The organism is Mycobacterium bohemicum DSM 44277 (assembly GCF_001053185.1).
Classification (GTDB): Bacteria; Actinomycetota; Actinomycetes; order Mycobacteriales; family Mycobacteriaceae; genus Mycobacterium; species Mycobacterium bohemicum.
This window is the reverse complement of sequence record NZ_CSTD01000005.1, coordinates 227549-284466: the sequence shown is the minus strand read 5'-3', so window position 1 is coordinate 284466 and position 56918 is coordinate 227549. Positions and strand designations below refer to the sequence as shown.

Annotated in this window: 52 protein-coding genes, 3 pseudogenes and 1 riboswitch (2 of these 56 running past the window's edge); of the genes and pseudogenes, 23 read left to right on the top strand and 32 right to left on the bottom strand. The window is 68.7% G+C overall.

The annotated features are described in order from the left end of the window. Window positions 1–175, bottom strand: partial view of a nuclear transport factor 2 family protein gene (locus BN971_RS21250; protein WP_085179590.1) — the start only. The gene continues 335 nt to the left of window position 1, outside the view; the window shows 175 of its 510 coding nt (coding positions 1–175); its start codon is at window positions 173–175; the stop codon falls past the left edge of the window. A gap of 94 nt (window positions 176–269) precedes the next feature. Between BN971_RS21250 and msrA the strand changes: the two genes are divergently transcribed. Further along, a complete protein-coding gene (gene msrA, locus BN971_RS21245; RefSeq protein WP_090350540.1) occupies window positions 270–785 on the top strand; it encodes a peptide-methionine (S)-S-oxide reductase MsrA in 516 nt (171 codons plus the stop codon). 19 nt (window positions 786–804) lie between these two features. On the opposite strand, the gene BN971_RS21240 is transcribed toward msrA, so the two are convergent. Next, the gene (locus BN971_RS21240) at window positions 805–2127 is read right to left on the bottom strand and encodes a cytochrome P450 (RefSeq protein ID WP_085179592.1); all 1323 of its coding nucleotides are present in this window, start codon (window positions 2125–2127) and stop codon (window positions 805–807) included. Between the two features lie 130 nt (window positions 2128–2257). On the opposite strand from BN971_RS21240, the gene BN971_RS21235 reads away from it, so the two are divergent. Beyond that, complete coding sequence (locus tag BN971_RS21235; RefSeq protein ID WP_085179593.1) at window positions 2258–2881, top strand: TetR/AcrR family transcriptional regulator; 624 nt, start codon at window positions 2258–2260, stop codon at window positions 2879–2881. A 35-nt stretch (window positions 2882–2916) separates the two neighbouring features. After that, window positions 2917–3129: a TOBE domain-containing protein gene (locus BN971_RS21230; RefSeq protein ID WP_085179594.1), complete on the top strand. Its 213-nt coding sequence runs from the start codon at window positions 2917–2919 to the stop codon at window positions 3127–3129. A gap of 40 nt (window positions 3130–3169) precedes the next feature. On the opposite strand, the gene BN971_RS21225 is transcribed toward BN971_RS21230, so the two are convergent. Together BN971_RS21225 and BN971_RS21220 are read right to left on the bottom strand one after the other, a co-directional pair. Next, on the bottom strand, window positions 3170–4060 hold the full coding sequence (locus BN971_RS21225) for an alpha/beta fold hydrolase (protein ID WP_085179595.1): 891 nt from the start codon (window positions 4058–4060) through the stop codon (window positions 3170–3172). 17 nt (window positions 4061–4077) lie between these two features. Beyond that, the gene (locus tag BN971_RS21220) at window positions 4078–5310 is read right to left on the bottom strand and encodes a sulfotransferase family protein (RefSeq protein WP_085179596.1); all 1233 of its coding nucleotides are present in this window, start codon (window positions 5308–5310) and stop codon (window positions 4078–4080) included. Between the two features lie 28 nt (window positions 5311–5338). On the opposite strand from BN971_RS21220, the pseudogene BN971_RS21215 reads away from it, so the two are divergent. Beyond that, a pseudogene (locus tag BN971_RS21215) lies at window positions 5339–5910 on the top strand (TetR/AcrR family transcriptional regulator). Further along, on the top strand, window positions 5907–7010 hold the full coding sequence (locus BN971_RS21210; protein WP_085179598.1) for a DUF1214 domain-containing protein: 1104 nt from the start codon (window positions 5907–5909) through the stop codon (window positions 7008–7010). Before BN971_RS21215 ends, BN971_RS21210 begins: the two are co-directional and overlap by 4 nt. A 1-nt stretch (window position 7011) precedes the next feature. On the opposite strand, the gene BN971_RS21205 is transcribed toward BN971_RS21210, so the two are convergent. The 4 genes from BN971_RS21205 to BN971_RS21190 form a co-directional block, all read right to left on the bottom strand. Then, the gene (locus BN971_RS21205) at window positions 7012–8055 is read right to left on the bottom strand and encodes an LLM class flavin-dependent oxidoreductase (protein ID WP_085179599.1); all 1044 of its coding nucleotides are present in this window, start codon (window positions 8053–8055) and stop codon (window positions 7012–7014) included. Beyond that, window positions 8055–8579, bottom strand: a complete 525-nt coding sequence (locus BN971_RS21200) for an SRPBCC family protein (RefSeq protein ID WP_170322210.1) — start codon at window positions 8577–8579, stop codon at window positions 8055–8057. The genes BN971_RS21205 and BN971_RS21200 overlap by 1 nt, the downstream gene beginning before the upstream one ends. A gap of 108 nt (window positions 8580–8687) precedes the next feature. Further along, on the bottom strand, window positions 8688–9794 hold the full coding sequence (locus tag BN971_RS21195; RefSeq protein WP_085179600.1) for a fatty acid desaturase family protein: 1107 nt from the start codon (window positions 9792–9794) through the stop codon (window positions 8688–8690). Window positions 9795–9870: 76 nt separating this feature from the next. Then, a complete protein-coding gene (locus BN971_RS21190) occupies window positions 9871–10953 on the bottom strand; it encodes a flavin reductase family protein (RefSeq protein ID WP_085179601.1) in 1083 nt (360 codons plus the stop codon). A 97-nt stretch (window positions 10954–11050) separates the two neighbouring features. Between BN971_RS21190 and BN971_RS21185 the strand changes: the two genes are divergently transcribed. Then, window positions 11051–11698: a TetR family transcriptional regulator gene (locus BN971_RS21185; RefSeq protein WP_170322209.1), complete on the top strand. Its 648-nt coding sequence runs from the start codon at window positions 11051–11053 to the stop codon at window positions 11696–11698. 45 nt (window positions 11699–11743) lie between these two features. Here BN971_RS21185 and BN971_RS21180 read toward each other — a convergent pair whose 3' ends face one another. Then, entirely contained in the window at window positions 11744–12139 is a 396-nt protein-coding gene (locus BN971_RS21180) for a hypothetical protein (protein ID WP_085179603.1), read from the bottom strand. A 46-nt stretch (window positions 12140–12185) separates the two neighbouring features. Then, window positions 12186–12791, bottom strand: a complete 606-nt coding sequence (locus BN971_RS21175; RefSeq protein ID WP_085179604.1) for a GNAT family N-acetyltransferase — start codon at window positions 12789–12791, stop codon at window positions 12186–12188. Window positions 12792–12855: 64 nt separating this feature from the next. On the opposite strand from BN971_RS21175, the gene BN971_RS21170 reads away from it, so the two are divergent. Both BN971_RS21170 and BN971_RS21165 read left to right on the top strand, forming a co-directional pair. Continuing rightward, complete coding sequence (locus BN971_RS21170) at window positions 12856–13941, top strand: F420-dependent hydroxymycolic acid dehydrogenase (RefSeq protein WP_085179605.1); 1086 nt, start codon at window positions 12856–12858, stop codon at window positions 13939–13941. 66 nt (window positions 13942–14007) lie between these two features. After that, a complete protein-coding gene (locus tag BN971_RS21165; RefSeq protein WP_085179606.1) occupies window positions 14008–14586 on the top strand; it encodes a hemerythrin domain-containing protein in 579 nt (192 codons plus the stop codon). Between the two features lie 57 nt (window positions 14587–14643). Here BN971_RS21165 and BN971_RS21160 read toward each other — a convergent pair whose 3' ends face one another. Next, complete coding sequence (locus BN971_RS21160) at window positions 14644–15540, bottom strand: manganese catalase family protein (RefSeq protein ID WP_085179607.1); 897 nt, start codon at window positions 15538–15540, stop codon at window positions 14644–14646. 151 nt (window positions 15541–15691) lie between these two features. On the opposite strand from BN971_RS21160, the gene BN971_RS21155 reads away from it, so the two are divergent. Both BN971_RS21155 and BN971_RS21150 read left to right on the top strand, forming a co-directional pair. Then, entirely contained in the window at window positions 15692–16393 is a 702-nt protein-coding gene (locus BN971_RS21155) for a GAF and ANTAR domain-containing protein (protein ID WP_085179608.1), read from the top strand. An 84-nt stretch (window positions 16394–16477) separates the two neighbouring features. Continuing rightward, on the top strand, window positions 16478–17791 hold the full coding sequence (locus BN971_RS21150; protein WP_085179609.1) for an acyl-CoA dehydrogenase family protein: 1314 nt from the start codon (window positions 16478–16480) through the stop codon (window positions 17789–17791). Window positions 17792–17903: 112 nt separating this feature from the next. On the opposite strand, the gene BN971_RS21145 is transcribed toward BN971_RS21150, so the two are convergent. After that, complete coding sequence (locus BN971_RS21145) at window positions 17904–18359, bottom strand: MaoC family dehydratase (protein WP_085179610.1); 456 nt, start codon at window positions 18357–18359, stop codon at window positions 17904–17906. A gap of 150 nt (window positions 18360–18509) precedes the next feature. On the opposite strand from BN971_RS21145, the gene BN971_RS25205 reads away from it, so the two are divergent. From BN971_RS25205 to ag85C, 6 genes are all read left to right on the top strand, one after another. Next, window positions 18510–18680: a hypothetical protein gene (locus BN971_RS25205; RefSeq protein WP_169718552.1), complete on the top strand. Its 171-nt coding sequence runs from the start codon at window positions 18510–18512 to the stop codon at window positions 18678–18680. Window positions 18681–18707: 27 nt separating this feature from the next. After that, the gene (locus tag BN971_RS21140; RefSeq protein WP_085179611.1) at window positions 18708–19217 is read left to right on the top strand and encodes a metallophosphoesterase family protein; all 510 of its coding nucleotides are present in this window, start codon (window positions 18708–18710) and stop codon (window positions 19215–19217) included. Between the two features lie 55 nt (window positions 19218–19272). Beyond that, a complete protein-coding gene (locus BN971_RS21135; protein ID WP_169718553.1) occupies window positions 19273–19734 on the top strand; it encodes a MarR family winged helix-turn-helix transcriptional regulator in 462 nt (153 codons plus the stop codon). Further along, window positions 19734–20561, top strand: a complete 828-nt coding sequence (locus BN971_RS21130; RefSeq protein ID WP_085179612.1) for an ATP-binding cassette domain-containing protein — start codon at window positions 19734–19736, stop codon at window positions 20559–20561. Before BN971_RS21135 ends, BN971_RS21130 begins: the two co-directional genes overlap by 1 nt. A gap of 73 nt (window positions 20562–20634) precedes the next feature. Then, window positions 20635–21381, top strand: a complete 747-nt coding sequence (locus BN971_RS21125) for an ABC transporter permease (protein ID WP_090350573.1) — start codon at window positions 20635–20637, stop codon at window positions 21379–21381. 178 nt (window positions 21382–21559) lie between these two features. After that, window positions 21560–22564 (top strand): diacylglycerol acyltransferase/mycolyltransferase Ag85C, encoded by a 1005-nt coding sequence (gene ag85C, locus BN971_RS21120; protein WP_085179613.1) that lies wholly within the window; start codon window positions 21560–21562, stop codon window positions 22562–22564. 58 nt (window positions 22565–22622) lie between these two features. Here ag85C and BN971_RS21115 read toward each other — a convergent pair whose 3' ends face one another. The 4 genes and pseudogenes from BN971_RS21115 to BN971_RS21100 form a co-directional block, all read right to left on the bottom strand. Next, window positions 22623–23318: a YoaK family protein gene (locus BN971_RS21115; protein WP_085179614.1), complete on the bottom strand. Its 696-nt coding sequence runs from the start codon at window positions 23316–23318 to the stop codon at window positions 22623–22625. A 64-nt stretch (window positions 23319–23382) separates the two neighbouring features. Continuing rightward, the gene (locus BN971_RS21110) at window positions 23383–24747 is read right to left on the bottom strand and encodes a maltokinase N-terminal cap-like domain-containing protein (RefSeq protein WP_085179615.1); all 1365 of its coding nucleotides are present in this window, start codon (window positions 24745–24747) and stop codon (window positions 23383–23385) included. Beyond that, window positions 24744–26555, bottom strand: a complete 1812-nt coding sequence (treS, locus tag BN971_RS21105) for a maltose alpha-D-glucosyltransferase (protein WP_085179841.1) — start codon at window positions 26553–26555, stop codon at window positions 24744–24746. The genes BN971_RS21110 and treS overlap by 4 nt, the downstream gene beginning before the upstream one ends. Window positions 26556–26676: 121 nt before the next feature. Continuing rightward, a pseudogene (locus tag BN971_RS21100) lies at window positions 26677–27673 on the bottom strand (S1C family serine protease). A 208-nt stretch (window positions 27674–27881) separates the two neighbouring features. Here BN971_RS21100 and BN971_RS21095 point away from each other — a divergent pair. Next, the gene (locus BN971_RS21095; RefSeq protein ID WP_085179617.1) at window positions 27882–28334 is read left to right on the top strand and encodes a TIGR03668 family PPOX class F420-dependent oxidoreductase; all 453 of its coding nucleotides are present in this window, start codon (window positions 27882–27884) and stop codon (window positions 28332–28334) included. A gap of 101 nt (window positions 28335–28435) precedes the next feature. Further along, entirely contained in the window at window positions 28436–30592 is a 2157-nt protein-coding gene (locus tag BN971_RS21090; protein WP_085179618.1) for an elongation factor G-like protein EF-G2, read from the top strand. Between the two features lie 13 nt (window positions 30593–30605). Here the strand turns inward: BN971_RS21090 and BN971_RS21085 are convergent. Next, window positions 30606–31886 (bottom strand): annotated as a pseudogene (locus tag BN971_RS21085) (FadD7 family fatty acid--CoA ligase); the annotation flags it as partial. A 13-nt stretch (window positions 31887–31899) separates the two neighbouring features. Here BN971_RS21085 and oxc point away from each other — a divergent pair. After that, window positions 31900–33024, top strand: coding sequence for an oxalyl-CoA decarboxylase (gene oxc / locus BN971_RS21080; protein WP_428978071.1), 1125 nt, complete (start codon window positions 31900–31902; stop codon window positions 33022–33024). Here the strand turns inward: oxc and BN971_RS21075 are convergent. Beyond that, window positions 33008–33940: a LysR family transcriptional regulator gene (locus BN971_RS21075; RefSeq protein WP_085179842.1), complete on the bottom strand. Its 933-nt coding sequence runs from the start codon at window positions 33938–33940 to the stop codon at window positions 33008–33010. The two genes, oxc and BN971_RS21075, sit on opposite strands and share 17 nt — an antisense overlap. A 161-nt stretch (window positions 33941–34101) precedes the next feature. Between BN971_RS21075 and BN971_RS21070 the strand changes: the two genes are divergently transcribed. Next, entirely contained in the window at window positions 34102–34857 is a 756-nt protein-coding gene (locus BN971_RS21070; RefSeq protein ID WP_085179621.1) for a L,D-transpeptidase, read from the top strand. 12 nt (window positions 34858–34869) lie between these two features. Here the strand turns inward: BN971_RS21070 and BN971_RS21065 are convergent, their stop codons facing one another. Next, window positions 34870–35493 carry a hypothetical protein gene (locus BN971_RS21065; protein WP_085179622.1) on the bottom strand — a complete coding sequence of 208 codons (624 nt, stop codon included), beginning with the start codon at window positions 35491–35493 and terminating at the stop codon, window positions 34870–34872. A 113-nt stretch (window positions 35494–35606) separates the two neighbouring features. Between BN971_RS21065 and BN971_RS21060 the strand changes: the two genes are divergently transcribed. After that, window positions 35607–36560 (top strand): NADP-dependent oxidoreductase, encoded by a 954-nt coding sequence (locus BN971_RS21060; RefSeq protein WP_085179623.1) that lies wholly within the window; start codon window positions 35607–35609, stop codon window positions 36558–36560. Here BN971_RS21060 and BN971_RS21055 read toward each other — a convergent pair. Together BN971_RS21055 and BN971_RS21050 are read right to left on the bottom strand one after the other, a co-directional pair. Beyond that, a complete protein-coding gene (locus BN971_RS21055) occupies window positions 36552–38339 on the bottom strand; it encodes an NRAMP family divalent metal transporter (RefSeq protein ID WP_085179624.1) in 1788 nt (595 codons plus the stop codon). The genes BN971_RS21060 and BN971_RS21055 overlap by 9 nt on opposite strands. 48 nt (window positions 38340–38387) lie before the next feature. Continuing rightward, window positions 38388–38579 (bottom strand): hypothetical protein, encoded by a 192-nt coding sequence (locus BN971_RS21050; RefSeq protein WP_085179625.1) that lies wholly within the window; start codon window positions 38577–38579, stop codon window positions 38388–38390. A 236-nt stretch (window positions 38580–38815) separates the two neighbouring features. Beyond that, window positions 38816–39098, bottom strand: a riboswitch (M-box (ykoK) riboswitch). A 77-nt stretch (window positions 39099–39175) separates the two neighbouring features. On the opposite strand from BN971_RS21050, the gene BN971_RS21040 reads away from it, so the two are divergent. After that, window positions 39176–39835, top strand: coding sequence for an O-methyltransferase (locus BN971_RS21040; protein WP_085179627.1), 660 nt, complete (start codon window positions 39176–39178; stop codon window positions 39833–39835). On the opposite strand, the gene BN971_RS21035 is transcribed toward BN971_RS21040, so the two are convergent. From BN971_RS21035 to BN971_RS20985, 11 genes are all read right to left on the bottom strand, one after another. Then, entirely contained in the window at window positions 39836–41734 is a 1899-nt protein-coding gene (locus BN971_RS21035; protein WP_090350537.1) for an acyltransferase family protein, read from the bottom strand. A gap of 168 nt (window positions 41735–41902) precedes the next feature. Beyond that, window positions 41903–43603, bottom strand: a complete 1701-nt coding sequence (locus tag BN971_RS21030) for a class I adenylate-forming enzyme family protein (protein WP_085179628.1) — start codon at window positions 43601–43603, stop codon at window positions 41903–41905. Between the two features lie 2 nt (window positions 43604–43605). After that, entirely contained in the window at window positions 43606–44802 is a 1197-nt protein-coding gene (locus BN971_RS21025; protein WP_085179629.1) for a MaoC family dehydratase, read from the bottom strand. A gap of 13 nt (window positions 44803–44815) precedes the next feature. Next, the gene (gene acuI / locus BN971_RS21020; protein ID WP_085179630.1) at window positions 44816–45808 is read right to left on the bottom strand and encodes an acrylyl-CoA reductase (NADPH); all 993 of its coding nucleotides are present in this window, start codon (window positions 45806–45808) and stop codon (window positions 44816–44818) included. A gap of 43 nt (window positions 45809–45851) precedes the next feature. Continuing rightward, window positions 45852–47273 carry an aldehyde dehydrogenase family protein gene (locus BN971_RS21015; protein ID WP_085179844.1) on the bottom strand — a complete coding sequence of 474 codons (1422 nt, stop codon included), beginning with the start codon at window positions 47271–47273 and terminating at the stop codon, window positions 45852–45854. A gap of 22 nt (window positions 47274–47295) precedes the next feature. After that, entirely contained in the window at window positions 47296–49002 is a 1707-nt protein-coding gene (locus tag BN971_RS21010) for a thiamine pyrophosphate-binding protein (protein ID WP_090350535.1), read from the bottom strand. A 2-nt stretch (window positions 49003–49004) separates the two neighbouring features. Then, a complete protein-coding gene (locus BN971_RS21005) occupies window positions 49005–50198 on the bottom strand; it encodes a CaiB/BaiF CoA transferase family protein (RefSeq protein WP_170322214.1) in 1194 nt (397 codons plus the stop codon). 19 nt (window positions 50199–50217) lie between these two features. Continuing rightward, entirely contained in the window at window positions 50218–51162 is a 945-nt protein-coding gene (locus BN971_RS21000) for an SDR family NAD(P)-dependent oxidoreductase (RefSeq protein ID WP_085179632.1), read from the bottom strand. Next, on the bottom strand, window positions 51162–53009 hold the full coding sequence (locus BN971_RS20995) for a flavin-containing monooxygenase (protein WP_085179633.1): 1848 nt from the start codon (window positions 53007–53009) through the stop codon (window positions 51162–51164). Before BN971_RS20995 ends, BN971_RS21000 begins: the two co-directional genes overlap by 1 nt. Window positions 53010–53024: 15 nt before the next feature. Then, window positions 53025–54410: an aromatic ring-hydroxylating oxygenase subunit alpha gene (locus BN971_RS20990; protein ID WP_085179634.1), complete on the bottom strand. Its 1386-nt coding sequence runs from the start codon at window positions 54408–54410 to the stop codon at window positions 53025–53027. Further along, entirely contained in the window at window positions 54410–55264 is an 855-nt protein-coding gene (locus tag BN971_RS20985) for an SDR family NAD(P)-dependent oxidoreductase (RefSeq protein ID WP_085179635.1), read from the bottom strand. The genes BN971_RS20990 and BN971_RS20985 overlap by 1 nt, the downstream gene beginning before the upstream one ends. A gap of 235 nt (window positions 55265–55499) precedes the next feature. Here BN971_RS20985 and BN971_RS20980 point away from each other — a divergent pair, with 235 nt between their 5' ends. Continuing rightward, window positions 55500–56918, top strand: the 5' portion of a protein-coding gene (locus BN971_RS20980; protein WP_085179636.1) for an SMP-30/gluconolactonase/LRE family protein. 228 nt of this gene lie beyond the right edge of the window; the window shows 1419 of its 1647 coding nt (coding positions 1–1419); its start codon is at window positions 55500–55502; its stop codon lies beyond the right edge, outside the window.

Here is a 56918-nt window from a genome sequence, read left to right as displayed (position 1 = left end):
GCACCTCGTCCCGGCCGTGCATGGTGCCGGCCGCGTGTTCGACGTACTCCACGTCCGGCGTGTACTGCCCCACCCAGGCGTCCCAGTCCCGCGTCTGCGCGGCGCGGGCCACCGTCTCCTCGAACTTCGCGAAGGCCTCAGCCAGCTCGCTGCGGGTGAACTCTCGAACCGTCACGCACGCTCCTTTGCGCCGTCACACGTCATCCGCCGGAGTGTAGCCTGGGCAAAGTCGCCGGGTTCTGCACGGACGACTTCTCAAGGAGGACAGCATGACGAGCACCCACAAAGCGATCCTTGCCGGCGGCTGCTTCTGGGGCATGCAGGACTTGATCCGCAAGCAGCCGGGGGTGATCTCGACCCGGGTCGGTTACACCGGCGGGGACGTCCGCAACGCGACGTACCGCAATCACGGCACGCACGCCGAGGCCGTCGAAATCGTCTACGACCCTTCGGTCACCGACTACCGCACCCTGCTGGAGTTCTTCTTCCAGATCCACGACCCGACGACGAAGGACCGGCAGGGCAACGACCGCGGTAAGAGCTATCGCTCCGCCATCTTCTACACCGACGACGAGCAGAAGCGCGTCGCGCTGGACACCATCGCCGACGTCGAGGCCTCCGGCCTGTGGCCGGGCAAGGTGGTGACCGAGGTCAGCCCCGCCGGGGACTTCTGGGAGGCCGAGCCCGAGCACCAGGACTACCTGCTGCGCTCCCCCAACGGCTACCCCTGCCACTACGTGCGGCCCGGCTGGAAGCTGCCGCGACGCACGACGGCCGGGAGCTGACGCGTCGTTGTAGCCGGCTTCAGCGGCGCCGCACCGTGATTCGCCCGCCGTCCTTGGGCGTATAGGCGACGCCGCGGCAATGCCGTCCCTCGTCGGGCGCGGTCGTGATTTCAATGGTGAAGTGGCGCAGCACCGTTCGCAGGACCACGTCCAGCTCCATGTTGGCGAACACCGCCCCCACGCACCGGCGGGCCCCGCCGCCGAACGGAATCCAGCCGAAGGCCGGCGGCTTGGCGCCCAGGTAGCGTTGCGGATCGAAGCGGTCGGGGTCGGGAAACACGTCGGGATCCTCGTGAATCTGCCCGATGCTCACCGCGATCGAATCCCCGCGCGGGATGCCCCACTCGCCCAGCTGGAAGACCTCCGGGTAGACGCGGCGCGCGACGAAGTCGATGACGGTCCTGGACCGCTGAACCTCCAGGATGGTCGCCTGCCGCAGCTGGCTGCCGCCCTCATCGGCCTCCTCGACCAGCGCCGCCAGCAGCTCCGGATGCCGGCTCAGCCGCTCGAACGCCCACGCCAGCGTCGACGCGGTGGTCTCGTGGCCGGCGGCCAGCAGGGTGAGCAGCTCGTCGCCAATGTCCTTGCGCGACATGCTCGAGCCGTCCTCGTAGGTGCTGCGCAGCATGATCGCGAGCACATCGGTTCGCGTGGCGAAATCGGGATCGGAGAGCTCGGCGTCGATCAGCTTGTCGATGATGACGTCGTACTCGCGTCGCCATTGGTCCAGCCGGCCCCACGGGCTGAACGGGAAATTGCGCCGCGGTTTCGGCAGGACCGCCAGCCTCGAACCGAGCGTGACCCACGGCGGAATGAGCCGGCGCAGCTCGTCGAGCTCGGCGCCGTCGGCGCCGAAGACCGCGCGCAGGATGGCGTTGAGCGTGATGCGCATCGTCGACGGCAGCGTGGCGAACTGCCGGCCCTCGGGCCAGTTCGCGGTCTCGCGCAGGGTTTCTTCTTCGATGATGGTCTCGTAGTTGGCGATGCTCTTGCCGTGGAACGGCGGTGCCAGCAGCCGCCGCCGCTGCCGGTGCTCGTCGCCGTCGAGCGCGAAGACCGATCCCGACCCGAACAGCCGGCTCAGGTTGGGCTGGATGTTGCCGAGCTCCTCGGGGCCGGCGGTGAAGACCCGCTTGACCAGCCGGGGGTCACAGACCACCGCGATGCGGCCGTGGATGGGGCTGCTGACGCAGAAGACGTCGCCGTGGCGGCGCGCCAGCCGCTGCATGACCCGTCGCCGTGACATGGCAAAGCCGATGGCCCGCAACAGCTTCGGGCCATGGGGCGCCGGCGGCAGCTTGACGACCGGGCTCGCCGGCGCGACGGTGGCTGGTTCGCTCATAACGGTGACGCTCCCCATTTCTCCCCCTCGAACCGGGGGTGGTACGACGGTGTACCGCTCGCCTTTCCCGGTACGGTACTCTGTGGTACCAAGCCTGACAAGGTGCCCACCCGCCGAAAGGGGCGCGGCCATGACGACAGCGGTCACCACTGCGGCCACCGGGGCGGCCGGGGACCCAGCGCTCGACGACCCGTTCCGACTCCGCCTGCTCGACGGGCTTGCCACATCGATCACCGAGCGGGGCTACCGCGCCAGCACGGTCGCCGACATCGTCCGCCATGCGCGCACGTCCAAGCGCACCTTTTACGACCAGTTCGCCAGTAAAGAAGACTGTTTCCTCGAACTCTTGCGCGCCGACGTCGAGCGGCTCGGCGAACGGATCGCGGGGGCCGTCGATCCGGAAGCCGACTGGCACAGCCAGATTCGCCAGGCGGTCGAGGCCTACGTCGGGCACATCGAAGCGCGGCAGGCGATCACGCTGAGCTGGATTCGGGAACTTCCCTCGCTGGGCGCCGTCGCGCGGCCCGTGCAGCGTCGCGGCCTGCAGCTGTTGTCCACGCTGCTCATCGACCTCAGCGCGAGCCCGGGGTTCCGCCGGGCGCAGCTGCCGCCGTTGACGCCGCCGCTGGCCATCATCCTGCTCGGCGGCCTGCGGGAACTGACCGCGCTGGCGGTCGAGGACGGGCGCCCCGTGCGGGAAATCGTCGAACCCGCCGTCGACGCGTCCATCGCCCTGCTCGGCCCGCGGGCCTAGGCTGATCGCACGACCCGACGACTTTGGAGACTGCGATGCGGCTTTCGACACGAAACCAGCTCAACGGCACCATCAGCGAGGTCGATCTCGGCAGCGTGATGGCGATCGTGAAGGTCCGGCTCGACGGTGGCGACCAGGTGGTCACCTCCTCGATCACCAAAGACGCGGCCGTGGATCTCGGACTCGAAGTGGGGCAGCCCGCGACGGTGTTCATCAAGTCCACGGAAGTGACCATCGGCGTCGACTGACCCCGCGCGCGGGCCTGCGCGAACGTGGGCGCGCGCGTGTTCAGCCTTCGGCGCGCAGGAAGGCACGCAGCCGGTCGAGCACCAGCTCGGGCGCCTGCTCGGCGATCCAATGGCCGACCCCGTCGACCAGCTCGACCTCGAAATCGGTTATCCGGTCGGCATATCCGTCCAGCAGGTCGGGCGTGAGCACCGGGTCCCCGGTACCGCTCAGCCAGCGGACGGGGACGTTCACCCGGCAGTCGTCGTACTCGCCGCGCAGCCAGCGCCACAGTTCGCGGGTCATGAAGGTGCGATACCAGCGCGACCCGGCCACGGCATGGCCCGGCTCGCGCATGCTCTCGATGTAGAACCGCACGTGTTCCTCGGGCACCAGATACCCGCCGCCGACCCAGGACGCCAGCGCCCGGTAGAACCGCGCCTTGGGATCGCCGATCACCCGCGGGCCGATCACCGGCAGCATGATCGGGACCTGGTACCAGAATCGCCAGAGGTTGCGCAGCAACTTCAGATTCGGGTTCAGCCACGGCGCCGCGGTGTTCATGCCGAAGAACCCGCTCACCTTCTCCGGATGCCGCAGCATCATGGTGAACGCGATCGGACCGCCCCAGTCGTGGGCGACCAGCTTGACCGGTGCGACGCCCAACCGGTCCACGACCGCGGCCAGGTCGTCGGCCATGTCGTTCTTGAGGTAGCTCGACCGCGGGGCCGAACTCCAGCCCGCGCCGCGCAGGTCGGGACACAGCACCCGGTAGCCGTCGGAAGCCAGCGGGGTGATCAATTCGTGCCACTCCCACCAGTTCTGGGGGAAGCCGTGCACCAGCATCACGGCCGGGCCGCCGGGCGGTCCCGCGTCCGCGACGTGGATCGTGATCCCGCTCCCGACGTCGACGTACCTGTGCTCCACACCGTCCAGGGCGGGCATCGTCACCATGCTTCAAGAACGTAGCCCTAGGCGAGAAACCTCTCGACATAGGGCGCGAACCGGGCGCGCAGGTCGGCCTCGGAGAGCCCGAACATCGCGCACGACGTCTCGACGGTGCCGTGCCGGCCGCGCCGGTGGCCCTCCAGGTAGCCCGCGACCGCCGCCCGCGCTTGTTCGGTGAAGGGCTCGCCGGCCAGCGCGTACACCCGTTCGGCCACACCGAGTTCGTCGGCGGTGAGGTCGTCGAACCGGACGTCGATCGAGCGTTCCGGCCCGATCACGTCGCGGTCGCGGACGAGCGTGGCGAGCATGCGGTCCAGGCGGTCGATCCAGTCCGCGGCGATCCGTTCCACGGGCACCGGGAAGCGGTGCATGCGCGCCGAGTAGGTGATCATCGCGATCATCGACAGCGCGACGGGCACCGGGTCGCGGTGGGTGAACACGACGATGCTGCCGGGGAACACCCCGTCCAGCACCGGCACCTGCTCGAGGTGTTGCGGCGACTTCAGCAGCCAGCGCCGCCCGCCCCGCAGGAACTGCATGGCCTTGAGTTGCCGGGCGAGGTAGCGGTAATGCGGCGTCTGGTCGTGGGACTGGTAGTAGTCGCGCCAGCGCGGCACGTGGCCGAGCGTCTCGAAGAGCATCGTCGAGAAATCGTTGGCGAGCAGCTGGATCTCCTCGTGCACGTGGTCGGTGGTCATCTCGTGCATGAGCGGGAAATGGGGCATGACCGTGTTGATCACGCCGACGCCGACGTCCATGCGGGTTCGCCGCGGGTCCGGCTCGGTGCCCGCCTCGGCGGGCAGCGGGAACGGCTCGACGCTCTCCCAGTACGGCATGGTGCGGAAGGTGGGCGCGGCCGCCAGCAGGTTGTGCAGGTGGGTGGTGCCGGTGCGGGGCAGCCCGGCGATCACCACGGGGGGTTGCAGTTCGATGTCGTCGATCTCGGGGTGGCGCCTCAGCAGGTCGGTCAGCAGCAGCCGATTCTTGAGCAGCTGAAGCAGTTGCGCGTAGAAGTTGACCGCCCCGGCCGCGTGCAGGCCGTCGATCTCGCGCAGCGCGGCGAGGTAGGCGTCGAGCCGCTCCCGGTAGTCGTCCGGGCCAAAATCCCGCAGCCCGGTGTCGGCGCACGCCTGCGCGTGCAGGGCGTCCGCGTCCAGCGGGCAGGCCGGCGCCATCGAGGCCATCGCGTCGAGGATCTGCTGGGCGTCCGGAGCGAACCGCGGCCGGGCGAGGTCGTCGAGGCGGACTGTGGTCATGGCGACTTATGTTACTTTGAGTTTCGTAATGGCAGTGGACTTTGGGCGGCCCCGCGATCCCCGCATCGACGGCGCGGTGCTCGCCGCGACCGTCGACCTCCTGGCCGAGAGCGGCTATCCCGGGCTGTCCGTCGCCGCCATCGCCCGGCGCGCGGGCACCAGCAAGCCGGCGATCTACCGCCGCTGGCCGAGCAAGGCCCATCTCGTGCACGAGGCGGTGTTCCCGATCGGGGCGGCGACGGCCATTCCCGACACCGGATCGCCACGCGACGACCTGCGCGAGATGGTGCGCCGCACGATGGCCGTGCTGACCGCCCCGGCGGCCCGGGCGGCGCTGCCCGGGCTGGTCGGGGAGATGGCCGCGGACCCCACGCTGCACTCGGCGCTGCTGGAGCGGTTCGCCGGCGCGATCTCGGGCTGGCCGGGGCGGCCGCGGCCGGTGGGGTCCGCGGGGAGGTGACCGCCGCCGAATTGGCCGAGGCGATCGCCGGCATCACCTTGCTCGGCCTGCTGACGCGCGCGGACGGGCTCGACGAGTCGTGGGTCGATCGCACCACCGCGTTGCTCCTGAACGGAATCCTGAAAGGAACCACGTCATGACGCACGAGTCGAGGACCGCCTGGCGAGAACTGCTCGAAGTGCTTGGCTCCGCGGATCGCTCGTTCCTCGAGGGCGACCGGGCGGTGACCGACGACCGCCACGTCGCCGACGGGTACCGCATGCTGGCCAGCACGCTGGGCGTGGCCCTGGACACCTACCTGTTCACCGAACCGGGGCGGCCGCAGTTCGTCGCGGTCAACACCCCGTTCCGCCGCGACCGCCGGTGGGGCGGGGACAACACCGACGCCTACTACTACCTGTGCCCGGTGGACCCGGAGCGGCGCTACCGCATCAGCGGCAATGCGGGTGACAGCGCGTACTTCTCGGTCACCGCCTACAACGAGCCGTCGCCCGGCGCCTGGTCGGACCGGGTGGTGGCGATTGTCCGCGACACCGACCTGAACATCGATGGCAACGGCGACTTTTCGTTCGAATTCGGGCCCACGCCCGACGCGGCCGTGCTGATGACCCGCGACTACCAGGCCGACCCGCTGACCGGGCGCCCGGTGACCTGGCGCATCGAGGCGCTCGACGAGCCGGACCCCATACGTCACGGTGACACCGAAACCGCCGCACGCCTGCGCGCGACCGCGACGTGGTTGCGCACCATGTTCGCCATCGTGCCACTGGCCGTCGGGACGCGCGCCGACGACGCGCATGCGCTCGGACACGAGATCGCGCATGCCGCAAACCAGTTCGCCGATCCCTACCAGGTGCCCGACGCCAACTTCGGGTGGTCGGCGCGCGACGCCTGCTATTCCTACGGCAGTTTCGTGCTGGACGACGACGAAGCCCTGGTGATCACGCACCGGCCTCCGGCGTGCCGGTTCTGGAACCTGGTGGTGTGGAACCAGTTCATGGCCACCTACGGCGCGGCCGACGCCCGGTGCTCGATCAACGGCCACAGCGCCGCGGTCAACGGCGACGGCTCGGTGACGGTCGTGCTGTCCCATGGCACGACCGCCCACCCGAATTCCCTTACCACACTCGGCTATCCGCGCGGCAACCTCGCGTTCCGGTGGTTTCTGGCCGACGGCGTGCCGGCGCGCCCCGAGGTGCGGATCGTGAAGGTGTCCGACGCGCCGACGGGGGTGGGCTGAATCAGCCCGTCGCCCTGACCAATTCGATGGCCCGGCCGAGCGTGGACAGCTTGGCCTCCGGAGTGTCACCGGCCGGATACAGCCGCACCGTGTCCACGCCGGCGTCCCGCCACACCGCGAGCCGGGCGCGGACCATCTCCTCGGTGCCGATCAGCGTCGTGGCCAGCACCATGTCATCGGTCACCAGCGCCGCCGCGCCCTCGCGGTCGGCGCTCTGCCACCGCTCGCGCACCTGCGCGGCGACCTCCGCCCAACCCTGCCTGCCGTAGGCCTGGTTGTAGTAGTTGGTGCTCGACGAGCCCATGCCGCCCAGGCTGAACGCCAACTCCTTCCTGCGACCCGCGAGCATGCCGCGCAGCTCGTCTTCGTCGGCGGCGAAGGCGACTTCGGCGCCCTGGCAGACGTCGATGTCGGCGCGCGTGCGGCCCGCGGCCGCCAGCCCCCGGTCGAGGTGGGCGAAGTAGGCGTCGGCGGCGCCTTCCGGCACGAAGCTGGTGCCGAGCCAGCCGTCGGCGATCCGTCCGGTCAGGCGCAGCATCGCCGGCGACAGCGCGGCCAGGTAGATCGGGATGGTGTGCTCGGCCCTGGTCGACAACCGCATCGGCACCCCCTCGCCGCCGGGCAGGGGGATCTGAAACTCGTCGCCGGAGTGCGAGATCTTGCCGCCGGCGAAGACCTGCCGGACGATGTCGACGGTTTCGGACACTCGGGCCAGCGGCCGGGCGAACTGCACTCCGTGCAGGCCCTCGATCACCTGCGGGCCCGACGCCCCGAGCCCCAGCAGGAACCGGCCGCCCGACAGGTTGGACAGCGCGATCGCGGCCTGCGCGACGGCGACGGGAGTGCGGGTGCCGACCTGCAGGATGCCCGACCCCAGCAAGATGCGGTCCGTCCGCGCCGCCAGGTAGCCCAGCGCCGACGGAGCGTCCGCGCCCCAGGCCTCGGCGACCCAGCAGACGTCCAGGCCCAGCCTCTCCGTCTCGACCACGAACGAGGCCACGTCGCCGGGCGCGCCGGAGAATTCGACCGTCGTCGCGGTCCGCATCAACGCACGCCGTGTTCGGCCAGCCTCTTGATGGCCGCGAGCGTCTTGCCGATCGAATCCTCGAATTCGCGCAGCCGCACGAACACGATCTTCTGCTCCTTGTCGGGCATCGCCTCGATAGCTGCGGAAATTCCCGAACGCCCCGGGCCCATCTGCGCCCGATAGCTCAGCTCCGTGCCACCGTCCCGCGGGGTCAGCCGGAATCGCCACGTCGCCGCCGGGTTCTCCGGTTCGCCGACCGCCCAGGCGAATTCGCGCGGCTCGTCGCAGCAGACGATGTGTGACATGGTGCTCCACCGGCCGATGGCCCGGTGTTCGTTGTGCCCGACGAAGCGGGCACCCAGCCGGGGGGCGTTGCACCCGGGCGCCCATTCGACCGCTTGCAGTTCGTTGCTGAGGGCCGGCATCAGCTGGACGTCGCAGACCAGGCTCCACACGCGGTCGGGGTCGGCGTCGATCCATGTCGACGCCTCCACCGTCGGTGTGTCCGCGTAGCGGGCGCCGGTCCATTCCACGCCGCCCATTGTGGCGGCAGAATGCCGTTGCGTCGAGACTGCGTCCAGGGCTACCTCGACGCAAGGCGAGGCACCTTGCACGCAGGCTCGGCGCCGTAGCCGCAGGCTCAGGCGGCCTCAGGCCGCCACGGACGTCCGCTCGGCGGGTTCGTCCGGCGCCGTTTCCCGGACGAGCGAGTCCGGCACGGCCAGCTTGACGATCTTGCGAACGACCGTGCCGAACTGCCTGAGCAGCGGGCCCTTGTTGTAGGGGATCCCGTAGCGCGTGCAGATCCGCTCCACTTCGGGCGCGATCTCGGCATAGCGGCGGGCCGGCATGTCGGGAAACAGGTGGTGCTCGATCTGGTGCGACAGGTTGCCGGACAGCAGGTGAAAGAGTTTGCCCCCGGTCAGGTTTGCCGAACCGAGCACCTGGCGGAAATACCACTGCCCGCGGGATTCGTCCCGCGTCTCCTCGACGGTGAATTCCTGTGTGCCGTCCGGGAAATGGCCGCAGAAGATGATCATGTACGACCACACGTTTCGCATCAGGTTGGCCGACAGGTTGCCCGCCAGGACGAAGGGGGCGAAGGGCCCCGCCAGCAGCGGGAAGGCTACGTAGTCCTTCAGGGTCTGCCGGCGGGTCTTCTTCCATATCTGCTTCAGCGTCTCGCGCTTGTCCGCGAGCCGGATCTCACCGGCCCGGATGCGCTCGGTTTCCAGCTCGTGCAGGGCGACGCCGTACTGGAACAGCACCATCAACCCGAACGCGTACACCGGGTTGCCCAGGTAGTACGGGCTCCAGCGCTGGTCTTCGCTCATCCGCAGGATGCCGTAGCCGATGTCGCGGTCCATCCCGACGATGTTGGTGTGGGTGTGGTGCATGTAATTGTGCGAATGCCGCCATTGGTCGGCCGGGCAGGCGGTGTCCCACTCGAAGGACCGCCCGGAGATCGCCGGGTCACGCATCCAGTCGTACTGGCCGTGCATGATGTTGTGGCCGATCTCCATGTTGTCGAGGATCTTCGACAAGCCCAGCATGACGGTGCCCGCCGGCCAGGCCGGCGGCAGGAACAACAGCGCGCGGCCGCCGACCTCCAGCGCGCGCTGGGCCTTGATGACGCGGCGGATGTAGTCGGCGTCCGCTTGGCCGAGATCGGCCATCACGCGTTCCTTGATCGCGTCCAGCTCGCGGCCGAATTCCTCGGCCTGCTCGGCAGTCAGGGTGACCTTGTTCTTTGTCATGGTTCTTCCTTTCGGTCCGACTGTGCATCTGGCGGCCCGACGCGGCCGGCGCCGCACACTCGCGTGGGTGCTTGGTTCACAGCGAAAGCTCGACGTCACCGACCGGCACGGACACGCAGATCTGGACCTCCTCGTCGGGCCCGGTCGACACGGCGCCGCTGGTCAGGTTGCGCACCGTCCCGGCGATCTTGCGCCTGGTGCAGGTGTGGCAGATGCCCATGCGGCATCCGCTTTCGGGCGTCAGGCCTGCCGCCTCCGCCTGCTCGAGCAGCGGACGTCCGTCGTCTGTGACGTCGATGCCGCTGTCGGAGAAGGTGATTCGGCCGCCCGAGGCGATGGCCGGCGCATCGAACGCCGGTGGCACGAAGCTCTCGGTGTGGACGTTGTCACAGTGTTCGCGCACCGCGTCGACCAAATCCTTTGGCCCGCAGACGAACACCGCGTCGGGTGAGGGCATCGCGGCGGCCAGGTGTCCGGAATCGAAACGGCCGACGAGGTCGCCCCCGTCCGATCGGGTGTAGCCGTGCAACACGCGGACGCCGCGCAGCGCCGCGAGATCGTCGCGGTAGCACGCCTCGACGGCGCTGCGCGCGTAGTGGACGAACGCGATTTCGCCCGCGCCGGTTTCGAGGTGCCCCTCGGCGACCAGGGTGCGCGCCATCGCCAGCACCGGGGTGATGCCGCTTCCGCCTGAGACGAAGAGGATCCGCCGCGGGCGCCGATCCGGCAGGGTGAAGTCGCCGCCGACCCCGGCCAGGCCGACCACCATGCCGCGGCGGGCGCGCTCGTAGAGGTAGTTGGAGACCAGTCCGCAGTCGTGGCGGCCGATCGTCAGTTCGATCTCGGCGCTTCCTTCGGCGTTGGCCGGCGAATAGCAGCGGGTGTGCCGCCGCCCGTCGATCTCGACCGTGACGTTGACGTACTGGCCCGCCTTGACGGTGCAGGTGGAGGTGAAGCTCTCGTTCGGGGCGAGGGTGAGGGTGAGGCTGCGCGGGGTGGCGCGGCGGACGGCGGTGACCTTGGCGCGGGCCTCGCCCAGCGTCCAGGTGGGCGCGACCAGCTCGGTGTAGCGGTCCACGCCGTGCGGGCCGGTGAGCAGATCCACCAGGTCCGAACCCAGGACCCGCCTCCGGAGAGCTCGGGAAGTTTGAGTGAACATATGTATACCGTGCAGGGACTTACCCCTGGTCGTCAAGGGTTTACTGCTGCTCTGTGGTAGGGTTCACACAGTGAACGGCCGTACTCCTAGCTCACGTTTGCGTGGATCTGGCCGCGAGCGGGCACGCGAAACCACGTCGCGCGAGGAGCGCAAGGAGGCCACCCGCCGCGCCATCATCGCCGCCGCCCTGAAGCTGCTGGGCGATCGCAGCTTCTCGAGCCTGAGCCTGCGCGAGGTCACCCGCGAGGTCGGGATCGTGCCCGCCGCGTTCTACCGTCACTTCGAGTCGATGGAAGCGCTCGGACTGGTCCTCATCGACGAATCGTTCCGCTCCCTGCGCGACACCCTGCGCGAGGCGCGTGCCGGCAAGCTCGACCCGAACCGCGTGATCGAGTCATCCGTCGAGATCCTGATCGGCAGCGTCGCCGAACGGCGGGAGCACTGGCGGCTCATCGCCCGGGAGCGCAACAGCGGCCTGTCGGTGCTCCGCTACGCCATCCGCACCGAGATCCGGCTGATCACCTCCGAGTTGGCCACCGACCTCGCGCGCTTCCCGCGGCTGCACGAGTGGAGCACCGAAGACCTCAACGTGCTGGCGGCCCTGTTCGTGAACTCGATGATCGTCATCGCCGAGGCGATCGAGGACGCGCAAAGCGCCGAGGCACTCGAAGACATCCGACGGATCGCCGTCAAGCAGTTGCGGATGATCGCCATCGGCATAGCCGGCTGGCGAAGCGTCCCCTGACCAACGGCGCGGACGCGTCCAACGCAGTGAACAGTCGAACACTGATCACTCGATGGTCCGCGTGAAATCGGAGGCACCGTTTTCATCGACGGCCTGGTACAACGAATCGCCGTCCTCGGGCGCGCCGTCGATCTGGCCCCGGTGCGCGCGCCCGGGCGGGCGGTCCGGGAGCGAGTCCGCTACATCGATCGAATCCGGGGTGACGTCGGGCTCCTCTTCGGCGAGGCGCTGATCGAGGGATTCGCCTTCCCGTTGCTCTCGCGCCGTCATCCCGAATCGGTTGGCCTCGCTCCAATCGTCGGGCGGATCGACGACGATGTCGCCGTCGTCGTTGTGCAACTCGTCGGAGTCGGTGCCCTCGCTGGGGTTCAAGGTCTGGCCGGGACCGCCCTCCTCGGGGAAGTCGGCGGCATCTGCCGGCCCGTCGGGGTTTTCGGTCATGGGCAACGGTTGCCCCGGGGTTCCGGGCGCTAAACGCGCCCGCCCGTCATCGCGGCGCCCGCCACATCGCCCACAGCGGTGGCCCACCGCCGGGCAGTTGCATCTCGCGGGTGACCGTGAAGCCGAAACGCTGGTAATACGGAACGTTTTCGGGCTTACTGGACTCCAGATAGGCCGGGCAGTATTCGGCGTCGCAGCGCTGCAGCCGCGACCGCATCAGCGCCTGCCCGAAGCCACGACCGCGCACCGACGGGTCACTGCCGATCGCCGCCAGATACCAGTGCGGCTCTTCGGGGTGTTCGCGCTTCATGAACTCCTGAACGCCGCGCGCCTTTGCCGAACTCAGGCCGAACACGCGGATGAAGGCCGGCATCATCGTCAGTTCCTCCCGGCGCGAATACCGCCATCGATTCGGCGGATCCCACAGGGCCGCGGCGCCGACGCCGGGGCCGTCGCACGCCACTTCGACGCCGCCCCCGGCGAAGTGGTGGTGGCGGGTCATCGCGGCAAACATCCGGGCCAGTTGCGCCGGCCGGGCGGCCTCGTCCGGAAACATCCATTCCATGACGGGATCGTCGTGAAAGGCCCGGGCCATCGTGCGCGAGATCGCGCGCATGTCGGTCTTGCGCGCGGGGCGCGCCTGCGGGCTCACCAGGTGAGGCTAGCGCGTCAAGCTTCGCGGGTGTGACGGACTGCGTGGCGGGTATTTTGATCCGGTGACCGGCATCTCGCGACGGGCGTTCGGGCGGGTGGCCGCCGGTGCCGGCGCGCTGGGAACCGCCGGATTGTCGGCGGCGTGCGCCGACGAGCGCGGCAGGCCCGCTTCGCCGCCACCGGCGGGCAAGGGCGTCGGGGTGGTGCTCTCGCACGAGCAGTTCCGCACCGACCAGCTCGTGGCCCAGGCCCAGGCCGCCGAAAAGGCCGGCTTTCAATACGTCTGGGCCAGCGACCACATCCAGCCGTGGCAGGACAACGAGGGCCACTCGATGTTCCCTTGGCTCACACTGGCGCTCGTTGGCCAGGCCACCAGCCGCATCGCGTTCGGCACCGGCGTGACCTGCCCCACCTACCGGTACCACCCGGCCACGGTGGCCCAGGCCTTCGCCTCGCTGGTGATTCTCAACCCCGGACGCGTCTTTCTCGGCGTCGGCACCGGCGAGCGCCTCAACGAGCAGGCCACCACCACGATGTTCGGCAAGTACGCCGAGCGCCACGACCGGCTGGTCGAGGCCATCACGCTGATCCGTCAGCTGTGGAGTGGATCGCGAATTTCGTTCGCGGGCAAATACTTCCCGACCGATTCATTGAGGCTTTACGACGTTCCGCCCACACCGCCGCCGATCTTCGTGGCGGCCAGCGGTCCGAAGAGCGCGACGCTGGCGGGCCGGTTCGGCGACGGCTGGATCACCCAGGCGCGGGACCTGCGTGACCCGAAACTGCTCGCCGCACTCGCCGCCGGAGCGCAAGCGGCCGGCCGCGACCCGGCCGCACTCGGCAAGCGCGCCGAGTTGTTCGCGGTCGTCGGCGACAACGACGAGGCCACCCGCGCCGCCACCTTGTGGCGGTTCACCGCGGGCGCGGTCGACCAACCGAATCCCGTGGACATCCAGCGCGCCGCCGCGGCGAACCCGATCGACAAAGTGCTCGCCAACTGGGCGGTCGGCGCCGACGCCGGGCCCCACATCGCCGCCGTGCAGGGGGTTCTCGACGCCGGCGCCATTCCGTTCGTGCACTTCCCGCAGGGCGATCCGGTCAGCGCCATCGACTTCTACGGCGCCAACGTCTTGACGAAGCTGCACTAGCGCCACCGTTTCGCCGCATTGCGCCCGGGTACCCGCACGCCATCTTCAATTTTGGGAAGGCAGGGTATGGACGCGATCACTTTTCTTCGTCAGGACCACAAGAGCGTGCTCGGGTTGCTCGAATCGCTCGACGGTGCGCCGTCGGGCTCGGGCGCGGAGGCCAGCGGCCTGGAGACGGTGGTGAACAACCTCATCATCGCCGAGTCGCAACACGAGGCGATCGAGGAGCAGTTCTTCTGGCCGGCCGTCCGGGAGGCGGTCGGTGATGCGCTGGCCGACAGGGCGATTGAGCAGGAGCAGGCCGGCAAGAAGCTGCTACAGCGGCTGGAGGATGGCAAGCCGGGCGAGCCGGACTACCACGAGGCGCTGCAGGAGTTCGTCGAGGCGGGCCGGGAGCACATCGCCTACGAGCAGGAGGTGGTGTGGCCGCAGGTCGAGGTGGCGATCAGCCGCGCCGACCTGGAGAAGATCGGCGAAAAGCTGGAGAAGGCAAAGAAACTCGCGCCGACCCGGCCACACCCGGACACCCCGCCCAATCCGGCGGTGCTGAAGACCGTGGGGATGGGCGCGGCGGTCATGGACCACGTGCGCGACGCCGTCACCGGCCGCAGCGCGGACAATCCGCCCGATCCGCAGATCCACTAGCGCATCGCAGCCAAGAGCCGGGCGTCGACGAGGACGCCCGGCTCTCGTGCGTCCGGATTAGCCGGTGGGCGTGCGCTGTTCGTGGGTGAACGGCTTCTCGGCGTCGACGGCCGGCGATCCCTGCGGATTGGTCTCGGCGCCCTTGTTCCGCCGCTTGGCGCCGCCCAGCCACTGCTCCTGGGGCTTCTCCACGTACTCCCACTCCATGCCCTCGGGCCACGGGCCCTGCCCCTGGTTCCACGGCCCGCGAATCGACTCGCCGCCTCCGTTCGACATGTTGAAGGCCACGTTGGCGAAGCGCGGGTCCGCCGGCAGCTGCCCCGGCGGGAAGTTCACCGGCAATTCGTTGAGCGCCGCGGTGAACTGCTGATAGTGCGTCACCTCGCGCGTCATCAAGAAGGTCAACGTGTCCTGCACACCCGGGTCGTCGGTGAACTGCTTGAGGTACTCATAGACGACCTTTGCCCGGGACTCGGCCGCCAAGTTACTGCGCAGGTCCACGGTGGGATCGCCGTTGGCGGTGACGTAGGAACCCATCCACGGCACCCCCTGGGAGTTGCTGACGTCCGGGCTGCCGCCGTTGAGCGCCAGGTACAGCGGATTGACGGCCACCTGATGGACGATCTGGTCGCGCCCGTCGGCGCTGGCCACCGCGGGCATCCAGTCGCACTTTTCGTTGGCGATCTTCAGGTTGTCGTTGAGGCCGTCCAGCAACATCGTGATCATCGAGCCGACCATTTCGAGGTGGCTGAGCTCCTCGGTGGCGATGTCCATGAACAGGTCGTACATCTTGGGGTTCTTCTCGCGCAGCACGAACGCCTGGGTGAAGTACTGCATGGCGGCCTTGAGTTCGCCGTTGGCGCCGCCGAACTGCTCTTGCAGCAGTGTGGCGAAACGTGGGTCGGGTTGGCTCACCCGAACCTCGAACTGCAGGGCTTTGTTGTGCACGAACACGTGGACTCCTAGGGCTTGCGGATTTGGTCTGATCAAGGGCGGGTACCCGTGCGGTATGCCGACAAACGCTGGCAGATAAGCCGAAACCGAGAGCCGCCGACGGCTGAACCTCACCCCGCGACCCCGCGGGCAATCGTGGAGATTCGACCTCATGGACCTACCGGACGCGAGCGCCGGACACGCTCTTGCCGTGCGCATGGCCGAGCTGGCGCGCGAAACCGCCGCGCCGCGCCCACTCGAACGGGTGCTGCGCGACGTCACCGATGCGGCGGTGGAGCTGATTTCGGGAGCCGACTTCGCCGGGGTGTTGCTCGTCAAGAAGGGCGGCGAATTCGAATCCGTCGCCGACACCGACGGCCTGGTGGCGCTGCTCGACCGGCTGCAGCACGATTTCGGCGAAGGGCCCTGCGCCGAAGCCGCACTCACCGAAACGATCGTGCGCAGCGACGACATGCGCGACGAACCCCGCTGGCCGAAATACGCGCCGGCGGCCGTCCGGCACGGTGTGCACAGCAGCCTGTCGTTCAAGCTGTACACCGCCGATCGGACCGCCGGCGCGCTGAACCTGTTCGGCCTGCGGACCGCTGCGTGGGACACCGACGCGGAGACCACCGGCTCGGTGCTGGCCGCGCACGCCGCCGCCGCCATTCTGGCGGCGCGCCACAGCGAGCAGTTGCAGTCGGCGGTGTCGACCCGCGACCGCATCGGTCAGGCCAAAGGCATCATCATGGAACGCTTCGGCGTGGACGAGGTGCGGGCCTTCGAGTTGCTGCGGAAGCTGTCCCAGGAAAGCCAGCTGAAACTCGTCGACGTCGCCCAGCGTGTCGTCGACACCCGCGGTGGCGGGGGGTAGATCCGCTCCCCGACGCCCGGGGCCTGCGCCTACGATGGTGAGGCTTCATCGTCGAGTCCGGCGCGACGCTGCGCCGGGGAACGGATGACCACGGTGTGGGACTTCGAAACAGACCCCGAGTACCAGGAAAAGCTCGACTGGGTCAAGGAATTCATGGTCGACGAGCTCGAACCGCTCGATCTGGTGCCGCTGGATCCGTACGACAAGAAGAACGCAGAGATGATGGCCGTCCTGCGGCCGCTGCAGCAGCAGGTGAAGGACCAGGGATTGTGGGCCGCACACCTGCGCCCCGAACTGGGCGGTCAGGGCTTCGGCCAGGTGAAACTCGCGCTGCTCAATGAGATCCTGGGCCGGTCCCGGTGGGCGCCGTCGGTGTTCGGCTGCCAGGCGCCCGACTCGGGCAACGCCGAAATCCTGGCGCTGTTCGGCACCGAGGAACAAAAGGCCCGGTACCTGCAGCCGCTGCTGGACGGCGAGATCACCTCCTGCTACTCGATGACCGAGCCGCAGGGCGGTTCGGATCCCGGGCAATTCGTCACCACCGCCACCCGCGACGGCTCGGCAAACGGGGACTGGGTGATCAACGGCGAGAAGTGGTTCTCCACCAACGCCAAACACGCGTCGTTCTTCATCGTCATGGCCGTCACCAACCCCGAGGCACGCACCTACGACAAGATGTCGCTGTTCATCGTCCCGGCCGAGACGCCGGGGATCGAGATCGTGCGCAACGTCGGCGTCGGGGCCGAATCCGCCAGGCGCGCCAGCCACGGCTACGTCCGCTACCGCGACGTCCGCGTGCCCGCCGACCACGTGCTCGGCGGCGAGGGGCACGCCTTCATGATCGCCCAGACCCGGCTCGGGGGTGGCCGCATTCACCACGCTATGCGTACGATCGCGTTGGCGCGCAGCGCTTTTGACATGATGTGCGAGAGGGCGGTGTCGCGCAAGACCAGGCACGGGCGGCTCGCCGACTTCCAGATGACCCAGGAGAAGATCGCCGACAGCTGGATCCAGATCGAGCAGTTCCGGCTGCTGGTCCTGCGCACCGCGTGGCTGATCGACAAGCACCACGACTACCAGAAGGTGCGCCGCGATATCGCCGCGGTGAAGGTGGCCATGCCGCAGGTGCTGCACGATGTCGCGCAACGGGCCCTGCACCTGCACGGCGCGCTCGGTGTGTCCGACGAGATGCCATTCGTCAAGATGATGGTGGCCGCGGAGTCGCTGGGCATCGCCGACGGCGCCACCGAACTGCACAAGATGACGGTCGCCCGCCGCACCTTGCGTGAATACGAGCCGGTGACAACGCCTTTCCCGTCCGCGCACATCCCCACCCGCCGCGCCGAGGCCGAGGCCCGGTTGGCCGAACGGCTGGAGCACGCGATCGCCGAGTTCTGACCCGCCTGCGCTGCCGCGCTCGCCGCGACACATAACCGTCTGCGACGACACGCCGCCGAGCGCCGCAATGGTTTATGTCTCGCGGAACCGCGACCGCCTCAGCGGCGCTACGTCACGAGATGTAGCGGACGACGCTTTCGGCGACGCACGCCGGCTTGGGTGATCCCTCGATCTCGACCGTGGTCGACATCGTCGCCTGCACCGCGCCGTCACCGAGGTCGTCGACGCTGACCAACGAGGTGTTGGCGCGCACCCGGGATCCGACCGGCACCGGCGCGGGGAAGCGAACCTTGTTGAGCCCGTAATTGATTGCGAGCTTGATGCCGTTCACCGTGTAGATCTGGTGCTGCAGGCGCGGCAGCAACGCCAGGGTCATGAAACCGTGTGCGATGGTCGTGCCGAACGGGCCCTTGGCCGCCCGTTCCGGGTCGACGTGAATCCACTGGTGATCGCCGGTCGCGTCGGCGAACAGGTTGACGTCGTCCTGGGTGATGGTCACCCAGTCGCTGTGCCCGATCGTCTCGCCGGCCGCGCCGGCGAGGTCGGCCACTGACTCGAAGGTGCGCATTCGGTCCTCCTCTGCATGGCAACGATGCCCGCAAGCACCCTATCGGAGCCGATGCGGCCCGGTTTGCGCGGAAGCCTGCGGGGTACCCACCCGCTTCTCGGGTCGTTGAGTCGGCGACGCCAGCCCCGACAGCATCGGAAAGGAACCACCATGCCGGAAAGCAAGGGCCACAGGGCCGAGGAAGACGTCGAACCCGAGGCGCACGAGGCGCGCTCGCGCGCCTCGGAAGGCGACGACGGCTCCTACGTGGGTGCGGCCGGCGCCGACGACACGTTCGACGCGGGCGAGACGGGCGCCGAAGCCCGGAGCCAGCGCGGCTGACCTCCGCCCGGCCGGCACAATGTATCCGTGAGGCTGCTCCTGGTCGCCGACACCCACGTCCCCGCCCGGGCGCGCGACCTGCCCGCACAGATCTGGGACGAGGTCGCCAACGCCGATGTCGTCATCCACGCCGGGGACTGGGTGACGCCGGCGCTGCTCGACGAACTCGACGCCCGCGCGGTCCGGCTGATCGCGTGCTGGGGCAACAACGACCCTCCGGCGTTGCGCGCGCGGCTCCCCGAGCGGGCGGACGCGACGCTGGGCGGGGTGCGTTTCACGGTCGTGCACGAGACCGGGCCCGCGGGCGGGCGCGAGGCCCGGATGTCCCGGCGCTATCCCGACACCGACGTCCTGGTGTTCGGGCACAGCCACATCCCGTGGGACACCACGAGCAAAACCGGCCTGCGACTGCTCAATCCGGGCTCGCCGACGGATCGGCGCCGGCAACCCTTCTGCACCTACCTGACCGCGACGGCGCAATCCGGTGCGCTGACCGATATCGCGCTGCACCGCATCGAACAAGTAGCTGCTACCTAATGTCCGCACAGCCTGCACACATAAATAGCTCCGTTACAGAGGTATCGTCGGACGGGTGGGATCCCATACCGCCGTGACCAGCGACGCGGTCACCGACGTGTTCCGCGTGATCGGCAGGTTCCGCCGGCAACTGCGAAGCTCGGCGGGGCGCGCCTTCGACTCGTCGCGGCTCACCGAGTCGCAGTCGGAGCTGTTGTGGCTGGTCGGGCGGCAGCCGGGAATCTCGGTCAGCGAAGCCGCGGCCGAGCTCGGGTTGAAGCCCAACACGGCCTCGACGCTGGTGTCCAAGCTGGTCGCCGACGGCTTGCTGGTCCGGACCGTCGGCGAAAAGGACCGCAGGGTCGGTCATCTGCGGCTCGCGGAGACCGCGCAGCAGGTGGCCGACGCGTCCCGGGCCGCGCGGCGAAGTTTGCTGGCCGAGGTGCTCGGGGAACTCGACGAAGACGAAATCGAATCGTTGACAAAAGGATTGGAGGTCCTCGACACGATGACCCGCAAACTTCAGGAGCGACGGTGATGAGCGGACCACTGCCGATGGCCGTCGACGCCGAACACCTGACCTATCGCTATGGCCAGTTCACCGCCGTCGACGACGTGACGCTGCAGGTGCGGCCCGGTGAAACGCTCGGTCTGCTGGGCCCCAACGGCGCCGGGAAGACCACCATGGTGCGCATGCTCACCACGCTGACCCCCGTGCAGGACGGCGAGCTGCACGTCTTCGGCATGGACGCCCGCCGGGAGACGACCGACATCAGAAGCAATATCGGCTATGTGCCGCAGCAGCTTTCGATAGAGCCGGCGCTGACGGGCCGGCAGAACGTGGAATGGTTCGCCCGCTTGTACGGCGTGCCGCGCTCCCTGCGCGCCGAGCGCGTCGAGGAAGCGCTGGACGCGCTCGAACTGCACGACGTCGCCGACCGGGTGGCCGCGACCTATTCCGGCGGCATGGTGCGCCGGCTGGAAGTGGCTCAGGCGCTGGTCAATCGGCCCTCACTGCTGATGCTCGACGAACCCACGGTGGGGCTGGACCCGATCGCCCGCGACGGCGTCTGGACGCAGGTGCAGAAGATGCAGGCGCAGTTCGGCATGACCGTGCTGCTGACCACCCACTACATGGAGGAGGCCGACGCGCTGTGCGATCGCGTCGCGCTCATGCACCGCGGGCGGTTACGAGCCGTCGGGACGCCGGACAGACTCAAGTCGACCGTGTCGCCCCGGGCCACGCTCGAAGACGTGTTCCGTCACTACGCCGCCTCCGGGCTGGATGACGACGCATCGTCGGATGCGCGCTCGGGCATCCGCGAAATCCGTTCTGCCAGAAAGGTTGCCCGCCGTGTCGGTTGATATCTCCCTGGACGGCCACCGTCCCGGAACGCTGGTCCGCGCGCCGCGTGGCTGGCAGCGCGTGGGCGCGACGATGGGCCGGGTCGCGGCATTCGCGATCGTCGAACTGCAGAAGCTGCAACACGACCGCACCGAGCTGGTCACCCGCATGGTGCAGCCGGCGTTGTGGCTGTTGATCTTTGGCACCACCTTCAGCCGCCTGCACGTCATCCACACCGGTTCGGTGTCCTACCTGGCGTTCCTCGCGCCCGGGATCATCGCCCAGTCGGCGCTGTTCATCTCGATCTTCTATGGCATCCAGATCATTTGGGATCGGGACGCCGGCGTGCTGGCCAAGCTGATGGTGACGCCGGCGCCGGCGTCCGCGCTCATCACCGGCAAGGCGTTCGCGGCCGGGGTGCGTTCGGTCGCCCAGGTCGTCGGCGTCCTGGTGCTCGCCTACGTCATGGGGGTCGGCCTGACCATCAACCCGCTGCGGGTACTGGCGGCCATGGCCGTGGTCATGCTCGGCGCCGCGTTCTTCGCGTGTCTGTCCATGACGCTGGCCGGGCTGGTCCGCAACCGCGATCGGCTGATGGGAATCGGCCAGGCCATCACGATGCCGCTGTTCTTCGCCTCCAACGCGCTCTACCCCGTCGACGTGATGCCGGCCTGGTTGCGCGTGCTGAGCACGGTCAACCCGCTGAGCTACGAGGTCAACGCCCTGCGCGGCCTGTTGATCGGGACCCCGTTCAACCCGCTGGACATGGTCGTGCTGGTGGTGGCGGCGGCGGTCGGGATCGCCACGGCCTCAACGCTATTGCGTCGCCTGGTCGCCTAGGCCCGGCAATGCCGCCCGCACATCGCTATTCCGGGCCGACTCCCAATCGTTAGCCAACCGCGACCTCACGCCCCGGCCACGACACCCGAATCCCGCGCCGCCCCTGTGTTTCACTGCGCTGGCGAACATATTTCGCCCGCTGGGGGCGGCAGACGAAAGTTGGGATGGGTAGGGAGCTATGACGTTCAGTGAGAGGTTGCGTGGCGCAGCGGCGACAATGCCGCGCCGGCTGGCCATCAAGGCAGCGGGGGCGGTCGTCGGGGCCGCCTTGTTGTCGGGCCTGGTCGGCGTCGTCGGCGGCTCGGCTACCGCGGGGGCGTTCTCGAGGCCGGGGCTCCCGGTCGAGTACCTCGATGTGCCGTCCCCGTCGATGGGGCGAAACATCAAGGTGCAGTTCCAGGGCGGCGGGCAGCACGGGGTCTACCTGCTCGACGGCCTGCGGGCGCAGGACGACTACAACGGCTGGGACATCAACACCCCCGCCTTCGAGGAGTTCTACCAGTCCGGCCTGTCGGTGATCATGCCGGTCGGCGGCCAGTCCAGCTTCTATAGCAACTGGTATCAGCCCTCGCAGGGTAACGGGCAGAACTACACCTACAAGTGGGAAACGTTTTTGACCCAGGAGATGCCCGCCTGGTTGCAGGCGAACAAGGGCGTGTCGCCCGCGGGCAACGCCGCGGTGGGGCTGTCGATGTCGGGCGGCTCGGCGCTGATCCTGGCGGCGTACTACCCGCAGCAGTTCCCCTACGCCGCATCGCTGTCGGGCTTCCTCAACCCCTCCGAGGGCTGGTGGCCGACCCTGATCGGGCTGGCGATGAACGACTCGGGCGGTTACAACGCGAACAGCATGTGGGGCCCGTCGAGCGACCCGGCGTGGAAGCGCAACGACCCGATGGTCCAGATCCCGCGGTTGGTGCAGAACAACACCCGCATCTGGGTGTACTGCGGTAACGGCACCCCCAGCGACCTCGGCGGCGACAACATGCCGGCCAAGTTCCTCGAGGGCCTGACGCTGCGCACCAACGAGCAGTTCCAGAACACCTACGTCGCCGCGGGCGGCCGCAACGGGACGTTCAACTTCCCGGCCAACGGAACCCACTCGTGGCCGTACTGGAACCAGCAACTGGTCGCCATGAAGCCCGATATCCAGCAGGTGCTGCTGGGCAGCAATAACCCCACCTAGAAACACCCCGAGAGCCGGCATCGGCAGCAGCGCACCGGTCAGCGCTGCTGCCGATGCTTCATTTCGCGGACTTTTCCGCCAGCAGGGCGCGGCGGTCCTGGTGGAAGTAGGTGTACAGGGTGGCCAAAGCGCATGCGGCAGTGGCGATCACCAGCATCCAGGTCCCGTTGACCACGACGCCGATGAAGCCGCCGATCCCGGCGCCCACCATGAAGCTGGCCAGCAGCAGAAAATAGCCCAGCCAGTCCGCCGCCCTCCCGCCGGCGATGTGCCGTTCAATGCCCTGCCCCATCTTCACCATCGTGCCGGTCACATAGCTCAGCGGCACCGAGACCTCGCCGTCCTTGACGAACGAGGTGTTCAGGGTTCCGTTGGCGAAGGCCAGCACCAGGATTGGCGCGAAGTCGAGGAAGTTCTCCTCCCAGCCCTCGTCGAGGACGTCGAGGATGGTGGCGACCGCCAGGCTGATGGTGGTGAGCACGGTCGGGCCGTGCGGATGGTTGACCCAGAAATGCCGCCGGCACACCGAGGCGACCACCACGCCGGTGACGAACGAAACCATGAGCAGCGCGGCGCTCACCGCCAACCACGGCTGGTGGGTGAAATACGACAGCACGGCGCGTTGGGCGTTGCCGGTCATGAACACCACGAAGTAGCCCTGGGAGTGGGTGAAGGAGATCGCTCCCAGCACGCCGGCCAGCACGGCCAGCACCCAGGAGAGCCGCGCTTCGCTGTTGAAGGTTTCGCTCGCCACACCGACATGCTTTCAGAAGCCCGCGGGAATCGCAGGCGACGCATATCGGATTGCTATGTGGTTCCTACACGGCGGTGAGCCGGGCGATCGACCGCAAGGGAATCGGCAGCCAGCCCGGCCGGTGACGCGCCTCATAGCCGGCCTCGTAGACGGCTTTGTCGAGTTCGTAGGCCGCCAGCACCTCTGCCGAGTCCCGCGGGTCGGTGCCCGACACCGCCGCATAGCCGTCGCAGAACGCGGCGGAGTTGCGCTCGACCCATTCGCGGGCCCGCGCGGCCAGCTGCTTGTCGCCGGCCTGATCGGCCAGCGGCCCGTAGGCGGCGTACTCGAAGGAGCGCAGCACGCCGGCCACGTCGCGCAGCGGCGAATCGGGCGCGCGCCGCTCCTCGAGCGGCTGGCCGGGCTCGCCCTCGAAGTCGATCAGCAGCCAGCTCTCCGGGGTGCGCAGCACCTGGCCCAGGTGCAGGTCGCCGTGCACCCGCTGCACCGTGATCGTCTCGCCCTGCAGCTTTGAGAATCGCTCCTCGATGTTCGCCGCGTAGTCCTCGAGTTGGGGGACCGACGCCACCGTCTTCGACAGCCGCCCGAGCACGGTGTCCACCGGGAAGGGCGTCTGCGCCGTGCCGAGCTGCTCGGCCAGCGTGGCGTGCACGGACGCCACGGCCTCCCCGAGCCGGTTGGCCTCGGCGGCGAAGTCGCCGCCGACCTCGTACGCGTACAGGTCGCCCTCGGCGAAGAGGTCGCGAACGCTGGCGCTCGCCATCGCCCACCCTTCGGCGGCGTTGGACGCGAACTCGGTCACCATCCCCAGCGGCCAGGCCTCGGCGTCCGGCCCGCCGTCCGGCGGAGCCATCTGGTAGGTGCCGAGCAGCCGGGCCACATGCGGATTGCCCGCGCGGGCGAGCACCCGGTTGAGCTCGATGTCGGGATTGATCCCGCCGCTGACCCGCCGGAACACCTTGAAGATCGCGCGGCGGTCGAAGATGACGCTGGTGTTGCTCTGCTCGGCGTCGGAGACGTGCGGCATCGCCTCCAGCGGGAGGGTGGCGTCGGGCTCCTTGGTGAAGGTCAGCCGGTTGCCGGCCTCCTCCCGCACGGCCGACGAGTCGATCAGCGAGAGAAGGAACTGCGGCGCGTCGGCGTCATAGAGCGCGTCGAATCCCGTCCGGTCGTCGGCGGCGCCGATGGTCGCCACCGTGCTGTACTCGGACACCGGCGCGGAATCCCACCCGACGATCACCTGGTAGCGCTCCGACGGTCCGCTGGAGTACTCGGCGTCGACCAGGACGAGATCGAGGTCTTGGCGCAGCGGGACCACGACGCCGGCACCCGCGGCCGACAGCTGGCGGTTGCGACCGGCGTACCACCGTTGCTGTGGCAGCCAGTCCGACCAGGGCAGATTGGCCGCCAACCCGGCAGTCACAGTCATGGGTTCTCCTCACATACGGGGGACAGCTGGAACCAGTAGAAGCCGTGTCCCGGAAGCGTCAGCAGATAGGGCAGGTGGCCGATGCGCGGAAATTCCACGTGCCCGGTGAGTTCGACCGGCGTGCAACCGCTCCAGTTCTGCAGGTTCAGCTCGATCGGCTGGGGAAACCGGGACAGGTTGTTGACGCACAGCACGACGTCACCGCTTTGCGCCCGGACGCCGTCGTCGCCGCGCTCGCCGAACTCCCGCACCTGGCGCACGAACGCCAGCACCGACGGGTTGGAGCCACCCAGTTCCTCGAACGACCCGATGGCGAACGCGCGGTGGCGCCGGCGCACCGAGAGCATCGTGCGGGTGAAGTTCAGCAACGACGTCGACGTGTCGCGCTGGGCCTCCACGTTGACCGCCTGATAGCCGTAGACGGAGTCCTGGCTGGGCGGCAGGTAGAGCCTGCCGGGGTTGGCGCTGGAGAACCCGGCGTTGCGGTCCGGTGTCCACTGCATCGGGGTGCGCACGCCGTCGCGGTCGCCCAGCCAGATCACGTCGCCCATGCCGATCTCATCACCGTAGTAAAGGACCGGTGAACCGGGCAGCGACATCAGCAGCGCCGTGAACAGCTCGATCTGGTTGCGGTCGTTGTCCAGCAGCGGCGCCAGGCGCCGCCGGATCCCGACGTTCGCCTTCATCCGGGGATCCTTGGCGTACTCCGAGTACATGTAGTCGCGTTCCTCGTCGCTGACCATCTCGAGCGTCAACTCGTCGTGGTTGCGCAGGAAGATCCCCCACTGCGCCATCTCGGGGATCTCGGGCGTCTGCGCGAGGATCTCCGAGATCGGGAATCGCGACTCGCGGCGCACCGCCATGAAGATGCGCGGCATGAGCGGGAAGTGGAACGCCATGTGGCATTCGTCGCCGCCGGTGCTGGCATCGCCGAAGTACTCGACGACGTCGGCCGGCCACTGGTTGGCCTCGGCCAGCAGCACCCGGCCCGGGAACTCGTCGTCGACCACCTTGCGGACCCGCTTGAGGAAGGCGTGCGTCTCGGGCAGGTTCTCGCAGTTGGTGCCCTCCCGCTCGAACAGGTAGGGCACCGCGTCCAGGCGGAACCCGTCGATGCCCAGTCCCAGCCAGAAGCGGATGACGTCGATCATCGCCTCCTGCACCGCCGGGCAGTCGTAGTTCAGGTCCGGCTGGTGGGAGAAGAACCGGTGCCAGTAGAACTGGCGGCGGACCGGGTCGAACGTCCAGTTCGACTCCTCGGTGTCGACGAAGATGATGCGGGCGTCGGTGTAGCGCTCGCTGGTGTCGCTCCACACGTAGTAGTCGCCGTACGGGCCGTCGGGGTCGTGGCGGGACTCCTGGAACCAGGGGTGCGACTCCGACGTGTGATTCATCACCAGGTCGGTGATGACGCGGATTCCCCGTTCGTGCGCCGCGTCGAGCAACGCGACGAAGTCGTCGACCGTGCCGAACTCCGGGAGCACCTTGTAGAAGTCCCGGATGTCGTAGCCGCCGTCGCGCAGCGGTGAGTCGTAGAAGGGCGGCAGCCAGATGCAGTCGATGCCCAGCCATTGCAGGTAGTCGAGGCGCCCCAGCAGCCCGCGCAGGTCACCGGATCCGTCGGCGTTGGCGTCGAAGAACGCCCGGACCAGCACCTCGTAGAAGACGGCGTGCTTGAACCAGGTCGGGTCCGCGGGCAGCGCGGCGGCGTTGGTGAAGTCCTCGGCGTTGGGGTGCTCGACCACACCGCCCTCCACGTGACTGCCTGCGGCGGGATGGTGATCGACAGCGTCTCTTCCGGCGTTCATCATTTCCACGCTGCCAGGGGTACCCGAGGTGGGACGACGGGAATCACTGGTGCGCACAACGAACGTATCTCGCCTGGCGGCAAGGGAATTCGCCGCCAAGCGAGCATCTTGGCCGCCGGGATCAGGCCGGCGGCCCGTCCGCCAGCGTCACGTTCTGCGTGCGCTCGCCACCGGAGGCGGTCCGGAAGTCCACGACGATCGTGTCCCCGGGGTGATGCGGGACCAGCACGTCGCTCATCCCGGTGGCCCCGTTGATCCCCACCCCGTCGACCGAGGTGATCACGTCGCCGGGCGAGATCCCCGCCGCGGCGGCCGGGCCGGAGGTGACCACCCGGGCGACCCGCGCGCCGTTGCCGCCGTTGTCGACGACGCCGAGCCCGAGGAAGGCCGTCGGCCCGATGTGCACGGTGCGCGAGGCGGCGCCCGACCGGATCTGGCCGGCCACCCCCATCGCGGTGCCGATCGGAATGGCGAAGCCCTGCCCGCCGGACATCTTGTAGCTGTCGGTCGCGGCCGTGTTGACGCCGACCACCTGGCCCGCGTTGTTGACCATCGGCCCGCCCGAGTCGCCCGGCCTGATGGGGGTGTCCGCCTGGATCAGGCCGCCGAGGTTCTCCTCGGCGCCCGTCAGGGTGTCGGTCGCCCACGCCCACCCCGCCGCCGATGGCCGCGGTCGGCAGGCCGGCCGCGCCGCGGAGTTGCAGTACCGCGACGTCCTGCGTGCGGTCGTAGCCGACGACGTCGACCAGGTAGGTCTGCCCGTTGCCCACGTCGAACGCGCTGATGTCGGTGGCGCCCGAGATCACGTGATTGTTGGTCAGCACCACGCCGTTCGGGTCGATGACGATGCCCGTCCCGGCGCCGACCGCGTTGTTGTAGCCGAACTTGGTGTTGACGTTGACGACCTGCGGCCCGACCTGACCGACCAGGGCCGACGGGTCGAGCGGCGCCTCCGGACGGTCGCTGAACCGGTCGAGCGCCAGCGTGGAAACCCCGGGATGCGCGGCGGCCGCGGGCACCGTGGGCGACCCGACGCCGAAGCCGAGGCCCAGTCCCACCACTGCCAGCGCGCTGACAACCCGGGACCACCCGACTGAGCGGTGGTTCGATTTGCTCATCCCGTCACCTTCCTCGATAGCCGGAAACACCGGAACTGTCCCGGCCATGGGGCCCTGGGTGCAGATCTCCTGTGTATATAACCGTAATGCAGGCGGCTATTCACAGCAGCGGCCAGTCTTATCGGCCACCCATTGTTCCCGCTGTAGGCGCACTGACTTCGCTGCGGGCGTAACGCGGGCGGCGGGGCGACGGCCCTAGGCTGACCTCGTGGGCGATTTCGACCCCAAGGCGGGCTTCACCCGGTCGCCGGTGGCGCGCCTGGCCACCGCCTCGCCGGATGGGACACCCCATCTGGTTCCGGTGGTGTTCGCCGTCGAGGGCGACCTCGACGGCGGCATCGAGGGCGCAATCGTGTACACCGCCGTCGACGCGAAACCCAAGACGACGCGGCGGCTGCGCCGCCTGGCCAACATCGCCGTCAACCCCATGGTCTGCCTGCTGGTCGACCACTACGCCGACGACTGGAAGCGATTGTGGTGGGTGCGCGTCGACGGCGTCGCCTCGGTCCACCACGACGGGGCCGCGATGGCGACCGGGTATCGCCTGCTGCGGGCCAAATACCCGCAGTATCAACATGTTCGGCTGGACGGTCCGGTGATCGCGGTGGCGGTGCGGCGCTGGTCGAGCTGGCACGCGGGAGCCGCCGGCCCCCGGGCGTGACCATCGGGTGACCCTGCGGTCTTGTGGTCGACGGTGGTTGGGGGAATGGTTGTTGGAGAGGTGTACTTCGGGACGCAACGGCGCGAACTTGGAGGAAATTCATGGCGGACAAGGCGAATACTTCCCAGGGCGCCGGCGCGGCCCCGACCGCCAACGGTCCGGGCGACATCCGCAACGTGGTCTTGATCGGGCCCTCCGGGGGAGGCAAGACCACCCTCGTCGAGGCGCTGCTGGTGGCCGCGGGCGTGCTGTCGAGGCCCGGGTCGGTCACCGACGGGACGACGGTCTGCGATTACGACGACGCCGAAATCCGCCAGCAGCGATCCGTGGGCCTCGCGGTGGCCTCGCTGGCCCACGACGGCACCAAGGTCAACCTGGTCGACACACCCGGCTATGCCGACTTCGTCGGCGAGTTGCGGGCCGGCCTGCGCGCCGCCGACTGCGCCCTGTTCGTGATCGCGGCCAACGAGGGCTGTGACGGTATCGACGAGCCGACAAAGTCCCTGTGGCAGGAATGCAGCCAGGTCGGCATGCCGCGCGCGGTCGTCATCACCAAGCTCGACCACGCCCGGGCCGACTATCAGCAGGCCCTGGCGGCCGCGCAGAACGCGTTCGGCGACAAGGTTTTACCGTTGTACCTGCCGACGGCGGACGGCCTGATCGGGTTGCTGTCGCAGACCCGCTGCCGGTATTCGGGCGGCAAGCGGACCGTCGACGAGCCCGATCCATCGGACGCCGACCGCGTCGCGGAGGCGCGCGGCACGCTGATCGAAGGCATCATCGAGGAATCCGAGGACGAGTCGCTGATGGAGCGCTATCTCGGCGGCGAGTCGATCGACGAAGCGGTGCTCATCGAGGATCTCGAACGCGCCGTGGCGCGGGCGTCGTTCTTCCCGGTGATCCCCGTGTGCAGCAGCACCGGTGTCGGCACCCAGGAGCTGCTGGAAGTCGCCACCCGCGGATTTCCCTCGCCGATGGAACACCCACTGCCCGAGGTCTTCACACCGGTGGGGGCCCCGCACGCGACGCTGGAATGTGACGTCGACGCGCCGTTGCTGGCCGAGGTGGTGAAGACCACGTCGGACCCCTACGTCGGTCGGGTCAGCCTGGTCCGGGTGTTCGCCGGGACCATCAGGCCCGACACCACCGTGCACGTGTCGGGCCATTTTGCGTCCTTTTTCGGCGGCGCCACCAACGGCAACGGCACGCACCCCGACCATGACGAGGACGAGCGGGTCGGGGTGCTGTCCTTCCCGCTGGGCAAGCAACATCGTCCCGCGGCCGCGGTGGTGGCGGGCGACATCTGCGCCATCGGCAAGCTCAGCCGCGCCGAAACCGGCGACACGCTCTCGGACAAGGCCGAGCCGCTGGTGCTGAAGCCCTGGGCGATGCCCGAGCCGCTGCTGCCGATCGCCATCGCGGCGCACGCCAAGACCGACGAGGACAAATTGTCGGTGGGGCTGGGGCGATTGGCCGCCGAGGACCCGACGCTGCGCATCGAACAGAACTCCGAAACCCACCAGATCGTGCTGTGGTGCATGGGCGAGGCCCACGCCGGCGTGGTGCTCGACGCGCTGGCCAACCGCTACGGCGTTACGGTCGACACGGTGGAGTTGCGGGTGCCGTTGCGGGAAACGTTCGCGAGCAAGGCAAAAGGTCACGGGCGCCACGTCAAGCAGTCCGGTGGGCACGGCCAGTACGCGGTGTGCGACATCGAGGTGGAGCCGCTGCCGGAGGGGGCGGGCTTTGAGTTCCTCGACAGGGTCGTCGGCGGGGCGGTGCCGCGACAGTTCATCCCCAGCGTGGAAAAGGGCGTGCGCGCGCAGATGGACAAGGGGGTGCACGCCGGCTACCCGGTGGTCGACATCCGAGTCACCCTGCTCGACGGGAAGGCGCACAGCGTCGACTCGTCGGACTTCGCGTTCCAGATGGCGGGCTCCCTCGCCCTGCGGGAAGCCGCGGCGGCGACGAAGATCACCCTGCTCGAGCCAATCGACGAGATCTCGGTGCTGGTTCCCGACGACTTCGTCGGTGCGGTGCTGGGCGACCTGTCCGGGCGTCGCGGCCGCGTGCTGGGAACCGAGACCGCGGGCCAGGAGCGCACCCTGGTCAAAGCCGAGGTGCCGCAGGTGGAGCTGACGCGCTATGCCATCGACTTGCGCTCGCTGGCGCACGGGGCCGCGTCATTCACCCGCTCGTTCGCGCGCCACGAACCCATGCCGGAATCCGCCGCGGCCCGCGTGCGCGCCACCGTCTGACGCCCGGACCGCTTCAGACCCCGCCGAACCGCTGCGCCACGGCGCGGCGGTCCAGCGAGCCCTTCGCGGTGTGCGGCAACTCGTCGGCCTGCCGGAAGGTCGCCGGAATCTCGAAGGGCGCCAGGCGGTCCCGGCAGAACTCGGTGAGCTCCTCGGACGTCGGCGCGGCCGATCCGCGCGGAACGATCACCGCGGCCACCGCCTCGCCGTACAGGGCGTCCGGCGCGGCGAAGACGGCCACCTCCAGGACGCCGGGATGGCCGGCCAGGACCCCTTCGACGTGTTCCGGGGAGATCTTCTCCCCGCCGCGGTTGATCAGCTCCTTGATGCGGCCGCGGATGGTCAGCTCGCCGCCCGCCGACAACGACCCCAGGTCGCCGGTGCGCAACCAGCCGTCGGTGAAGTTGGCGGCGGTGATGGCCGGGTCGCCCAGGTAGCCGCGCACCACGGTGGGCCCGTGCAGCCAGACCTCTCCGACGGCCTCGGCCGGGGCCGGGGCACCGTCGGGGCCCACGACGCGGATCTGGGGCCCGGTCGACCGGCCGACGAGACCCGGTGTCGCGGCGGGGTTCTCACCGTCGCCGTGGCCGCCGATCGGTGTCGTGGCGACCTGGTGGGTGGCCTCGGTCATGCCGAACGCACACACCACGGGCGCCGAGAACGTGTCCTGCAGCGCCTGCGCCGCTTCCACGGTGAGCGGGGCGCTGCAGCTGCGGATGAAGCGCAGCGCCCGGGTGTCGCCCGGATGCTCGGTCTTGGCGCGCTCCAGCAGGATCTGGTGAATCGTGGGCACCGCCGTGTACCACGTCGCCCGGACGGCGTCGATGTCGTCCCAGAACGTGTGCGCCGAGAAGCGCCCGCGGGCGGGCAGCAGCACGGTGCCGCCGGACGCCAGGGTCGCCAGCAGGGCGGCGAGCAGGCCGTGACCGTGGTAGAGGGGCATCACCGCGACCGTGGCGTCCCGCGGGCCCAGGCCGTATCCGGCGACGATGGCCCGCACCGACGCGTCGATGTTGGCGCGCGTCCAGGGCACCATCTTGGGCACACCGGTGGTTCCGCCGGTGAACATGATCATGGCGTCGTCGTCGCGGAGGCCCTCGGGCGTCGCGACGTCGTCGTTCGGCGCCGCGGCGGCGTCGAGGTCCACGGCGGGGCCGCTTCGAGGGCCGACGGTGACCGCCAGCCTCCACCGCCGCACGGTCGGCTCCGCGTCATCCCCGGGCGCTTTCCCGTCGACGAGCACCACCCTCGCGCCGGCCGCCTCGCCGCGGGCGCGCTGTTCGCCGACCGGCAGGTCTCTTAGACACATCGAGAGGTGTATAAGAGACGGCGCCGAGGCGAGGCGGCCGCTGATCGTGCTGGGCAAGGGGGCGGCCTACGCGCAAGCCGACGAGGCGATCCGGAACTTCGTCGAGCGCAGCGGGATTCCGTACCTGCCGATGTCGATGGCCAAGGGCCTGCTGCCCGACTCGCATCCGCAGTCGGCGGCCGCGGCCCGGTCACTGGCGATCGCGCGCGCCGACGCCGTACTGCTGGTGGGTGCGCGCCTGAACTGGCTACTCGGCCACGGCGATTCGCCGCAGTGGGCGCCCGGCGCCAAGTTCGTGCAGGTCGACATCGCGGCGTCCGAACTCGACAGCAACCAACCGATCGCCGCCCCGTTGGTGGGCGATATCGCCTCGGTGATGACGGCGCTCTGCGACGCGGTGGCCGCCCACCCGATCACGGTCGCCGCGGAATGGACGACGGAACTGGGCGATCGCAAGAGCCGCAACGACGCCACGATGCGCGAGCGCCTGGCCGAAAATCCGCACCCCATGCGGTTTTACAATGCGCTCGGGGCGATCCGCGAAGTGCTGCAGGCGAACCCGGACGCCTACCTGGTCAACGAGGGGGCCAACGCGCTGGACCTGGCCCGCAACGTCATCGACATGCAACTGCCGCGGCACCGGCTGGACACCGGCACCTGGGGTGTGATGGGCATCGGCATGGGCTACGCGATCGCCGCCGCGGTGGAGACCGGCAAGCCCGTGGTGGCCGTCGAGGGGGACAGCGCATTCGGGTTCAGCGGAATGGAAGTCGAAACCATCTGCCGCTATCGCCTGCCGGTGACCGTCGTCGTCCTCAACAACGGCGGGGTCTACCGCGGCGACGAGGCGGCGGCCGGTGCGAGCGGCTCGGATCCGGCGCCCACCGTGTTGAACGCGCACGCGCGCCACGAGCTGATCGCACAGGCGTTCGGCGGCAAGGGTTATCACGCCAACACCCCCTCAGAGCTTCGCTCGGCGCTCGTCGAAGCCATTGCCTCCCAGGGCCCGTCGGTGATCGACTGTCAACTCGACCCGGCCGCCGGGGTGGAAAGCGGGCACCTCGCCGGGCTGAATCCGGCCAGCGCGGCGGCCCCGCCCGCGGCCCTCAGCGCCGGAGGGTGATCTTCATCAGCGCAGCGTCGAAGAACTCGTCGAGCGCCAGCTGCTGCGCCGACGCGCTCAGCGCGCGGGCGACCGGGGAGCCCGGCCCGGCGGAGCCCGTGGCCAGGGCGACGTCGGCCGTCAGCGCCGGCTCGACCATTTCGAGTGCGCGGACGCCCGGGCCCAGCGGCGAGGTCCACAGCCAGGTGTGCGGTACGATGCACGCCCAGTTTCCGGTCGCCGCCTGCGCGAAAAGTGAAGCGACCGAGTCGGTTTCGACCTGCGCGGTGACCGTCAGGCCGTGCCCCGCGAAGGCCCGGTCGATGATCTGGCGGTCCCGCATGTCCGGCGTGAGCAGGGCGAGCGGCAGCTGCGCGGCCTCGGGCCAGGTCGACGTCGCGGCGCCGCTGGGCACCATGTCGGCCGGCGAGAGCAGCACGTAGCGCTCCCGGTACAGCGGCACCAGGTTGACGTCGTGGGCGTCGTCGGGTCCGGCGTGCACGATGGCGGCGTCGAGCTCGAAATCGCGCAGGCGCCGGTACAGTTCGGTGGCCGCCAGCCGGGAACCGATGTGCACCCTGACCAACGGGTGCGCCGAACAGAACGCGGAAAGCACAAGAGAGGCGGTGGTCGACGCGGTGGGCACCGTGCCCAGCCGGAGCGTTCCGGTGATCCCGGACCGGACCGCGTCCACCTCGGCCTTGAACGCATCGTGCTCGGCGAGAATCCGTTTCGCCCACACCACCAACCGCTCGCCCTCGGGCGTCAGGCCCTCGAAGCTGCGTCCGCGATTGATCAGCGTGACGTTGAGCTCCCGTTCGAGCTTGGCGATGGCGGCCGACAGCGCGGGCTGGGACACATAGCACTTCTCGGCGGCCCGGGCGAAGTGCCGCTCGGAGGCGACCGCGACGAAATACTCCAGTTGGCGGAAGAGCACGCCCACCCCTTCCTGCCGGCCGTGCCGCCTTCGCTGCCTCCACCGAACCGGCGGATGGCGGCGGTGGAGCGAACCCGCCGTCGTTTGCTGAAACCCGTAATGGGTAGAAGGCCAGTAGAATATCGTCAGTGTTCATCGCGCCATCTCGAAGGGTAAGGTCCATGCGCCGACCGGTTCGTTATCTGTTCGTTATGGTCGCGATCGCATCGCTGGGCCTGCTCGGCGGCATGGCCCGCGGCCACGCCGCCATGCCGGTCCCCCAACCCGTTCCTGAAGTTGCCGCCGTTTTGCCGGCGAACGGCGCGGTGGTCGGGGTGGCGCACCCGGTCGTCGTGACGTTCTCGGCGCCCGTGGCCGATCGGTCTGCCGCCGAACGGTCGATTCACGTGTTGTCCCCGGCCGGCACGCCCGGCCACTTCGACTGGGTCGAGAACAACGTCGTGCAGTGGGTCCCGGCGCACTACTGGCCCGCCCACTCCCACGTCTCGGTGGGCGTTCAGGCGCTGACCACCGGGTTCGACACCGGTGACGAGTTGCTCGGCGTCGCCAGCCTGTCGGGGCACACCTTCACCGTCAGCCGCAACGGCGAAGTGCTGCGCACCATGCCGGCGTCCATGGGCAAGCCGAGCCGCCCGACGCCGATCGGCAATTTCACCGCGCTGGAGAAGGAACGCAGCGTGGTGATGGACTCGCGCACCATCGGCATCCCGCTGAGTTCCCCCGAGGGCTACAAGATCACCGCGCAATACGCGGTGCGCGTCACCTGGAGCGGTGTGTACGTGCACTCGGCGCCCTGGTCGGTCGATTCGCAGGGGCACGCCAATGTCAGCCACGGCTGCATCAACCTGAGCCCGGACAACGCCGCCTGGTACTTCAATCAGGTCAACGTCGGCGATCCCATCCAGGTCGTCGCCTGAATCGGCTCGCTATTACTGTGGCAGGCCGGCTTTGATCGCGGCGTCCTGCTTGCGGCCGATGTCCGTCGCGACGCCCGCGTCGATGGGATCATTGGGGGCGCTGTCGAACTCCATGTTCACCAGCGCCTTGCCCTCGGTGAACAACAGCACGGTGATCGCCTGCGAATTGTCCGGCGCCGTACCGGAAATCATGGCCCCGTTCGAGCCGACGTCGGCGGGCTGCCAGGTTCCGTTGACCTTGCTCGCGTAGTTGGCCTTGGTGTTGACGACGCCGGCCGCTGCCGCCGCGGGATCGGCGACGATCAGAATCGTGTCACCGATCCGGCGGGAGTTGTCGGCATTGGCGAACAGCTGGGCGACGCCGGGCGCATTGTTGGGATTCAGCACCGGAGGCTGGGGGGCGGTGAGATCGGCGGCGATGTCGCTCGGCTTGATCAGTAGCCCGCTGTAGTCCGAGGGCTGAGCCGCCGACGGGCTGGTCACCGAGGTCGCGGCGGTCGACGACGGGGACCCCGACGAGGTCGGCGAAGACGATGGCGCCGAGGACTTGTTGCCACCGCAGGCGGTGACACCGGCGCCGCCGAGCACCCCGATGAGCAAGGCGGCGGCCCCGCGGCCGAGCCGGGCGATAACCATGGGTGTTCCTTCCGTGTCGACCCCATGAACATACGCGACATGCCGACCGGTCGATACGTGTTCCCGGCCTATGCTGGCGTGGGCAAGGGCGTCCCGGCGTGAGGAGATCGACGATGACGGCTGCCAAGGCGCGCGCGGTGCGCTTCGACCGCTACGGAGGCCGCGACGTCTTGTACGTCGCCGACATCGAGATGCCTTCGCCGGAGGCAGGCGAGGTGGTTGTCGAGGTCCGCGCCGCGGGGATCAACCCCGGCGAGGCGGCGATCCGGGTCGGGGCGCTGGAAGAGATGTTCCCGACCAGCTTTCCGTCCGGTGAGGGCAGCGACCTCGCCGGCGTGGTGACCGCCGTCGGGCCGGACGTCACCGAATTCGCGGTGGGCGACGAGGTGATGGGGTTCAGCTTGCGCCGGTCCAGCCACGCCACCCACACCGCCGTCCCGGTGGGCCAGCTGATCCGCAAGCCGCGCGAATTGACCTGGGCGGCAGCGGGTTCGCTCTACGTGGTCGGTGTGACCGCCTATGCCGCGGTGCGGGCGGTGGATCCGCGGCCGGGCGAGACCGTCGCGGTGTCGGCGGCGGCAGGCGGCGTCGGCAGCCTGGTGGTGCAGCTGCTCGTGCTGCGCGGGGCGGTGGTGCTCGGCATCGCGGGACCGCGAAACGCCGACTGGCTGCGCAACCACGGCGTCATCCCGGTCCCCTACGACCGCGATATGCGGGCCCTGGCGCAGCGGCTGCGGCAGGCCTCCCCCGACGGCATCGACGCGTTCATCGACTTGTTCGGGCCGGACTACGTCCAACTCGCCGTGGATCTCGGGGTGGCGCCCGAGCGGATCGACACCATCATCTCGTTTCAGAAGGCCGCCGAAGTCGGCGCCAGGACCGAAGGCAGCGCGGAGGCGTCGACGCCGGAGGTGCTTGCGGAGATGGCCGGCCTTGTCGCTACGGGCGCAATCGATTTCGACGTCGCCGCAACCTTTCCGCTCGACCGCGTCGCCGACGCGTTCGCGCTGCTCGAGGAGCGGCACACCCACGGCAAGATCGTTCTGCTGCCCACCTCCTCAGAGTGAGGCGGCCGGCCCGACGATGCCGGCCTCGATGATCTTGACGATGACGAACACGGCGGCCACCACCAGATAGCCGCGCAGTATCAACAGCCCCGCCCGGCGAATCGGTGACATGGCCGGCCGGGCCAGCCCGGGCAGGTCGGGGGTTTGCCAAGCCAGCCGGTCCTGGCGGAGCACGGCGCGCCGCTCGGCGGGGGTCAACAACGGTGCGTCGTCGATTTCGTCGACCTCGCCGGGGTCGAGACCGCCGCCGAGCGCGCCCACAAGGGTTTGCGCGTCGCGCCGGTCGCTGTGGCGTCGACCGGCGACGATCGCGGCGGCGCCACCCGCTATGCCGATCACCGCACCACCTGCCAGCCCCGCCTCGATCGCGCCGGTGGACAGTCCGGGGAAGAAGGTCGTCGCCGTCAGCGCCAGCGACAACAGCACGAGGGACCACACGGTGATCCAGGCAACGATGTTCTGGCGCACCGTGTTCACCCACGGGCCCAGCACGGCCCGGTCGTTGCACAGCAGCACCAGGAAGACGGTCGCGGAGGGCAGCAGAACGCCGGCGAGCGCCTGCACGCCCTGGGTCACCAGCCCCAGTACGCGGTCGGGGCTGAACCCCACCGCTGCCGAAACCGCAAGGAGCGCGGCATAGCCGCCGTAGAACAGCGGCGCCTCGCTGACCTTCCAGTGCAGTGAATGCCGCCTGCCCATCGCGTCGCCGATCGCATACGTGGTCGCCAACCCGATCGCGTTGGCCCCGATCAGCGACGCGTCCAGCAAGATGACGGCGAAGAGGATGCCCAACGAGCTGCCGAGATGTTGCGACAGGGCGGTTGCGACCGCACCCGCGTCGGTGAACCGGCCGGCGTCGGCGGTGCCGGACAGGCCGAATGCGCCAACCGCCATCAGCGCAGTCGCGCCCGCCATCACCACCACGATCCCGATGACCAGATCCGCACGGGCGTAAGGGATCCAGCGCGCGGTAATACGCTTGTCCACCACGTTGGACTGCTGGAAGAACAACTGCCACGGCGCCACGGTGGTGCCCACGATCGCGACGACCAACAGCAGCACGGTGGAATTGAGGCCGCCCGGAAACTGCGGTAACAGTCCGCCGGCGGTCCGGTTCAGCGTGGGATGCACCAGCAGCACCATCGGGATGATCAGCACGTTCACCGCGATCAGCAGGAACATCAGCGCCTCCCATCGCCTGAAGGAGCCGCCGGCCACCACGGCGAACAGCAGCACCGCGGCGGCCGGGATAGCAATGATCCTCGGGCAGCCCAGGAATCCGAGCGCCAGTGCCACACCGATGAATTCGGTGACTATGGTCAAGGCGTTCAGGATCATCAGGTCCCCAACGCTGAACGCACCCCAGAACTTGCCGAAGCGGGCGAATATCAGCCGCGCGTGCCCCACCCGGGTGACCGCGCCGAGCCGCAGCACCATTTCCTGGTTCACATACAACACCGGGATCAACATCGTCAACGTCCACAGCAGGCCCATGCCGTAGTTCTGTCCGGCCTGCGCATAGGTCGCGACACCCCCGGCGTCGTTGTCGCCCACCATGACTATCAGCCCCGGACCGGTGATGACCATCAGCGTTCGAAGGCGGCGCCAACGCCCGCTGAAGGGTGCCGAGCCGTCGCGCCGGATGCGGCCGAAGGCGCCGACGATGTCACCGGTGTGCGCGACGTCCGAGACGGCCTGCGCGGACGCATCGGGCGTCACTGTTGCGGCGCGGTTCAGCGGGGCGCTGCGCAGGCCGCCGTCGGCGGAGACGGGAGTCATCGGATTTCTCGCTAACTCAACGAAGGTCGGGCGGTGAGGCGGGCCGCGTCAGCGGTGATCGCGACCGCCCCCGGCCGCCGGGTGTCCGCCGAGCGAGGCGGTGACGACCGCGATCGGCATCCGTGAGACGTACAGCTCGGCGCGCGCCTGCGGAGTCAACGCCCTGCGGGCGGCGAGCCTGGTGGCCAATCCGCGCAGCAGCGAACGGCCGGGAAAACGGTGTGATGCAACAAAAGCCATGATCGTGTCCTGTCGTGCTGGGGTCCGATCGGCTCGCGTCAGTCGCTGCCCGAAAGATCAGGCGGCAGAAGGGATGCCGGAACCGGATCGGAACGAGATGGAATCCGGATAGGGACTATCGCCCGGACTGGTCTTGCTCATCTCGCCCTCACCTCCTCACGGCCGGGGCACACGCGGGTGCCGTCGCATCCACCTGAATCAAGAGGCGAGAACAACCGGCGGCGAACGAGCCGCCGGTGACACCCCTCTCGTCGGAGCTTCGGCACTGCACGGCGTATCCGAGACGTAGCCGATGGTCGCGATCCGTTGCGCCCGGCTTCGCCGCGCTTGCGATCGCTCCTCGGCCTATGTCGCGATCCGCTGCGCCCGGCTTCGCCGCGCTTGCGATCGCTCCTCGTCCGGAAGCCACTTGGGCTCAACCCTTGGGTCCGGGAAGAGCTGTCCTGACCCGGGGCGTCTCTCGACGTTCGGGGTCAGTGGCCTGTGTCCATGCAGACGCCTCACCTACCGAGGTGCTTGCCCGACCATGCTCGCACCACCACCCACCGCCCGTCAAACGCGTTGACGAAATCATGACGCGGCTACGCTGGTAAAACATGGCCAATACGTTGCAGGATCCCAAGGTCGCGCCGGTGCTTCAGCAAATGTACGGCGAGGCGATGAACCAGATGTCGTTGCTGCGCGAGCGGCACGGTGATTTCGACCGTCCGATGAACGCCGCGGAACGCGCCGAGGCGATGAGCGAGTTCTACATCCCGGTGACGCCCGAGGCCGGCCGGCTGCTCTATGCGCTGGTGCGCGCGACCCGCCCGGCGACGGTGGTCGAATTCGGTATGTCCTTCGGCATTTCCGCGATCCATCTGGCGTCCGCGGTGCGCGACAACGGCAGCGGCCGGGTGGTGACGACCGAGCTCAACGCCGCCAAGATCGCCGCCGCGAAGCAGACGTTCGCCCGGACCGGGCTGGACGACGTCATCACCGTGCTGGAGGGCGACGCACTGGTGACGCTCGCCGAACTCGACGGACCGGTCGACTTCGTCCTGCTCGACGGTTGGAAAGACCTCTACCTGCCCGTGATCGAGCTCCTCGAACCGCGGCTGTCTCCGGGTGTGCTGATCGTCGCCGACAACACCAACGCGGCCGACACCCAGCCGTACCTGGACCGGGTGCGCAATCCCGAAAACGGCTATGTGAGCTTCAATTTCACCGTCCGCGACGCCGACAGCATGGAACTGAGCTGCCGCACCGGCGGTTAGCTACCGCAGCGACTCCTCGAGCCACGGCGTCAGCCATTTCACGCCCTCGGGGGTGAGGTGGACGCCGTCGCTGCGGACCTTGATGCCGTCGACCTTGGCGGTGTAGACGCCGTCCGGACACAGCTTCTTGTTCAGGTCCAGGAGCTGGACGTTCGGGTGGTGGGCGGCGGTCTTGCGCAGCATGGTGTTCCACAGATTCACCCGTTCCGGCTGATCCTCCGGGTACAGGCGGCCGTCGGGCTTTTCGCCGCCGCGGCTGTAGGGCACCGTGGCCACCACCACGCGCACCCCGGTGGAACCGACGATGTTCAGCGCGCGTTCCAGCTCGCCGTTGAGGTACGCGTCGAACGTCGGATCACCGATGTGGGTCCACTGACCCTCGTTGACGCGGTCGACGGTCTCCCAGCGGCCGATGATCAGCAGCGCGACGTCGGGCTGGTCCTGGGCGACCTGGGCGGCCCATCTGATGGGCCAGCCGTCGCACTCCGAGCGCTGCTCGAGGGTCTGCCCGATGTAGCGATACGGGGTGCCGCGCACCAGGCTGCATCCGATGACGGTGTGGTCGAGGAACGCGAATCCCGGGGTCGGCGGCAGGTAGTGCATCCACGTCCAGCCGATGGAGTCGCCGAACACCGAAACGGTGAACGGCCGGTTGGGATCCCGCGGTGCGGGGCGGCTGCCGCCCGGCGGGCGCCAGCGCCTGATCGGCTGCTCGATCAGCCACCACGATGCCCCGGCCGCCGCCACGGTGGCGGCGCACCGCGCCGCGAACAGCGGAAGTCCGGCCCATCCGGTGCGTTCGCCGTTGAGCGCCAGGAAGATCGGCCAGTGCCACAGATAGACGCCGTAGGAGATGGTGCCCAGCCAGACCAGCGGTCGCCAGGCCAGGGCGCGGGCGACGGCCCCGCGCTGCTCCAGCGCGACCGGCGCGATCACCAGCACGGCCGCGATCGCGACCCCGCTCAGCAGGCCGTGGCGAAACTCGCCCGCGGCGCCGGTCGCGTAGTGCGTGGCCGCCGCGAGCCCGGCCAGACCCGTCATCGGCAGGACCCGTGCCACCCGCCGCCCCCACCGGGTTCCGATGAGGCACCACCCCCGGTTCAGCGACGGCCAGTCCCGCACCAACAGCGCCGCCGCCGCGGCGCCGACGAGCAACGCCTGCGCCCGGGTGTCGGTGCCGAAATAGACCCGGTCGCGGGTGCCGTGGGAGGCGACGACGACGGTGAGGGCCGCCGACGCCAGCGCCCCGAGGGAGGCGACGACGAAGATGGCGAACCGCACTCCGCCGACGGTCGCCCGGCCGTGACGGCGCCTGGCCCGCGCGGCCAGCAGCAGCGTCACCGCGATCAGCAGCACCGGCCACACGAAGTAGTACTGCTCCTCCACACCCAGCGACCAGGTGTGCTGCAGCGGTGATGGTGGGGCGCCCTGGGTGAAGTAGTCGGTCTTCTGGGCCACGAACCGCCAGTTGGCCACCCACAGGAACGCCGCGATCGCGTCGTCGCGCAGGCCGGTGAGGGCCTGGTCCGGAAGGAGCCCGCGGGCGGCGGCGACGGTGAGCACCATCAGCATCAGGGCCGGCAGCAGGCGGCGCGCCCGCCGAATCCAGAAGCCGGTCAGCTCGATACGCCCGGTGCGTCGCAGCTCGTCGAGCAGCAGCGAGGTGATCAGGAAACCGCTGAGAACGAAAAAGACGTCCACACCGATGAACCCGCCGCTGACGCCCGGAATGCCGCCGTGCCCGACGAGCACCAGCGTGACCGCGATCGCCCGCAGCCCGTCAAGCGCGGGAATGCCGCTGCGCCGTTCGGGTTGATCCCAGATCGCCAGCCGACCGGCACGGCGCACCGGTGCGACCCAACGGGCCCGCGAAGCGGAGCGCGCCGGTGCGGGATACATCCCGCCCGGCTCAGCGCCTTCCGTCAGCGCGCCCTGGCCATCCTGTCGCCCGGCGCCAATTGTGATGCCGATACGTCGCTGCCCCTCCTCGTGATCGGAGCAAGCCTAATTGCGCCGCAGCACGATTCGGGCGAAAGACACGCGCGGACACGCCCGGCTTTTGCCGGGTCATTCACCGGCCAGGCGCTTGGCGGCCAGTCCGCGCAGCTCGGCGGCAATGATCTTGGCGCTACCGGTGGTCGCCACTTCGTCCTCACCGAAGAACAGCACGTGTCGGGGCACCTTGTAGCTCGCCAGTCGTTGCCGCAGGAACGTCCGCAGCTGCTCGGGGTCCGGGGTTGCGCCGTCGTGGGCCACCACGCAGGCGACGACGACCTCGCCGAGTGTCTCGTGCGGGAGTCCGACGGTCTGCGCCACCTTGACGCCCGGGTGCGCCATCAGGGCCTCATCGACCTCGCGCGGCGAGACGTTGGCACCCCCGGTCTTGATGATCTCGGTGAGCCTGCCCTGCCAGTAGAGCCGGCCGGCGTCGTCGAGATAGCCACCGTCGCCGGTCGGGAAAAACCCCTCGCCGTCCAGCGTTTCGTCGAGTGGGATGCCGAGGTAGCCGAGCATGAGCGTGGGCCCCTTGACCCGGATCTCGCCCGGCTCGCCGCGAGGCACGATGCCACCGGTCAGGGGATCGGTGATCTTGAGCGTGACACCGGCAAGCGCGGCCCCGGAGCTGTCCGCATGAACTTCGGGCGGGGTGTTGGCCGGGAAACCGGTTGTGATGGTGAAGGTTTCGGTGTTGCCGTAGGCATGGCCCGGCTCGTACCACTCACCCGAAACCGTGGGATGGTGTGCGATCGGGGTCTTGTGATCGGCAAACCGCACGCTGCTCAGGTCGACGCTGCCCCAGTTGGGTGCGCCCGCCAACTGGGCCCACTGGTGGGGCCAGGCGAACGGAAAGTTCACCCGCTCGGCCTGCATCAACTCGAGCGCCTCGGCGGCGTCGAACGTGGATTGCAGGACGAGGGCCCCACCGCTGGCCAGCGTCGAGCCCAGCACCATCGCGAAATTGCCGGACCAGAAAAAGCCGTTGGCCGTCCAGCCGCGGACGCGATCGTCCGGGCCGAAGCCGTACATGCGCCGGAAGCGCCACAACTGAATGCACACCGCGCGATGGGCGCTGAGGATCCCTTTGGGTCTGCTTGTCGAGCCGGAGGAGAAGAACAGCACGGCGGCATCGCTCGGGTGCACCGCCGCGGCCGTCGCCGCGACCGGCGCGCGGGGCTCGCGGCGACCGGACGCCAAAAAGTCGTCCCACGCTTCGATCCCGCGGGCCGCCTCGCCCACCGACACGAGCCGGCGCAGAAACGGGTACTTTTCCGATTCCAGCGCACCCGGCGAGCAGGTGCCGACCGCGGGCTCGAGTTCGGTCAGGATGGCGGCGAAGTCCTTGGCGAGCACCGTGGGCTCGAACAACAGCACCGAAACGGCGGAGGCCCTGACCAGATAGTCCAATTCCGGCGCCGTGGAGAACGTGCTGAGCGTGACGGCGACGCCGCCCGCCAGGGACGTTCCGAACACCGCGGCAAGCCATTCGGGCCGGTTCGTCATCAGGACGCCGACGCGGCCGTCCTTGCCCAGGCCGCACCCGCGCAAGGCGCGCGCCACCTCGGCCGCGCGTTCCCAAAGCTGCGCATATGTCCAGCGCGTGACGCCGTCGGCGCCGTGCCACACCAGCGCCTCACGGTCGGCGTACCGCTGGGTGACCTCGCGCAGGAAGCCCGGCAGCGTGAGCGGTCCCAACCCGGGCTCCTCGGACAGCGGCGGCCCGCACACCAGCGAAAGCTGTTGCACGGCCGTCGTTCCCGTTTCACCCATGGCTACAACGGGAGTTCGACCTCGGCCGTGCAGCCCACCAGCATTTCGCCGTTCTGGTTGGTCAGGCGCAGCTTTATCTGCACCAGCGGAACGCCCCAGGCCGATTCCGGGTGCTTGTCGACGATCTCGGCGTCGAAATAGGTCACGTCGCCCTCGAAGGCGGGCGTGCGGAAGTCGGCCTTGGAGTGGCGCACCATGCCGTCGTGGCCGGCCCAGTACGCGAGGTAGTCGGTGCACCACGCGCCCATCGTCGCGCCATAGCCGTAGGCGCGCGCCATGCCGACTTCGCTGGCCCGTTCGGCGTCGATATGCCCGCGCGAGGGGCCGACGTAGAGCCCGTCACGCTTGCGGGGATCGATCTTCGCGTCCTCCTCGTCGAACGCGAAATCCTTGCCCCAGCCCGGATCCTGGTAGACCCACGGATCCTCGACCCCGGGCGGCGCGACCCACTCGAAGGTACCCCAGATGTTGAAGAGGAACGCCCGGTATTCGGTGGTGAAGCTGGCGATGCTGTGCGGGCCGATCACGCGGCGCGGCAGCGTGTCCCCGACCTTGACCTCGTCGAAGCGCGGCGACACACCCATCCGGTTGGACTCCAGCCACTGCCGCCGCAGCTTCTCCACGGCCTCGAGTTCAGTTCGCGTCCATCGCTTGATCTCGCCCAGCTGATTTTCGAACATGCCGCGCTTGGTTGCTTCCTCGTAGAGGTAGCGGATCGCCGTGGACCGTTCGCGCGCCACCAGGGTGCCGTGCTGGTTGGTGTGGATGGTGTCGCCGCGGGAGAACATCGTCGGGCCGGCGAATTTCGTCTCGGTGACCTTGTAGTCGTGGAACCGGCGCTGCTGGAACAGCTTGTCCCCGGGCCGCACCGGACAGCCATAGAACCACCATTCCTCGCCACCGAAGATCAAGTGGCTGTTGGGAATGTGGCCCACGCAGGCCGGTGCGGCACCGTGCCCATAGTCGAGGGCCACCGCGATGGACTGTGGTGCCACGATGCCCCCGTATTTCGACTCGCGGGCGAACCGCTCGTCCCAGTGCACGGGATTGGGGTAATCCATGGCCATCACCCAGCGCCGGATGTCCGACGAACTGCACGGGTCCCACAATTGCCCGCCGCCAACCGGTTTGCCGACCCGGTGATCGACGTCGGACAGATCCAGCTGCGGACCCGGTGACGCCGCAACGTTCTTGGCCATTGCCGCTCTCCCGTCAGCGGTTGACGTCGACAATGACGCGGCCGCGGACCTTGCCGTCCATGAGCCGCCCGGCGGCGTCGATCGCCTTGCCGAGCGGGATCTCGCGGGCGATGGAATCCAGCGCGCCCGCATCCAGGTCGCGCGACAGGCGTTCCCAGGCGGCCAGGCGGGGTTTCTTCGGCGCCATCACACTATCGATGCCCAGCAGCGAGACACCGCGCAGGATGAACGGGGCGACCGTCGCCGGAAAGTCCATGCCCTGGGCCAGGCCGCACGCCGCCACCGCGCCGCCGTATCGCGTCTGCGCGCACGCGTTCGCCAGGGTGTGGCTTCCGACCGTGTCGACGACGCCGGCCCAGCGCTCCTTCTGCAGCGGCTTACCCGCCTCGGCGAGCTCGGCCCGGTCCAGGACCGCGACGGCCCCGAGTTGCTGCAGGTAGGTTTCCTCCGACGATTTCCCGGTTGCGGCAACGACTTTGAAGCCGGCCGTGCTCAACAGCGCGATCGCGACGCTGCCGACGCCGCCGGTCGCGCCGGTGACCAGCACCTCGCCCTCATCGGGTGACACTCCGTGCCGGAGCAGGGCGTCCACGCACAGGGCCGCGGTGTAGCCGGCGGTGCCGATCGCCATCGCCTGGCGGCTGGTGAACTGAGGGGGCAGCGGCACCAGCCAGTCGCCGTTGAGGCGGGCGCGCTGGGCCAGGCCGCCCCAATGCGTCTCCCCGACGCCCCACCCGTTGAGGACCACGCGGTCGCCGGTTTTCCAGTCGGCATGGCTGCTCTCGGTGACCACGCCGGCCAGGTCGATGCCGGGTACCATCGGAAACTTCCGGACCACGGGCGATTTGCCGGTGATGGCCAGGCCGTCCTTGTAATTCAGCGTCGAGTACTCGACGTCGATGCTGACGTTGTCGTCCGGCCCCTGGGGCAACTGCGCATCGTCCAGGTCGGTGACACCCACCGTCTGCCCGGCGTCACCCTTGTCGATCAGAACTGCTGAAAACATCGTCGGCTCATCCCTTCTCCATGGACTCAAGCTATATCGGGGCCTAGGCGGGCGCGAAGCCCAAAGTGCTCTTCACCTCCAAGTACTCGTTGAACCCGAACTCGCTCCACTCCCGTCCGTTGCCGCTGTGCTTGTAGCCGCCGAACGCCGAGTTCATGTCGAAGGCGTGATTGATCGTCACCCAGCCGGCGCGGATCTTGCGGGCCACCTCTCGCGCCTTGTCGAGATCGGCGCCCGAAACGTAGCCCGCCAGACCGTAATCGGTGTCGTTGGCGATCTGCACCGCCTGATCGAGATCGTCGTAGCCGAGGATGCACAGCACCGGCCCGAAGATCTCCTCGCGGGCAATCGTCATGTCGTTGGTGACGTTCGCGAAGACGGTGGGCCTGACGTAGTAGCCCTTGTCGAGGCCCGCCGGCCGGCCGGGCCCGCCGGCGACGAGAGTCGCGCCCTCGTCGATGCCCTTGCGGATGAGGCCCTGGACCCGTTCGAACTGTGCCTTCGACGCCACCGGGCCGATCGCGGTCTTGTCGGGGACGCCGACCTTGACCTGTTCGGCAACCTCACGCGCGATGGTGACGGCCTCGGCCATGCGTGAGTTCGGCACCAGCATGCGGGACGGCGCGTTACAGCTCTGACCGGAGTTGGGCATCATGTTGGCGACCCCGGCCCGGACACTGTCGGCGAATCCGCCGTCGTCGAGCACGATGTTCGGGCTCTTCCCGCCGAGTTCCTGGGTCACCCGTTTCACGGTGGCGGCGGCATTCCTTGCCACTTCGACACCGGCGCGGGTGGATCCGGTGAACGACACCATGTCGATGCCGGGATGGCTCGCCAGGGCCACACCGACCCCGGGGCCATCACCGTTCACCAGGTTGTACACCCCGGCCGGCACGCCGGCGGCGTCCAGGATCTCGGTGAAGATGTAGGCCGAGTACGGCGCGACCTCAGAGGGTTTCAGGATCATCGTGCACCCGGTCGCCAGCGCCGGGTACACCTTGACCGCGATCTGGTTGAGCGGCCAGTTCCACGGCGTGATCAGCCCGCACACGCCGATCGGCTCCTTGGCGATCAGCGTGGCGCCGTGCTGTTCCTCGAAGGCGAAGTTCTTCAGCACGTCGATCGCCTTCATCAGGTGACCGATCCCCAGCTGAACCTGCGGGCCCGCGGCGAGCGACGGCGGGGCGCCCATCTCCTCGGTGACGGCGTCGGCCAGGTCACCCGCGCGCCTCTGGTATTCGGCGAGCATCGCCTCCAGCACGTCCAGCCGCTGTTCGCGAGTGCTCTGCGACCACGCGGCAAACGCGCGACGGGCGGCCTGCACCGCGACGTCGACGTCGGCCGCCGAACCCAGTGAGATCCTCCCGGACGTCTGCTCGGTCACCGGGTTTTCGACGTCAAAGGTATTGGGCCGCAACGGATCGACCCATCGACCGTCGATGTAGAACTTGAGGTATTCGCGCATGACCACTCCTTTTCCAATCCTTTTACTGGGTGCCTTCGGCGTACCAGGTGCGGAATTCCGCGTAGTTCGGCATCTCCTCGGAGTTGGCCTTCGGGTCGATGCAGACGTGCACGACGGCGGTCCGGCCGCTGGCGTAGGCGCGCTTGATCGCCGGGCCGATCTCCTCTTCCTTTTCGACGTATTCGCCATGGCAGCCAAAGCCTTCGGCGATTTTGTCAAAGCGCACGTCCTTGCTCCAGTGCACGCCCGGCTGCGGCGAAGGCTGGGTGAAGGTGCGCTTGTACACGCCGACCTCGAGTCCCCACTGGTGGTCGACGCCCACGACGCAGACCAGCGGCAACTGCTGACGTGCGGCGGTCTCCAGCTCCCCGATGTGGAACAGGAACGACGAGTCGCTGGTGAGCAGCATGACCGGCCGGTTGCCGCCGTCGGCCACCGACGCGCCGATGGCGTAGGGCAGGCCAGTCCCGAGGTGGCCGAAGTTCTGGTTCCAGATGACGTCGTGCGGCTTGGCCTGCGAGTAGGTCCACTGGAAGATGACGGTCGCGCCGCCGTCGCGGACCATGATGCCCTCGGCCGGAAAAGCCCGGGTCGCCTCCACGACGAAGCGCGCGGGGTGTACCGGGGTGCGGCCGCTGGGGGCGGTCTCGGCCAGTTCGGCGAGCTGGTCGGCGTCCTGTTTGATCCAGCGGGCCAGGTCGGGCGAGGGCGCGCGCGGGGTGTCCTTGAGCGCGTCGACCAGCTGGGGCACCACGCCGCGCAAATCTCCGACCAGGGCCACGTCCACCGGCCGGTTCACGCCGATCGCCGTCGGGTCCTGCTCCACGTAGATCCATCGGCGGGGGGGGTCGTTGGGCGCCCAGTGCCGGGTCCTGCCGTAGTGAACCGGTTCGCCGAGCTCGGTGCCGAGCGCGATGCACAGGTCCGACGCGACGACGGCCTCGACCGCCGCGGAGGAGAACCCGTAGGGGAAGGTGCGGTCCTCCAGGCCGGGAATGAACGACGTGCCGCCGGACGTCTGGATCACCGGGCAGGCCATCAGTTCGGCAAGTTCCCTGACCGCCGCGCCGGTGCGCGACGTGTGCACCCCGTGGCCGACGAGCAGGATCGGGTTCGCGGCCTCGCGCACCAGCCTGGCCGCCTCGGCGACCTCCCGGGCGCCCGCCCCCTGCGCGACGAGGCGGTACGCGGCGGGCGGCAGGGGGTCCGGGACGTCGAGCTCCTCAAGAATCACGTGGGACGGGTACTCGATGTAGGCCGGGCCGGGCGTGGTGGACATCGCGCGCCGGATCGCCTCGCGAACGATTTCGTCGGTCTGGTCGGCATATTCGATCGAGGCGCTGTATTTGACCGCCGGGGCGAAAAGCCCTTCCTGACGGACGAATTGGATGCGGCCGCGGCGGACGCGACGCTCGGTGATGCGGGCCCGTTGGCCACCGAGGAAGATGACCGGCGAATTTTCCACCTTGGCGCACATCATCGCTCCCGCGATGTTGGCGACGCCGGGGCCCAGCGTGCCGATGCACAGCCCCGGCTTGCCCGTCATCCGCGAGACGGCCTCGGCCATGAAGCCGGCGCTCTCCTCGTGGTGCGGCGACAGCACCGTCCAGCCGCGGGACTCCGCCTCGAGGAACATGTGCACGAAGTTCGGGTCCGGGATGCCGAACAGCGTGTTGACGCCCTCGGCCTCGAACAGGTCGAGAATGCGCTTGTAGACGGGCACACCCATGATCAAAACTCCTTTTCCTGGCGAGCAGGCACAGAGTCGCACTCCGGCAGGGCGTTTCGTGCGATTCTGCGACTGCTCGCGGCGATTTCGGTGAGCACTTCCTCGGTGTGGGCGCCCAGTTCCGGCGCCGGCCCGGCGACGCGGCCCGGCGTCCGGGAGAACCAGGCGGGCACGCCGGGGAAGCGCACCGGCCCGTTGGGGGTGTCGACGGTCTCGAACATGCCCACCGCGTTGAGATGCGGGTTGTCGAAGAGGTCGCCGGGTGTGTTCAATCGCGCGGCCGGGATTTCCAGCTCGGCGAACAACGCCAGCCACTCCTCGGTCGGGCGCTCCTTCATCGTCTCGGCCACCAGCCCGTAGATCGTGTCGATCTGGCGTGCACGGTGTTCCAGCGTGGAATAGCGCTCGCTGGCCCACGCGGGCCGCACGGCGTCCATGAAAGCGTTCCAGTGCTTGTCGTTGTAGATCAACGCGGCGATGTGGCCGTCGCTCGTGCGGTAGGGGCGGCGGTTGGGCGCGACGGTCCGCGGATACACCGCCGGCCCCAGTGGGGGGTCGAACATCGCGCCGTTGGCGTGCTCGACGAGCATGAACGAGGCCATGGTCTCGAACATGGCGACCTCGACCTCCTGCCCCTCGCCGGTGCGCTCGCGGTGGAACAACGCCATGGTCGTCGCATAGAGCGCCGTCAGCCCCGCGATCTTGTCGGCCATGATGGTCCCGACGTAGTCGGCCTCGCCGGTCAGTTGCTCCTGAACCGCGGGCAGCCCGCTTTCCGCCTGGATCGTGTCGTCGTAGGCGGGCCGGTCGCGGTCGGGCCCGCGCCGGCCGTACCCATAGCAATTGGCGTACACGATCGCGGGGTTGATCGCGGCGACGTCGTCGTAGCCGAAGCCCAGCCTGGCTATCGCCTTGGCCCGCATGGAATGGATGAACACGTCTGCGGTCTCGACGAGCGCGCGCAGCGTGCGTGTTCCGGCATCGCTGCGCAGGTCCAGCACGACGCTGCGCTTGCCGCGGTTGACGTTGACGAACACGCCGCTCATCCCCGGTGCCGGGCCCACCGAGATGAAACGGGTGTCGTCGCCCGCCGGCGGTTCCACTTTGATCACGTCGGCGCCCATGTCGGCCATGATCTGGGTGCAGTAGGGTCCCATCACCATCGCGGTGAGGTCGATGACCCGCACACCGGCCAGGGGTCCGGTCCCCGTCGGCCTAACCATGCAGCGCCCCATGACCGTTCGCGTGCTGCGCCAGGCCGAAGCTGAACCGGATGTGCTGGTCGTGACCGTCGGGCACCGCGGGGAAGATGAGCGGCGACTCGGCGTTGCGGATCACGGCCTGATGCTCGGCGACGTCCTCGACGGTCCACGACGGCCGATAGACGCCGGGGCTTTCCGCGACGACCGCCCGCGCCACCCGGCCCGCGAGCGCGATGAACATCTCCCCTGTCACCGAACAGGATTCGTGCGCGAGCCAGCCGACGACGGGGGCAACGAGGTCGGAACCCATCGGCGGGTAGGACGAGGTGTCGATGCCCGCCGCCATCCGCGTCACCGCGGCCGGCACGATCACGTTGCACGTCACGCCGTCGGCGGCGCCTTCGAGTGCCGCGACATTGGACAGGCCCACGACACCGGCCTTGGCCGCGGCATAGTTGGCCACGCCGTGATTTCCGTACAGGCCGCCGATCGAGGAGGTGAGCACGATGCGTCCGTAACCGGCCCCGCACATGACCGGGAAGGCGGGCCGCACCACGTTGAAGGCGCCGCGCAGGTGCACGTCGAGCACCGCGTCGAAGTCCTCATGGCTCATCTCCTTCAGTGAGCACGAACGGACGTTGCCGGCGTTGTGGATCAGGATGTCGATGCGGCCGTAGCGGTCGAGCGCGGTGCCGATGATCGCCGCGCCGCCCTCGGGGGTCGCGACGGACGCGGTAGACGCGGCCGCTTCTCCGCCCGCCGCGGTGATTTCGTCGACCACCTGCTGTGCCGGAACCGCGTCGGCGCCCTCGCCCGCCAGGCTGCCACCGGGGTCGTTGACGACGACCTTGGCTCCGCGCGCGGCAAGCAGCTGCGCGTACGCGCGGCCCAGCCCACGTCCGGCACCGGTTACCACGGCGACGCGGTCGTCGAATCTGAGGCTGGACGTGTCTGTCACTAGCCCAGGACCAGACCTTCCAGGTCGCCCTTGTCGCGCCACTGCCTGATCAGGTCGCCGAACTCGTAGAAGCCGGGCGCGTAGTAGTCGCCGATAGCCGAGCGGATGCCCTCGCCGCCACCGCCGCCCTCGTTGTTGTAATAGCCGGGGGTGCACGAGACTGCGAATTCCGTTGTGTCGATCGAGACTTCGCGGATCGTCGCGACCCAGTCGTCCTGCGCTTTCTGGCTCGGCTCGACCGTCGTCGCGCCGCGGGCTGTCGCCTCGGCGATGATGTAGGCGATGTGTTCGGCCTGCTGCTCGAACATCGCGGTGGTGTTCCCCGACACGCCGCCCTGGATGAAGCCGGTGAAGAACTGGTTCGGGAAGCCGACACTGGTGATGCCGTGCAGCGACTTGTAGCCGTCGCGCCAGTGGTCGAACAGCGACAGCCCGCCGCGGCCCTCGATGACGTCGATGGCATAGCGTCGGCTGATCTCGGTCGTGATCTCGAAACCGCTCGCCCAAATGATGCAGTCGACGTCGTACTCGACGCCGTTGGCCACCAGGCCCGTCTCCGTCGCCCGTTCGACGCCCTTGCATTCCGACACGTCGACCAGCGTCACGTTTGGCCGGTTGTAGGTCGTCAGGTATTCGTCGTTGCTGCACGGTCGCTTGCACATGAACCGGTAATAGGGCTTGAGAGCCTCGGCGGTGTCCGGGTCGTCCACGACGGTCTCGACGTGGCGGCGGAGCCGCTCCATGACCTTGTAGTCCTCTTCTTCGTGCATCGCGGCGATCTGTTCGATCGACAGGGAGGCGGGATCCTCCATCGCCGCGATCCGTGCGGTCAAGTTCCGGCCGAGTTCGGTCCAGAAGTCGCAGACCATGTCGGCCTGGTCGAACACCACCCCCCCGCCCAGCGGCGACCACCGGTGGAAGTTGCGCTTGCGTTCCTCCTGCCAGCCCGGCCGCAGGGAGGCCGCCCACTTCGGGTCCGTGGGCTTGTTGCCCCGCACGTCCACCGATGAAGGCGTGCGCTGAAACACGTAGAGGTGCTCGGCGTCTCGGCCCAGGTGCGGAACCAGTTGCACGCCGGTCGCTCCCGTGCCGACGAGGGCGACGCGCTTGTCGTGCAGTTTGTGCAGCCCGCCCTTGGAGTCCCCGCCGGTGTACTCGTAATCCCAGCGCGCGGAGTGGAACTGGTGTCCTTTGAAATCCTTGATTCCCGGAATGCCCGGCAGTTTCGGGCGATTGAACGACCCCTGCGTCATGACGACGAAGCGCGCGCGGATGTCGTCACCGCGGTTGGTGCCGAGCCGCCAGCGTTTGATGGAGTCGTCCCAGCGCATGTCGGACACCTGGGTGGAGAAGATCGCCCCGTCGTACAGCCCGAAGTGCTTGCCGATGTTGCGGCAGTGCGCAAGTATCTCGGCACCGTCGGCGTACTTCTTGGTCGGTACGTAGTCGAGCTCTTCCAGCAGCGGGATGTAGCAGTACGCGTCGTTGTCGCATTGGATCCCGGGGAAGCGATTCCAGTACCACACGCCCCCGAAGTCCCCGCCCATCTCGATGACGCGCACGTCCTCGACGCCGGCCTTCTTCAGGTACGCGCCGGCCAGCAGTCCCGCGATGCCGCCACCGAGCACCGCGACCTCGACGTCCTCGGCGATCGGATCCCGCATCGGCACCGGGGTGTACGGATCCACCTCGTAGAATTCCGCAAAGTCGCCGTCGAGCTCGAGGTATTGCTTGGAGCCTTCCGGGCGCAGCCGCTTGTCGCGCTCATGGCGGTACTTCTGCCGCAGCGCAACGAGATCGATGTCGTCGGGTGTATCGGTGGGCCCGCAGGAGTCGAACAATGTCATGTGGGTGCGTTCTCCTTAGAGCTCTCGGGGTTCACCGGCGCCCATGTACTTCGACAGCTGGTAGTGCAAATTCACGGTGCTGCGTTCGCGGTACGGGTTGGGCTTGGTGCCCGGGAATCCCAGCGATTTCATGCCCTGCTGCACGGCGGCCATGTTGGAGAAGTCCTGGGGCAGCACCGACCGCCACCGGGGGTCGCCTGCCGGGGTGTGCTCCCATTCCGTCTGCGGTTCTTCGCCTTTCGGGTATAGCTCGAACACCGACACCTCGAAGATGCACCTGTCGGGGTTGTAGCCGGGGTCCGGTCGCGCGCCGTAGCACAGCGCAACCGTCAGGCCCTGACCGATCTGGAAGTTCGGGAAGATCTGCCAGGCGGTGCCCGCCTGGCCGAGGATGTCGGGGGGAATCGTCGGCCAGATCACGCCGCGCGCCTCGTCGTCGCGGCGCGCGGACGCCAGCCAGTGCTCGAGGACCTTGTCGGGCGGTGTGCCCTCGGGCAGTTCGTCGACCAGCCGCTTGGCGGCGTTCACCAGCGTCTCGGTCGTGGAGGTGTTGGTCTCCTCCATCGTGTAGATCTGCATCTGGGCAGTCGACACGCGCGGGTCGGCGCCGGTTCCGAGGCGGATCTTGGACTTGGTCGCCGCCATGTCGTCCGGGGCGTCATAGCCGATGTTGCTGTGTTTGCCCTGCGCCTTGGCCCAGCCCTTGAATTCGCCGAACTTGTTGAACTCCGGATGGGTCGTATAGACGTGGTAGGTCTCGTTGAACGCCTCCAGCGCGACTTTCCAGTTGCAGTCGAAGTACAGCCACTTGCGCCACTTGTAGCGCATGTTCTCCAGCCCGAACGGGTCGAGGATCTTCGCGGCGGGGAACAGGTAATCGGCCAGCGGTTCGCAGTCGGGGTCCATGTTGATCCACAACCATCCGCCCCAGGTGTCGACCCGCACGGGGCGCAGGTGCGTGTTGTCTGACGTGAGCGCACCCTTCCAGTCGTCCTGCTCGCGGATGTGGGTGCACGCGCCGTCCAGGCCGTAGGTCCAGCCGTGGAATCCGCACACGAACGACTTGCGCGCGCGCCCGAGCGCGTTCTTGGCCCCCTCCGGTGTATCGACCAGCCGGCGTCCGCGGTGCATGCAGACGTTGTGGTGGGCCCGAAATGCACCGGACTCGCCCGGACCGGTGCGCACCACGATGATCGAGTCGTCGAGGATGTCGTAGGTCAGGTAACTGCCCACCTCCGGCAGCTCTTCGACCCGGCCGACCTGCTGCCACACCTTGCGCCACAACTTGTCGCGCTCGGCGCGGGCATACGCCTCGCTGACGTACGCCTCGACCCCGATCGTCATCGGCTGCGAGAGTTCCTCGGCCGCAACCCGATTCACGTCTTTGGCCAGGTCGGTCATCACATCCTCCTAATGGCCGCGCGGAAGGATTCGTCGTGCAGGAAAAGCGAGGTGTTGTCGGCGTCCAGATGGCTCCATCTGAGGCCGAGGCCGCCGTCGACGAGCAGCGTCTGGCCGGTGACGTAGCTCGCCAACTCCGAGAGCAGGAACAAGATGGCCCCGGCCTGCTCCTCGGGCCGGCCGCGCCGGCCCATCGCGATCGCCCGCCGGTCGCGGTCGGGGTCCGCTTCGACGTACGTGCGCGACGCCGCCGTCTCGGTGATGCCCGGCGCCACCGCGTTGACGCGAATTCCGGCCTGCGCCAGTTCCAGCGCCATGGTGCGGGTCATCGCCGCGATCGCGGCCTTGGCCGTGCCGTAGGCGATGTGAAAGGGCGCGGTGTTCATGCCGCTGATCGAGGAGATCGACACGATCGAGCCCGGCCGCTGCTGCGCGACGAGTTCGGCCGCCACGGCCCGGCTCATGAAGAAGGCCGTCTCGAGGTTGTCGGCGAAGATCGTGCGCCAGTCGGTCCGCGTCACCCGCGTCGACGGCATCCACGTCGACGGCGCGGCGCCGCCGGCGACATTGACCAAGCCGTACAGAAAGCCATCGGCGCGGCGCGTTTGGTCGATCACCGCCGCAATGCCCTCGTCGGTCGACGCGTCGGCCGCGACCGGAACCACCGACAAACCCCGCTCCGCCAACGGGACGACATGCTCGTCGAGGTTTTCCTTCGAGCGGCTCACCGCGATCACCGTGGCTCCCGCGCGCGCGGCCATCGCCATGACGGTCGTGCCGATGCCACCCCCGCCGGCACCGGAAACCACCACGATGCGGCCATCGAGCCCCAGCAGATCCCCGAGATCCTCCATGACCTGCTTTCCCCTGCCGCTGGCACCCGGCCCACGCGCCGATCGCCGCAACAGGATGTTCCACAATTGTCCGGACAGAATATGTGATTCTTTGCCCGCGAGAACACTATTCCCATCGAGCGATGTCCCTGTCAAGGGCGTGGCCCGAGCGGGGACAGCTATTGTCTGGACTAGACCGAGTTTGATAGCGTCCGGCGAAACGGGCGGTCCAGGTGGGAAAGGATCTCGGCGAGACGTGTCCAGTTCGAGGGCCATCGCGGCACAGCCATCGCGGTATCCCTCCGTCATTTCCGGCGCCGGCTCCGCGAATCAACCCGGGGAGGCCGCCGAGGGCTGGCGACTCGAGCGGGTGACCGCCCCCAGCCGCCTCTTCGGCGCCAACGGTCTGCGCACCGGACCGGACGGCCGCGTCTACATCGCGCAGGTGACCGGCAGCCAGATCAGCGCGCTGGACCCGCTCACCGGCCGGCTCAGCACCATCAGCCCCCGGGGCGGTGACATCGTCGCGCCCGACGACGTCGCATTCGACGCGCGGGGCAATCTCTACGCCACCGAGGTCATGGACGGGCGGGTGAGCGTGCTCGACCCCGCCGGGCGCACCCGCACGCTGCGTGACGACGTTCCGTCGGCCAACGGCATCACCTTTCACCGGAATCGGTTGTTCGTCGGCGAATGCCGCGAGGGCGGGCGCCTGCTGGAAATCGACCCGGCCGGCGGCCCGCCGCGGGTGATCCTCGACCACGTTCCCTCACCGAACGCGATGGAGTTCGGCCCCGACGGAATGCTGTATTTCCCGGTGATGGGGGCCAACGCGATCTGGCGCGTCGATCCCGAGGGCAGCGAATCCCAGTGTGTGGCAGCCGATCTCGGCGTCCCCGACTCGGTCAAGTTCGACGCCGAGGGCCACATCGTGTCCACGCAGGTCGCCAGCGGTCAGGTGCTGCGCATCGATCCCCGCAGCGGCGAGCGGCGGGTGCTCGCACAGCTAAGCCCCGGGCTGGACAACTGCACCTTCGTGGGCGACCGGCTGCTGGTGTCCAACTTCACCGGCGAGATCACCGAGATCGCACCGGACGGCGGCACGCGAACGGTGTTGCCCGGCGGGCTCAACTGGCCGCTGGATCTGGCGGTGGGCGACGACGGCCGGCTCTACGTCGCCGACGGAACCTATTTCTATGTGGCGTTGCCCGACGGCTCGCTGCGGACCGTCGGCATGCTGTTCAGCCCCGGCTACCCCGGGTTCCTGCGGGGCGTTGCACCGAACGGCCCGGGGGAGTTCGTGGTGACGACCTCCGGAGGCCAGGTCGCCCGCTACCGGCCGGCGGACAGCGAAACCGAAGTCCTGGCCGATGGTTTCGACCAGCTTTACGGCGTCGCGCCCGGTCCCGCCGGCGTGGTCGTCGCCGAGCTGGGCACGGGGCGGGTGCTGTCGTTGCGGTCCGGGCACGCCGAGACGCTCGCGACCGGCCTGCGTGAACCCGTCGGGGTCGCGATCGACGCGGACGGTAGCTGCCTCGTCGCGGAGTCCGCCGCCGGCCGGGTGGTACGGCTCAACGGCTCGACCGTCGAAACCGTGGTTGCCGATCTACAACGCCCGCAAGGCATTTGCGTGCATCACGGTGTGCTCTACGTCGTCGACGCCGGTGCCGGGGAA

Coding starts and splice junctions, on each gene's coding strand:
- msrA (WP_090350540.1), top strand. CDS start 270: ATGACGAGCACCCACAAAGCGATCCTTGCCGGCGGCTGCTTCTGGGGC.
- BN971_RS21240 (WP_085179592.1), bottom strand. CDS start 2,127: ATGAGCGAACCAGCCACCGTCGCGCCGGCGAGCCCGGTCGTCAAGCTG.
- BN971_RS21235 (WP_085179593.1), top strand. CDS start 2,258: ATGACGACAGCGGTCACCACTGCGGCCACCGGGGCGGCCGGGGACCCA.
- BN971_RS21230 (WP_085179594.1), top strand. CDS start 2,917: ATGCGGCTTTCGACACGAAACCAGCTCAACGGCACCATCAGCGAGGTC.
- BN971_RS21225 (WP_085179595.1), bottom strand. CDS start 4,060: ATGGTGACGATGCCCGCCCTGGACGGTGTGGAGCACAGGTACGTCGAC.
- BN971_RS21220 (WP_085179596.1), bottom strand. CDS start 5,310: ATGACCACAGTCCGCCTCGACGACCTCGCCCGGCCGCGGTTCGCTCCG.
- BN971_RS21210 (WP_085179598.1), top strand. CDS start 5,907: ATGACGCACGAGTCGAGGACCGCCTGGCGAGAACTGCTCGAAGTGCTT.
- BN971_RS21205 (WP_085179599.1), bottom strand. CDS start 8,055: ATGCGGACCGCGACGACGGTCGAATTCTCCGGCGCGCCCGGCGACGTG.
- BN971_RS21200 (WP_170322210.1), bottom strand. CDS start 8,579: ATGGGCGGCGTGGAATGGACCGGCGCCCGCTACGCGGACACACCGACG.
- BN971_RS21195 (WP_085179600.1), bottom strand. CDS start 9,794: ATGACAAAGAACAAGGTCACCCTGACTGCCGAGCAGGCCGAGGAATTC.
- BN971_RS21190 (WP_085179601.1), bottom strand. CDS start 10,953: ATGTTCACTCAAACTTCCCGAGCTCTCCGGAGGCGGGTCCTGGGTTCG.
- BN971_RS21180 (WP_085179603.1), bottom strand. CDS start 12,139: ATGACCGAAAACCCCGACGGGCCGGCAGATGCCGCCGACTTCCCCGAG.
- BN971_RS21165 (WP_085179606.1), top strand. CDS start 14,008: ATGGACGCGATCACTTTTCTTCGTCAGGACCACAAGAGCGTGCTCGGG.
- BN971_RS21155 (WP_085179608.1), top strand. CDS start 15,692: ATGGACCTACCGGACGCGAGCGCCGGACACGCTCTTGCCGTGCGCATG.
- BN971_RS21150 (WP_085179609.1), top strand. CDS start 16,478: ATGACCACGGTGTGGGACTTCGAAACAGACCCCGAGTACCAGGAAAAG.
- BN971_RS21145 (WP_085179610.1), bottom strand. CDS start 18,359: ATGCGCACCTTCGAGTCAGTGGCCGACCTCGCCGGCGCGGCCGGCGAG.
- BN971_RS25205 (WP_169718552.1), top strand. CDS start 18,510: ATGCCGGAAAGCAAGGGCCACAGGGCCGAGGAAGACGTCGAACCCGAG.
- BN971_RS21130 (WP_085179612.1), top strand. CDS start 19,734: ATGAGCGGACCACTGCCGATGGCCGTCGACGCCGAACACCTGACCTAT.
- BN971_RS21125 (WP_090350573.1), top strand. CDS start 20,635: ATGGGCCGGGTCGCGGCATTCGCGATCGTCGAACTGCAGAAGCTGCAA.
- ag85C (WP_085179613.1), top strand. CDS start 21,560: ATGACGTTCAGTGAGAGGTTGCGTGGCGCAGCGGCGACAATGCCGCGC.
- BN971_RS21110 (WP_085179615.1), bottom strand. CDS start 24,747: ATGACTGTGACTGCCGGGTTGGCGGCCAATCTGCCCTGGTCGGACTGG.
- treS (WP_085179841.1), bottom strand. CDS start 26,555: ATGAACGCCGGAAGAGACGCTGTCGATCACCATCCCGCCGCAGGCAGT.
- BN971_RS21090 (WP_085179618.1), top strand. CDS start 28,436: ATGGCGGACAAGGCGAATACTTCCCAGGGCGCCGGCGCGGCCCCGACC.
- BN971_RS21070 (WP_085179621.1), top strand. CDS start 34,102: ATGCGCCGACCGGTTCGTTATCTGTTCGTTATGGTCGCGATCGCATCG.
- BN971_RS21065 (WP_085179622.1), bottom strand. CDS start 35,493: ATGGTTATCGCCCGGCTCGGCCGCGGGGCCGCCGCCTTGCTCATCGGG.
- BN971_RS21060 (WP_085179623.1), top strand. CDS start 35,607: ATGACGGCTGCCAAGGCGCGCGCGGTGCGCTTCGACCGCTACGGAGGC.
- BN971_RS21055 (WP_085179624.1), bottom strand. CDS start 38,339: ATGACTCCCGTCTCCGCCGACGGCGGCCTGCGCAGCGCCCCGCTGAAC.
- BN971_RS21050 (WP_085179625.1), bottom strand. CDS start 38,579: ATGGCTTTTGTTGCATCACACCGTTTTCCCGGCCGTTCGCTGCTGCGC.
- BN971_RS21040 (WP_085179627.1), top strand. CDS start 39,176: ATGGCCAATACGTTGCAGGATCCCAAGGTCGCGCCGGTGCTTCAGCAA.
- BN971_RS21035 (WP_090350537.1), bottom strand. CDS start 41,734: ATGTATCCCGCACCGGCGCGCTCCGCTTCGCGGGCCCGTTGGGTCGCA.
- BN971_RS21030 (WP_085179628.1), bottom strand. CDS start 43,603: ATGGGTGAAACGGGAACGACGGCCGTGCAACAGCTTTCGCTGGTGTGC.
- BN971_RS21025 (WP_085179629.1), bottom strand. CDS start 44,802: ATGGCCAAGAACGTTGCGGCGTCACCGGGTCCGCAGCTGGATCTGTCC.
- acuI (WP_085179630.1), bottom strand. CDS start 45,808: ATGTTTTCAGCAGTTCTGATCGACAAGGGTGACGCCGGGCAGACGGTG.
- BN971_RS21015 (WP_085179844.1), bottom strand. CDS start 47,273: ATGCGCGAATACCTCAAGTTCTACATCGACGGTCGATGGGTCGATCCG.
- BN971_RS21010 (WP_090350535.1), bottom strand. CDS start 49,002: ATGGGTGTGCCCGTCTACAAGCGCATTCTCGACCTGTTCGAGGCCGAG.
- BN971_RS20995 (WP_085179633.1), bottom strand. CDS start 53,009: ATGACATTGTTCGACTCCTGCGGGCCCACCGATACACCCGACGACATC.
- BN971_RS20990 (WP_085179634.1), bottom strand. CDS start 54,410: ATGACCGACCTGGCCAAAGACGTGAATCGGGTTGCGGCCGAGGAACTC.
- BN971_RS20985 (WP_085179635.1), bottom strand. CDS start 55,264: ATGGAGGATCTCGGGGATCTGCTGGGGCTCGATGGCCGCATCGTGGTG.